The 57,671-nt window shown below is 51.9% G+C and carries 54 protein-coding genes and 1 other annotated feature (1 of these 55 running past the window's edge); of the genes, 45 read left to right on the top strand and 9 right to left on the bottom strand.

Annotated features, from left to right (window positions below; translation table 11 throughout):
• The 4 genes from ACI31J_RS08065 to ACI31J_RS08050 all read left to right on the top strand — a co-directional run.
• Nucleotides 1-664 carry the 3' portion of an FtsW/RodA/SpoVE family cell cycle protein gene (locus ACI31J_RS08065; protein ID WP_439773906.1) on the top strand. The gene continues 530 nt to the left of window position 1, outside the view, so only the last 664 of its 1,194 coding nucleotides appear in the window; its start codon lies beyond the left edge, outside the window; it ends in the stop codon at nucleotides 662-664.
• 14 nt (nucleotides 665-678) lie between these two features.
• Nucleotides 679-978 carry a glycine cleavage system protein H gene (locus ACI31J_RS08060; RefSeq protein ID WP_439773905.1) on the top strand — a complete coding sequence of 100 codons (300 nt, stop codon included), beginning with the start codon at nucleotides 679-681 and terminating at the stop codon, nucleotides 976-978.
• 206 nt (nucleotides 979-1,184) lie between these two features.
• Nucleotides 1,185-2,315 carry a D-alanine--D-alanine ligase family protein gene (locus ACI31J_RS08055; RefSeq protein ID WP_439773904.1) on the top strand — a complete coding sequence of 377 codons (1,131 nt, stop codon included), beginning with the start codon at nucleotides 1,185-1,187 and terminating at the stop codon, nucleotides 2,313-2,315.
• A gap of 248 nt (nucleotides 2,316-2,563) precedes the next feature.
• Nucleotides 2,564-3,406 carry a helix-turn-helix domain-containing protein gene (locus ACI31J_RS08050; RefSeq protein WP_439773903.1) on the top strand — a complete coding sequence of 281 codons (843 nt, stop codon included), beginning with the start codon at nucleotides 2,564-2,566 and terminating at the stop codon, nucleotides 3,404-3,406.
• A gap of 112 nt (nucleotides 3,407-3,518) precedes the next feature.
• On the opposite strand, the gene ACI31J_RS08045 is transcribed toward ACI31J_RS08050, so the two are convergent.
• The 5 genes from ACI31J_RS08045 to ACI31J_RS08025 all read right to left on the bottom strand — a co-directional run bounded on the left by ACI31J_RS08045 (nucleotide 3,519) and on the right by ACI31J_RS08025 (nucleotide 7,307).
• Nucleotides 3,519-4,010, bottom strand: coding sequence for a universal stress protein (locus tag ACI31J_RS08045; RefSeq protein ID WP_439773902.1), 492 nt, complete (start codon nucleotides 4,008-4,010; stop codon nucleotides 3,519-3,521).
• Nucleotides 4,011-4,076: 66 nt separating this feature from the next.
• Nucleotides 4,077-4,370: a hypothetical protein gene (locus ACI31J_RS08040; protein WP_439773901.1), complete on the bottom strand. Its 294-nt coding sequence runs from the start codon at nucleotides 4,368-4,370 to the stop codon at nucleotides 4,077-4,079.
• A gap of 290 nt (nucleotides 4,371-4,660) precedes the next feature.
• Nucleotides 4,661-5,965, bottom strand: coding sequence for a replication-associated recombination protein A (locus tag ACI31J_RS08035; protein ID WP_439773900.1), 1,305 nt, complete (start codon nucleotides 5,963-5,965; stop codon nucleotides 4,661-4,663).
• Complete coding sequence (locus ACI31J_RS08030; protein ID WP_439773899.1) at nucleotides 5,965-6,453, bottom strand: YueI family protein; 489 nt, start codon at nucleotides 6,451-6,453, stop codon at nucleotides 5,965-5,967. The genes ACI31J_RS08035 and ACI31J_RS08030 overlap by 1 nt, the downstream gene beginning before the upstream one ends.
• A 113-nt stretch (nucleotides 6,454-6,566) precedes the next feature.
• Nucleotides 6,567-7,307 carry a fructose permease gene (locus ACI31J_RS08025; protein WP_439773898.1) on the bottom strand — a complete coding sequence of 247 codons (741 nt, stop codon included), beginning with the start codon at nucleotides 7,305-7,307 and terminating at the stop codon, nucleotides 6,567-6,569.
• A gap of 242 nt (nucleotides 7,308-7,549) precedes the next feature.
• Here ACI31J_RS08025 and yaaA point away from each other — a divergent pair, with 242 nt between their 5' ends.
• The gene (yaaA, locus tag ACI31J_RS08020; protein WP_439773897.1) at nucleotides 7,550-8,293 is read left to right on the top strand and encodes a peroxide stress protein YaaA; all 744 of its coding nucleotides are present in this window, start codon (nucleotides 7,550-7,552) and stop codon (nucleotides 8,291-8,293) included.
• Between the two features lie 50 nt (nucleotides 8,294-8,343).
• On the opposite strand, the gene rpsD is transcribed toward yaaA, so the two are convergent.
• A complete protein-coding gene (rpsD, locus tag ACI31J_RS08015) occupies nucleotides 8,344-8,949 on the bottom strand; it encodes a 30S ribosomal protein S4 (RefSeq protein ID WP_439773896.1) in 606 nt (201 codons plus the stop codon).
• 317 nt (nucleotides 8,950-9,266) lie between these two features.
• Between rpsD and ezrA the strand changes: the two genes are divergently transcribed.
• From ezrA to trxA, 35 genes are all read left to right on the top strand, one after another.
• Nucleotides 9,267-10,967 (top strand): septation ring formation regulator EzrA, encoded by a 1,701-nt coding sequence (gene ezrA, locus ACI31J_RS08010; RefSeq protein ID WP_439773895.1) that lies wholly within the window; start codon nucleotides 9,267-9,269, stop codon nucleotides 10,965-10,967.
• Nucleotides 10,968-11,210: 243 nt separating this feature from the next.
• The gene (locus ACI31J_RS08005) at nucleotides 11,211-12,359 is read left to right on the top strand and encodes a cysteine desulfurase family protein (protein ID WP_439773894.1); all 1,149 of its coding nucleotides are present in this window, start codon (nucleotides 11,211-11,213) and stop codon (nucleotides 12,357-12,359) included.
• 35 nt (nucleotides 12,360-12,394) lie between these two features.
• Nucleotides 12,395-13,615, top strand: a complete 1,221-nt coding sequence (gene thiI, locus ACI31J_RS08000) for a tRNA uracil 4-sulfurtransferase ThiI (RefSeq protein ID WP_439773893.1) — start codon at nucleotides 12,395-12,397, stop codon at nucleotides 13,613-13,615.
• A gap of 48 nt (nucleotides 13,616-13,663) precedes the next feature.
• Nucleotides 13,664-13,879, top strand: a binding site (T-box leader).
• Between the two features lie 85 nt (nucleotides 13,880-13,964).
• Nucleotides 13,965-16,622 carry a valine--tRNA ligase gene (locus ACI31J_RS07995; protein WP_439773892.1) on the top strand — a complete coding sequence of 886 codons (2,658 nt, stop codon included), beginning with the start codon at nucleotides 13,965-13,967 and terminating at the stop codon, nucleotides 16,620-16,622.
• 72 nt (nucleotides 16,623-16,694) lie between these two features.
• The gene (locus ACI31J_RS07990) at nucleotides 16,695-18,008 is read left to right on the top strand and encodes a bifunctional folylpolyglutamate synthase/dihydrofolate synthase (RefSeq protein WP_439773891.1); all 1,314 of its coding nucleotides are present in this window, start codon (nucleotides 16,695-16,697) and stop codon (nucleotides 18,006-18,008) included.
• A gap of 55 nt (nucleotides 18,009-18,063) precedes the next feature.
• Nucleotides 18,064-18,732 carry a JAB domain-containing protein gene (locus ACI31J_RS07985; protein ID WP_439773890.1) on the top strand — a complete coding sequence of 223 codons (669 nt, stop codon included), beginning with the start codon at nucleotides 18,064-18,066 and terminating at the stop codon, nucleotides 18,730-18,732.
• A 143-nt stretch (nucleotides 18,733-18,875) separates the two neighbouring features.
• Nucleotides 18,876-19,880: a rod shape-determining protein gene (locus tag ACI31J_RS07980; RefSeq protein WP_439773889.1), complete on the top strand. Its 1,005-nt coding sequence runs from the start codon at nucleotides 18,876-18,878 to the stop codon at nucleotides 19,878-19,880.
• Between the two features lie 113 nt (nucleotides 19,881-19,993).
• A complete protein-coding gene (gene mreC / locus ACI31J_RS07975; RefSeq protein ID WP_439773888.1) occupies nucleotides 19,994-20,848 on the top strand; it encodes a rod shape-determining protein MreC in 855 nt (284 codons plus the stop codon).
• Nucleotides 20,849-20,854: 6 nt separating this feature from the next.
• A complete protein-coding gene (gene mreD / locus ACI31J_RS07970; protein WP_439773887.1) occupies nucleotides 20,855-21,391 on the top strand; it encodes a rod shape-determining protein MreD in 537 nt (178 codons plus the stop codon).
• A 462-nt stretch (nucleotides 21,392-21,853) separates the two neighbouring features.
• Nucleotides 21,854-22,495: an amino acid ABC transporter permease gene (locus ACI31J_RS07965; protein ID WP_439773886.1), complete on the top strand. Its 642-nt coding sequence runs from the start codon at nucleotides 21,854-21,856 to the stop codon at nucleotides 22,493-22,495.
• Between the two features lie 16 nt (nucleotides 22,496-22,511).
• Nucleotides 22,512-23,189 carry an amino acid ABC transporter ATP-binding protein gene (locus ACI31J_RS07960; protein WP_439773885.1) on the top strand — a complete coding sequence of 226 codons (678 nt, stop codon included), beginning with the start codon at nucleotides 22,512-22,514 and terminating at the stop codon, nucleotides 23,187-23,189.
• 16 nt (nucleotides 23,190-23,205) lie between these two features.
• Nucleotides 23,206-24,054: an amino acid ABC transporter substrate-binding protein gene (locus ACI31J_RS07955; RefSeq protein ID WP_439773884.1), complete on the top strand. Its 849-nt coding sequence runs from the start codon at nucleotides 23,206-23,208 to the stop codon at nucleotides 24,052-24,054.
• Nucleotides 24,055-24,303: 249 nt separating this feature from the next.
• Nucleotides 24,304-25,554, top strand: coding sequence for an EF-P 5-aminopentanol modification-associated protein YfmF (gene yfmF / locus ACI31J_RS07950; protein WP_439773883.1), 1,251 nt, complete (start codon nucleotides 24,304-24,306; stop codon nucleotides 25,552-25,554).
• Nucleotides 25,555-25,558: 4 nt separating this feature from the next.
• Entirely contained in the window at nucleotides 25,559-26,857 is a 1,299-nt protein-coding gene (yfmH, locus tag ACI31J_RS07945; protein ID WP_439773882.1) for an EF-P 5-aminopentanol modification-associated protein YfmH, read from the top strand.
• A gap of 84 nt (nucleotides 26,858-26,941) precedes the next feature.
• Nucleotides 26,942-27,994, top strand: a complete 1,053-nt coding sequence (locus tag ACI31J_RS07940; protein WP_439773881.1) for a helix-turn-helix domain-containing protein — start codon at nucleotides 26,942-26,944, stop codon at nucleotides 27,992-27,994.
• A gap of 15 nt (nucleotides 27,995-28,009) precedes the next feature.
• Nucleotides 28,010-28,594, top strand: coding sequence for a CDP-diacylglycerol--glycerol-3-phosphate 3-phosphatidyltransferase (pgsA, locus tag ACI31J_RS07935; RefSeq protein ID WP_439773880.1), 585 nt, complete (start codon nucleotides 28,010-28,012; stop codon nucleotides 28,592-28,594).
• A 93-nt stretch (nucleotides 28,595-28,687) separates the two neighbouring features.
• Nucleotides 28,688-29,935, top strand: coding sequence for a competence/damage-inducible protein A (locus ACI31J_RS07930; RefSeq protein ID WP_439773879.1), 1,248 nt, complete (start codon nucleotides 28,688-28,690; stop codon nucleotides 29,933-29,935).
• Between the two features lie 88 nt (nucleotides 29,936-30,023).
• Nucleotides 30,024-31,097 carry a recombinase RecA gene (recA, locus tag ACI31J_RS07925; RefSeq protein WP_439773878.1) on the top strand — a complete coding sequence of 358 codons (1,074 nt, stop codon included), beginning with the start codon at nucleotides 30,024-30,026 and terminating at the stop codon, nucleotides 31,095-31,097.
• A gap of 183 nt (nucleotides 31,098-31,280) precedes the next feature.
• Nucleotides 31,281-32,834, top strand: coding sequence for a ribonuclease Y (gene rny / locus ACI31J_RS07920; protein ID WP_439773877.1), 1,554 nt, complete (start codon nucleotides 31,281-31,283; stop codon nucleotides 32,832-32,834).
• A 153-nt stretch (nucleotides 32,835-32,987) separates the two neighbouring features.
• The gene (gene mutS, locus ACI31J_RS07915) at nucleotides 32,988-35,642 is read left to right on the top strand and encodes a DNA mismatch repair protein MutS (RefSeq protein WP_439773876.1); all 2,655 of its coding nucleotides are present in this window, start codon (nucleotides 32,988-32,990) and stop codon (nucleotides 35,640-35,642) included.
• Between the two features lie 10 nt (nucleotides 35,643-35,652).
• Nucleotides 35,653-37,674, top strand: a complete 2,022-nt coding sequence (gene mutL / locus ACI31J_RS07910; RefSeq protein ID WP_439773875.1) for a DNA mismatch repair endonuclease MutL — start codon at nucleotides 35,653-35,655, stop codon at nucleotides 37,672-37,674.
• 19 nt (nucleotides 37,675-37,693) lie between these two features.
• Entirely contained in the window at nucleotides 37,694-38,287 is a 594-nt protein-coding gene (gene ruvA / locus ACI31J_RS07905) for a Holliday junction branch migration protein RuvA (RefSeq protein ID WP_439773874.1), read from the top strand.
• 15 nt (nucleotides 38,288-38,302) lie between these two features.
• Nucleotides 38,303-39,316, top strand: a complete 1,014-nt coding sequence (gene ruvB / locus ACI31J_RS07900; RefSeq protein WP_439773873.1) for a Holliday junction branch migration DNA helicase RuvB — start codon at nucleotides 38,303-38,305, stop codon at nucleotides 39,314-39,316.
• 11 nt (nucleotides 39,317-39,327) lie between these two features.
• The gene (locus ACI31J_RS07895) at nucleotides 39,328-40,401 is read left to right on the top strand and encodes a tRNA-guanine transglycosylase (protein WP_439773872.1); all 1,074 of its coding nucleotides are present in this window, start codon (nucleotides 39,328-39,330) and stop codon (nucleotides 40,399-40,401) included.
• A 63-nt stretch (nucleotides 40,402-40,464) separates the two neighbouring features.
• Nucleotides 40,465-40,911, top strand: coding sequence for a preprotein translocase subunit YajC (gene yajC / locus ACI31J_RS07890; protein WP_439773871.1), 447 nt, complete (start codon nucleotides 40,465-40,467; stop codon nucleotides 40,909-40,911).
• Between the two features lie 153 nt (nucleotides 40,912-41,064).
• Complete coding sequence (gene gnd, locus ACI31J_RS07885) at nucleotides 41,065-41,976, top strand: phosphogluconate dehydrogenase (NAD(+)-dependent, decarboxylating) (RefSeq protein WP_439773870.1); 912 nt, start codon at nucleotides 41,065-41,067, stop codon at nucleotides 41,974-41,976.
• Between the two features lie 133 nt (nucleotides 41,977-42,109).
• Nucleotides 42,110-43,066 (top strand): DHH family phosphoesterase, encoded by a 957-nt coding sequence (locus ACI31J_RS07880; protein WP_439773869.1) that lies wholly within the window; start codon nucleotides 42,110-42,112, stop codon nucleotides 43,064-43,066.
• An 18-nt stretch (nucleotides 43,067-43,084) separates the two neighbouring features.
• Complete coding sequence (locus ACI31J_RS07875; protein ID WP_439773868.1) at nucleotides 43,085-44,458, top strand: DEAD/DEAH box helicase; 1,374 nt, start codon at nucleotides 43,085-43,087, stop codon at nucleotides 44,456-44,458.
• A gap of 258 nt (nucleotides 44,459-44,716) precedes the next feature.
• Complete coding sequence (gene alaS, locus ACI31J_RS07870) at nucleotides 44,717-47,371, top strand: alanine--tRNA ligase (RefSeq protein WP_439773867.1); 2,655 nt, start codon at nucleotides 44,717-44,719, stop codon at nucleotides 47,369-47,371.
• A gap of 129 nt (nucleotides 47,372-47,500) precedes the next feature.
• Nucleotides 47,501-47,770, top strand: a complete 270-nt coding sequence (locus ACI31J_RS07865; protein ID WP_057807046.1) for an IreB family regulatory phosphoprotein — start codon at nucleotides 47,501-47,503, stop codon at nucleotides 47,768-47,770.
• Nucleotides 47,767-48,210: a Holliday junction resolvase RuvX gene (gene ruvX, locus ACI31J_RS07860; RefSeq protein ID WP_439773866.1), complete on the top strand. Its 444-nt coding sequence runs from the start codon at nucleotides 47,767-47,769 to the stop codon at nucleotides 48,208-48,210. Before ACI31J_RS07865 ends, ruvX begins: the two co-directional genes overlap by 4 nt.
• 12 nt (nucleotides 48,211-48,222) lie before the next feature.
• Nucleotides 48,223-48,525: a DUF1292 domain-containing protein gene (locus tag ACI31J_RS07855; RefSeq protein ID WP_283592964.1), complete on the top strand. Its 303-nt coding sequence runs from the start codon at nucleotides 48,223-48,225 to the stop codon at nucleotides 48,523-48,525.
• A 71-nt stretch (nucleotides 48,526-48,596) separates the two neighbouring features.
• On the top strand, nucleotides 48,597-49,124 hold the full coding sequence (locus ACI31J_RS07850; protein ID WP_439773865.1) for a CvpA family protein: 528 nt from the start codon (nucleotides 48,597-48,599) through the stop codon (nucleotides 49,122-49,124).
• A 13-nt stretch (nucleotides 49,125-49,137) separates the two neighbouring features.
• Nucleotides 49,138-51,504: an endonuclease MutS2 gene (locus ACI31J_RS07845; RefSeq protein ID WP_439773864.1), complete on the top strand. Its 2,367-nt coding sequence runs from the start codon at nucleotides 49,138-49,140 to the stop codon at nucleotides 51,502-51,504.
• Between the two features lie 88 nt (nucleotides 51,505-51,592).
• Nucleotides 51,593-51,907 (top strand): thioredoxin, encoded by a 315-nt coding sequence (gene trxA, locus ACI31J_RS07840; RefSeq protein WP_439773863.1) that lies wholly within the window; start codon nucleotides 51,593-51,595, stop codon nucleotides 51,905-51,907.
• Nucleotides 51,908-51,955: 48 nt separating this feature from the next.
• On the opposite strand, the gene ACI31J_RS07835 is transcribed toward trxA, so the two are convergent.
• Nucleotides 51,956-52,504, bottom strand: coding sequence for a YslB family protein (locus tag ACI31J_RS07835; protein WP_439773862.1), 549 nt, complete (start codon nucleotides 52,502-52,504; stop codon nucleotides 51,956-51,958).
• A 278-nt stretch (nucleotides 52,505-52,782) separates the two neighbouring features.
• Here ACI31J_RS07835 and murI point away from each other — a divergent pair, with 278 nt between their 5' ends.
• Genes murI through cbpB form a run of 4 tightly spaced genes read left to right on the top strand, consistent with a single transcriptional unit; the run spans nucleotide 52,783 to nucleotide 55,186 of the window.
• A complete protein-coding gene (gene murI, locus ACI31J_RS07830; RefSeq protein WP_439773861.1) occupies nucleotides 52,783-53,574 on the top strand; it encodes a glutamate racemase in 792 nt (263 codons plus the stop codon).
• Nucleotides 53,575-53,592: 18 nt separating this feature from the next.
• Nucleotides 53,593-54,186: an XTP/dITP diphosphatase gene (locus tag ACI31J_RS07825; RefSeq protein WP_439773860.1), complete on the top strand. Its 594-nt coding sequence runs from the start codon at nucleotides 53,593-53,595 to the stop codon at nucleotides 54,184-54,186.
• A complete protein-coding gene (locus ACI31J_RS07820; protein ID WP_439773859.1) occupies nucleotides 54,186-54,707 on the top strand; it encodes a metallophosphoesterase in 522 nt (173 codons plus the stop codon). The genes ACI31J_RS07825 and ACI31J_RS07820 overlap by 1 nt, the downstream gene beginning before the upstream one ends.
• A gap of 11 nt (nucleotides 54,708-54,718) precedes the next feature.
• Nucleotides 54,719-55,186, top strand: a complete 468-nt coding sequence (gene cbpB / locus ACI31J_RS07815) for a cyclic-di-AMP-binding protein CbpB (RefSeq protein ID WP_439773858.1) — start codon at nucleotides 54,719-54,721, stop codon at nucleotides 55,184-55,186.
• Nucleotides 55,187-55,349: 163 nt separating this feature from the next.
• Here the strand turns inward: cbpB and ACI31J_RS07810 are convergent, their stop codons facing one another.
• A complete protein-coding gene (locus tag ACI31J_RS07810) occupies nucleotides 55,350-56,186 on the bottom strand; it encodes an HAD-IIB family hydrolase (RefSeq protein WP_439773857.1) in 837 nt (278 codons plus the stop codon).
• Nucleotides 56,176-57,054: a mechanosensitive ion channel family protein gene (locus ACI31J_RS07805; protein WP_439773856.1), complete on the bottom strand. Its 879-nt coding sequence runs from the start codon at nucleotides 57,052-57,054 to the stop codon at nucleotides 56,176-56,178. The genes ACI31J_RS07810 and ACI31J_RS07805 overlap by 11 nt, the downstream gene beginning before the upstream one ends.
• A 148-nt stretch (nucleotides 57,055-57,202) precedes the next feature.
• On the opposite strand from ACI31J_RS07805, the gene ACI31J_RS07800 reads away from it, so the two are divergent.
• The gene (locus ACI31J_RS07800) at nucleotides 57,203-57,643 is read left to right on the top strand and encodes a DUF948 domain-containing protein (protein ID WP_439773855.1); all 441 of its coding nucleotides are present in this window, start codon (nucleotides 57,203-57,205) and stop codon (nucleotides 57,641-57,643) included.
• The last annotated feature ends 28 nt before the right edge of the window (nucleotides 57,644-57,671 follow it).

Here is a 57,671-nt window from a genome sequence, read left to right as displayed (position 1 = left end):
GGTGTTCTTTGCCATTTTCTGTGGGATGATCTTGGTCTCTGGGGTTACCTGGCGGATCATCGTTCCCGCAGCGACCGCAGTGGCCGTTGTTGGTGGTTCAGCCCTGGCAATGGTTACTTCATCGGTCGGTCGGCAGATTTTGGAGCATGTTGGCTTTCAGGCCTACCAATTCGATCGGGTTGATACCTGGCTGCACCCAGAACAGGATACGACCAACCAGGGCTACCAGCTGTGGCAGAGTATCAAGGCGGTCGGTTCAGGCGGAATTGCCGGGACCGGCTTCAACAATTCGAAGGTCTATGTCCCAGTGCGGGAATCGGATATGATTTTCTCCGTAATTGGTGAGAATTTCGGCTTTATCGGTGGGGTCCTCCTCATTTTGATCTATTTACTCTTAATTTATTTGATGATTCGTGTTACATTTGATACTAAGAATGAATTTTATGCCTACATCTCAACCGGGGTCATTATGATGATCCTTTTCCACGTTTTTGAAAACATTGGAATGAATATCGGATTGCTGCCGCTGACAGGGATCCCGCTTCCGTTCATTAGCGCCGGGGGTTCTTCTTTAATTGGTAACCTGATCGGGATCGGGATGGTAATGTCGATGCGTTACCACCATCATTCTTACATGTTTAGTAACAAAAAAGAGTTTAGATAGTGGGGTATTTAGATATGGCTGCAAAAAACAACTACTTTTGGACTAAGAAGCTCGACAATGGCAACACTCAGGTGGGTCTGAATGATCAGGGCCGTGATGACCTGGGCAAAATCAACTTCATCGATGTTCCTGCTAAGGGGACGGTCCTTGAAGATGGCGGTAAGTTTGTTTCTGTCGAAGCCGAAAAGGCAGTTACCGACCTGGATAGTCCGGTAGCAGGAACCATTGTGGCGGTCAATGACAAAGTTGTCGATGACCCAGCCGGTTTGAGTTCTGATGACGAGGCAGAAAACTGGATCGTCGAAGTTAAGTAATGAAGATAAAAGCAACTGCCATTTGGTAGTTGCTTTTTATTTTGGAACTGGTAAAATGGCCTTTTTTGCCAACCCCGCATTAGTTATTAGCGCTTTCCCAGCTGCTTTCTTGCAGTCCCCCATTGGCGTCATCAGTTAACTATGTTATACTTAAGATTCTAGGAAAAGCGGTTTAAATAAATTTTATATGTAAGGTGGTATTTCAAATGTCTAAGAAGTTACAGATTGCGTTGCTTTTCGGTGGAAACTCCTCTGAACACGATGTTTCTAAGCGTTCGGCCCACAATATCTATGACGCCTTAAATAAGGACAAGTACGATGTGAGCCTGTTCATGTTTACCAAGGACGGGATTTTGCTGAATAACGAGTATTCCCAACGCATCTTTGATGGCGAGCCAGAAGACGCGGTCGTAAAAGACGCTTATTCTAAGATGGACCTGACCCAGCCACTGGCCCCAATTATGGCCCTAAACGAGCTGAAGACGATCGATTTCTTCTACCCAGTTATCCACGGTAATCTCGGGGAAGACGGTACCATTCAGGGCCTGTTCAAGCTGTTAAACAAGCCATACGTGGGCTCCAACATTGCGGCGAGCGCAATGGCCTTTGACAAGGACCTGACGAAGAAGATCTTAACTGAGGCGGGCATCAGAAATACGCCGTACGTCCTATTGACGCCGGAAAACCGAGCTGATTACTCATGGGGCAAGATTGAAGAAAAACTTGGCGACCTGGTCTTCATCAAGCCAGCCAAGCAGGGGTCTTCAGTCGGTATTCACCGGGTTACTAACGCCGATGAATACGAGGCGGCCTTAGATGACGCTTTCAAGTATGACTTCAAGGTCTTAGCTGAGCAGGGGGTTGCTAACCCGCAAGAAGTTGAGATCTCGATTCTCGGCAATGAACACCCGATTGCCTCCAAGCTCGGTGCAATCCGGGTCCCAGAAGGTGATCCGTTCTACGACTACGAGAACAAGTTTGTGGATGCTAGTGGGGTGGTCTTTGAACTGCCAGTCAAGCTGCCGCAGTACCTGACTGATGAGATCACCGACATGGCGTTGAAAGCATACAAGGCGCTCGGGATGAAGGGAATGGCCCGGATTGACTTCCTGGTGGACGAGAACAACGTACCATACCTGGGTGAACCAAACACCCTGCCTGGCTTTACCAACATCAGCCTCTATCCGCAGATGTGGGAGGTATCAGGGATCAGTTACTCCGAATTAATTGATCGTTTGATTGAGCTAGGCTTGGAAGAGTTCAAGCGCAATAGCCAGATTACTTATGACTTTAAGGAGCTTGGTACAGAACGGGTCGGCAAGAAGAAATTTAATTAAAATTTTTTTGAAAAATATTGTTAAAAATAGGCGGTAATGCTAAGATAATTAGTGTTATTGCCCATTTTTATTTTTAAAGCAAAATAAATCCGGTAATGGGTTAATAATAATACAGGCAAAATAAACAATAAAAGGCGAATTATTAGCATGGGTTTTATAACTCGTGTTATAATACGAATGGAAGTTAAAATAGTATTTTGTTGTTTTGAGTAACCTAAGAGAGATAATTTATTTGAGGATGATAACCAATGAAACTCCGTGGAGACGTTTTAAAACAAATTCGCCGCAAGAGGGGCTTGTCGCAAACCGCATTAGCCGAGGGCATCTGTACTCAAGCGACGATTAGCTTGATGGAAAAGCAGAATCGACTACCCAAGATGGACATCTTGACTGCAATTTGTGAGCGGTTAAATATTTCGTCAGATCGGATCGTTGAAAACGAAGTTAGTGGGGTTAATGATACCTTTAACCAGGTAATTGACCTGCTGACGGCGCATGAATATGATCAGGCAGAACAGTTGCTTAATTCCGTCAAGGTTAAGCAACTGGATAGTGACTTTGATAAGCAGCGTTACTACTACCTGCTGGGAATGGTCCAGGTCGAAAATGATCAGATTGACGACGCCATCTTTAATTTTGAATTAGTCTTGACTCAATTTGCGACAACCAGCGCCAATATTTATTTAGCTATGACGACAGCCGGAATGGCGATGGCCTACCTGAAGCGAAATGATCGTGAGCGGGCGATCCGCCTTACTAATCGGTCAGTCAAGCTGATTGACAACAAGAAGTTGATCGGGAGTCTGCACCAGTGGGCATCGATCAATGATCAGATTGCCAGTCTATACCTGGAACTTGGTGATCCGGACAGTGCCATTGAGATGGTCAATCGGGGAATCAAGATGTGCCGGGAGCATGACTCGCTTTTCATGCTGGATGAATTATATCTGTGTCTTGGTCGTTGCTACATTGCTAAGGACCAGCCGGCAGACGCCAAGCAGGCGCTTGAAATTTCGAAGAGCCTTAGCATTGCCCGTCACGGGACTCTGATGGAAAAAGACATCGAGACCGAACTGGCAAAATTACAATAACAAAGCAATTATAAAAAGGATCATGTCCAGCCAAATTTGGATAGACATGATCCTTTTCGCTTTCATTAATAAAAAAGCTTCGTAACGGATACGAAGCTTTTTTAGATGATAATTACTTGTTTTTCTTGTTCTTTACGTTTTCAATCGGCTTGTTGTCAAGGTCGGTCCGGACAACCAAGACATCGCAGACTGCCATCCGGGTAACGTATTCGGTAACGGAACCGATTAAAATCCGCTCAACTGCGTTTAAACCGGTGGCCCCAATCATGATCAGGTCAGCGTTCATTTCCTTTGGAACGTCCCGGGCGATAATCGTCTTTGGCGCTCCGTATTCGATGGAATAGCTGACTTTCTGGACACCGTTCTTCTTGGCGTAGTCAACGTACTTGTCAAGAGTCTTCTTGGCAGTATCAGTAACCTGTTCAACCATTGAAGTGTCGAAGCTGGAGATGTTTTGGAATGCCCGCGTATCGACAACGTGGAGCAGACGCAATTCAGCATCTTCACCGTTCCGCTTGGTAACAGCAACGGCCTTCTTAAAGGCTAATTCGGCTTCTGCGGATCCATCAACTGGAACTAAAATGTGTTTATATTCTTGTGCCATATTTAGTGCCTCCTCATAATCTTTTACCTTATTATACACTTTTCGCAGAATAGGCGTAAAGCCATGTTAGCGATTCTTTGCACGAAATTCGCTGGTGACTGAGAAGGCCATCTGAGTCTCTAGAATACAACCCAACACGACCATGGTAACGATGAAGGCAATGCTGTTGGTCCAGGCGGAAATCAAGGTAATGATGCCAAGGATGGTCATCACGACTCCCCAGATCTGGAGTTGCCGGTGGACGAAGGGGCTCTTAGCCGGGTCAAAGATCAAAAAGGGCTTGCTCAGGTGGGTGAGAAAGTAGACCCCTTCAAAGAGGGCAATTAATGCGAAGAGAGTTACAAAAATTGATAATAGCATCGATGTTCATTTCCTTTGAATTAAAAATAGCGCGGTGACAATAAAAATCATCACCGCGCCGTCTGGAAAACTCCGTTGGTGCCGTTAATTGTCATTCAGTGTTGACCTGCGTTTAAGACAGGTGGGACACGGCCGCCCAATCGCCAACTACCAAGTGAAAAGGCATGTTGTAAAAAGGACACTGCACTAGTCCCAAAGTAAAAAGACTGTAAGGCAAACCTGCGTTTAGACAACGCGTACACTACAGAATCTTCAATTAATATGTTAGCATCTTTTAACCAATTAGGCAATTATTTCACCGGATGATGGTGCCCATGCAGCTCTTGATGCTGGGCCCGCCGGAGTTGCCAGTATTGTCGATTTAAGGCCTGTTCAAAGTGGCCATTTTGTTTTGGATGGAAGTATTGGGCATCCTTGATCCGGTCAGGGAGGTACTGCTGAGCGACCCAGTCTTGGGGGTGGTCATGGGGGAAGTCGTAGTCGGTACCGTGCCCCAGCTTGGCCGCTCCCTTGTAATGGGCATCCTTTAAGTGGTCGGGGATGTCGCCGAAGCCACCCTGCTTGACTTGGGCAATCGCCGCGTCAATAGCGGCAATCCCGGAGTTGGACTTTGGCGAGAGGCAGAGCTCAATCACTGCGTCAGCCAAGGGAATCCGGGCTTCGGGGAAACCAATCCGTTCGGCGGCTTGAACAGCGGTTACCGCGCGTTGGGCGGCCGGCATGTTAGCCAGACCGATATCCTCGTAGGCAATCACCATCAGACGCCGGGCGATGCTTGGCAAGTCACCGGCCTCAATCAGGCGGGCGAGGTAGTGAAGGGCCGCGTCGGTGTCAGAGCCACGGATAGATTTTTGGAAAGCTGAGATGACATCGTAATGGGCGTCCCCGTCCTTGTCGGCGCCCAGGGCCTTTTTTTGAACGCTTTCCTCGATGATCGGCAGGGTCAGGTGGATCGTGCCGTCATCTCCCGGGTCAGTTGACTTGGCCGCCAACTCCAGGCCATTGAGGGCGCTGCGCAGATCCCCGTTGGTGGCGGTGGCCAATTGTTCTTCGGCTGCTGGGTCGAGTTCGATCGGCAGCTGGCCGAGCCCGCGGTCAGAATCCTTGAGGGCCCGCTCAATTGCGACCTTGATATCCGCACTGGTCAGCGGGTGGACGGGAAAGATCTGTGTCCGGCTCCGGATGGCGGGGTTGATGCTGATATAGGGATTTTCAGTGGTAGCGCCGATTAGGACAATCCGGCCGCTCTCCAAGTGGGGAAGGAGGAAGTCCTGCTTGCTCTTGTCCAGACGATGGATCTCATCGAGAAGGAGGATCACTGTACCGCTCATCTTGGCCTCTTCAGCTACAATCTGCAGGCCCTTCTTGGAATCGGTAGCGGCGTTTAATTTACGAAAAGCGTACTTGGTTGAACCAGCGATGGCACTGGCAATACTGGTCTTACCGGTACCCGGCGGACCGTAGAGGATCATAGAGGAGAGCATCTTGGCCTTGACCATCCGGTTGATGATCTTACCCGGGCCAACCAGATGTTGTTGACCGACGACCTCATCAAGAGTGCGGGGCCGCATGCGATAGGCGAGGGGCTGTTGCATTATTGTTCCCCCTTTTGATGGAAAAGCCGGTAAAAGAAGCCGTGCTGCTCACTAACGGCTGGTTTGACGGTCTTTGAAGTAATCTTAAACTGCGGGTAGCGTTTTTCAACGTCGACCGGTGACTGGTAGACTCCCTTCTTGGCAGCGACCACCACGGCCAGTGCTTCCGGGTTGGTCCGGAATTCCGGGTCGGTCTTCATGGTGAAGATGCCTCCATGCTGATTGGTGGCGAGCAGGTAGGGGTGAATTTCCTCGTGGGGGAGGTTGCCGTTTAGAAAGACCAGGTTGCCGATTCCCCGTTTGAGCTCAGCAACCACGGCCTCTTGCCAATTTTGCTCGTGCAGTTCCTGGACGCTGATGGTAAGGCAGACGCGTTCCCGAAAGGTTCCCAGGTACTTGCGTTGCTCGTCAGGCTTGATCTTGGGGGTTCCGTAGATTGCGTTTTCGATTCGCTGCTCGGTCCCGGACTTTTGGTTATTTGTTGCCATTAATTGAACCATCCTTTCCGATTATTTATTGGTGGCTTCATTATAACAATTTCTCGCCTGGTATACGAAAAAAGCAACCCGCGCTGGCGAGTTGCTTTAGCTATATATAGGATTTAGTTACCAACATCTAGTGCTTGGTGCTTAAGGTGTGGGAAAATGTGGAGGTCAGCCCATCCGGTGATGGCACCCTGAAATGCTAAGGCAAACAGGGTCCCTAAACCGAAGTTATAAATTCCGCCCTGGATGATGGCCGCAATGATGGCCATGATTGTCGGTGGAATGTAGGAAGCCCACATCGCAATAGTAGCGTTCCCGTGGCAGTACCGGAAGCGAATGATCTGGAAGAGATCATCAGCTGGGTGCAGAACCAGGTTGGCCCGCTGATAGATTGAAATCGCGGTCCCGATGAAGGCCACTCCTAAGAAGTTGATCAATACGTAAAGGATGATCATTGGCAGGGTCGTGGCGTCAGGCATGATCCGGTTAAAGATGTTAGAGAACCACTGGATGAATAGGGAGAATGGTAACATGAAGATGAAGTTACCACCGATCCGCCGCCAGTCCCACTTGTGCATCAAGATGGCGTTTAGGACTGAGGTTAACATTCCCAGGATCATGAAGGCCCAGAACAAAGTTGTTGGTCGGTTACCGAGAATTGCGATCCCCAAGTTGTTTTCTGCCGCGGTCCAGTAAGCGGACCCCAGGAATTGGGGGTGAATATGGGAACTGGTTACCAGGGTAAGCACGTTTCCCATTGAGTTAATGACAATTGAAAATGCAAAGAATGCCCAGCTGGCCGTGAGCGAAATGGTTCGCTTGGCGACTTGGCCTTGGACTGGAATTTCTTCATCCATAAAAAACACTCCTTCTCTAATCTCTCTCAATTCGTGAATTCTTTCACTCACATTACGAATGGTAATTTACAACGTTAGGAGTCGGATGTCAATAAGCACTAATGTAACACATACGTTATTATAAAATTATTTATTAAAGAATATGCCAACCGGTTGACATACAAGTGAGCTAATACACGAATAAAAATTTTTAATAAATTTTCCAGACATGATAAGATCTTAGGTGAAAAGGAGGAATTCCGATGAAAATCATTGTCTCACCGGCACGGACTATGCAAGTCGATACCGACTCGCTACCGTATCAAAACCTGCCGCAATTTTTGTCCCAGACACGCTTGATCCTGGACTGGATGCGGGGCCTGACCTATGATGAGTTGCACCGGTTATGGTGGAACTGCAGCACTAAGATTGCGACGTTGAACTATCGTCGTATTCAGGAGGTGAACCTAACCCACCGGTTGACTCCGGCAATTCTCGCTTTCCGTGGGCTCCAGTATCAGTATATGGCTCCGGATGTTTTCACTGATCAGGGGTTGGAGTACATTGAACACCATCTGCGAATTCTTTCCGGCTTCTATGGCCTTCTTCGTCCATTTGATGGAATTGTGCCTTACCGCTTGGGAATGGGAGATCGGGCCAAGGTGGCAGGGAGCGCTAGTCTCTACGACTTCTGGGGTGACCGGTTGGCGGCGGAGTTGTATCGGGACGACCAGCTGGTCCTCAACTTGGCCTCCCAGGAGTATGCCCGGGCAGTGACCCCTTATCTGGTAGGGGAGCGGCGCTTGGTGACCTGCGTCTTTGGCGAACTGATTGGTGGACGGGTAAAACAGAAGGCAACCTTAGCTAAGATGGCCCGGGGCAACATGGTTCGTTACCTGGCTGAGAACAACATTGTGGACTTGAGTGGGGTGCAGGCCTTTGATATTAACTACCGCTATTCACCAGAATATTCGAGTGCAGACCGACTGGTATTTATCAGAAAATAAAAAAAGCAGCTCCGCAAGGGAACTGCTTTTTTGGTATAAGTAAGTCAATCTTACTTGTTGTAGAATTCAACGATGAGGGCTTCATCGATGTCGGCATCCATGTCTTCACGGGCAGGGATCCGGTTTAACTTACCTTCGAGCTTGTCAGCGTCGAAGTCAACGTAAGATGGACGAGAAACAACGGCGTCAACCGCGTTCTTGATGATGTCCAGGTTCTTGGACTTTTCACGAACACCGATGACTTGGTTAACATTAACTTCGTATGAAGGGATGTCAACGCGCTTGCCATCAACAGTGATGTGACCGTGGTTAACCAATTGACGAGCTTGACGACGAGTAGTAGCCAAACCTAAACGGTAAACCATGTTGTCCAGACGACGTTCCAGCAGGGCCATGAAGTTAGCACCGTGGGTACCTTCCTTGATCTTGCCGGCACGAACGAACAGGTTGGAGAATTGACGTTCAGTCATTCCGTACATGAAACGCAGCTTTTGCTTTTCACGAAGTTGCGTACCATATTCAGAAAGCTTACCGTGACGATCACGACCGTGGTCACCAGGAGCGTATGGACGACGTGCTAATTCCTTACCAGTACCTGAAAGTGAAACACCAAGACGACGAGATACACGCCAACTTGGACCAGTGTAACGAGACATAAATAAATTCCTCCAATATATTTAGTTGGAGTAAAATAATCCGATGTGAGCTTGGCATTCGTGCAGGCTGATTTGAATCTTTCACCCTTGCAGCTGGGTTACTAAAAACACCATTCGGCATCAGTCTGTTGACGAGCTTGCCCCTCACTGCTGCATTATTTTACACAAAAACTAGTATACAATGATTAACCGACGATCGTCAATTGATTTGTTAGCAATTGGCGATTTTTAATAATTCAACCCCGGCGATCCTATGGTATAATTTTACTAGTATTTAGCTTATATTAGGGCAAATTTATTTGTAGGTGGAGAGTTTAATGTTTCAAATCTTAATTGTAATTTTGATCGTGGTTTTGATTATCCTGGGTGGGGCTGTGTGGTACCAGCACCGTGTCCTCAGACAGGTGCAGGGACTGATGACGGCTTGTCAGAAATTAATGAATAACCAGATTGAAAAGCAATTAAAGGAAACTGCCCAGCTCCAGTTAACCGGTGATGCTAAGCAGGAATTTGACCAATTGCAAGCGCGGTACACTAACAAAGTGCTTCCCCAACTCAAGGCAATTCAAGCGACCGGCCAGAACCTCCAGCAAGCAGCTCGGACAACTAAGCTCCTGACGATCGGCTCCCAGGTCAACGATCTCCGCGCCGACTTGGCAAAGGTGGCAACGGACCGCAAAGAGGTTGAAGCCGCCCTGCAGCATATCGAGCAGCAGAGCAAGTCCCACCAGCAGGCAATTAACCAGATCAAGAAGAACTATCAAAAGTTCCATCAACAATTAAATGAAAAGAACTTTGAATATGGTGACAGCGTTAAGAAACTGAACGAAAAGCTGGACAGCTTGGAGAAGCAGTATGATCACTTTGTTGATTTGACCAGGGCGGGTGATCAGGATGCCGCCCAGGAAGTACTTAACGACTTGCAACAAAAAAATCGGGAAGTGGCCGCAACGATCAAGCGGGTGCCGGAACTGTACAAGCCGTTAGTAACCGAGTTTCCAGACCAGCTGACCGAGCTTGCCAGCGGCTACCAAACACTTCAAAGGGAGCATTACCATTTCATCGAGGATGACCTTGACCAGCAGATTGAACGTCTGCAGGCCAAGGTTAAGGCGACTTTGGAGCAGCTTAATGACCTGCAGCTGGATGTGGTTGAACAAGCCAACAGTGACCTGGCTGCTCAGATCGACCATCTTTATGCGGTGATGCAAAAGGAAATCGACGCCCGGGCAGAAGCGCGGCACTTAGTTGAGATGATGGGGCGCTTCACCCAGCACGCTCAGCAGCAGAACAATGAATTGGTCGCCGAGCTAGACCGGTTGAGTCTTAGTTATACACTGAATAACAACGAGTTTGAAAAAGCCCGGCAGTTGAATGAACAGATTAAGGCGATCGTCAAGCAGTATAACGAGGACCACCAGGCGATCCGGAATAACCAGGCGGTCTTCAGCCAGATTGTTGACCGGGAGAAGGCCAACCGGGACCGGCTGACGGACATCGAAGAAGAGCAAAAGAAGATTAATGATGCGGTGGCCAAGCTCCAAACAGACGAACAGCGGGCCCGCAAGATGCTGCAGCAATATTCCGTGCAAATGCGGACGATCCGGCGGCAGGTTGAACAACTCAACTTGCCTGGGGTTTCGCAGGAGTACATGGACTACTTTTTCGGAGTCAACGACGAGATCAAGAAACTGGCCAATGAGTTGAATGAGTATAAGATCAACATGGAGAACGTGACCAAGCAGCTGATCATGGTCGAAGCGGACCTGGAGAAGTTGCAGGATAAGACTAATGACTTGCGCGACAGTGCGGAATTGACCGAACGTCTTCAACAGTACGCCAACCGTTTTGCCGGCAACGACAAAGTAGCGGCAGCAGCCAATAAGTCCCGGAAGCTGTTCAACCAATACAACTATGCCGGCAGTCTAGAGGCTATTGCGACGGCGCTGGAAGAGGCTGAACCGGGAAGCTACAAGCGGATCGAGGACAGCTACTACCAGGAGATAAATGAACAATAAATGATAAGCTGGGGAAAAGCACGTTTTCCCGCGATTACAGTTAGGAAAGCACGGAGCTGAGTGAATTGCTTAGTTACCGTGCTTTTTTCAATGCTCGTCAGGCAATTTTCTGTTATAATATAAAGTCGTTTTAAGATAGAGTCGAACTATTCAATGGCATGCTCGCCAATATCTCGTCGGGTGGCTGGCTCATCTGCCTGCTTGCTCGTCAATGATTATTTTATAAGGAAGGGAACAGAGTTAATGATCTACTTTGATAACAGTGCAACAACCAAGATTGCACCGGAAGTTCTGCAAACCTACGATACGGTTAGCCAAAAGATCTGGGGTAACCCGAGCAGTCTTCACAACTTTGGCGAAAATGCCTGGAACCTGCTGGAGCAGTCACGTCAGCAGATTGCCAAGCTGCTGGGTGTTAAGCCCAGTGAAATTATCTTCACCAGTGGCGGTTCCGAAGGGGACAATTGGGTGATTAAGGGAACGGCGATGGCTAAGCACCGTTTCGGCAAGCACATCATCACCACCAGTGTTGAGCATGCGGCGGTGCGCAACCCATTGGAACAGCTTCGAGAGCTGGGCTTTGATATCACCTACCTGCCAGTTGACAAGGAGGGTCGGATTGACCCGGCCGATGTCAAGGCCGCCATTCGTCCCGACACCATCCTGGTCTCCATCATGGCCATCAATAACGAGATCGGTACTATTCAGCCGATCAAGGAAGTTGGGGAGATCTTAAAGGATTACCCGAACATCCACTACATGGTGGATGCGGTTCAGGCAATCGATAAGGGGGTTGACGATCTGGTATTCAGCGACCGGGTTGACTTTGCCACCTTCTCTGGACACAAGTTCCACGCTCCCCGAGGAACCGGCTTTGTTTATGTAAAGAGTGGCCGGAAGCTGGCCCCACTGGTTGCCGGTGGTGGGCAAGAACGGACGTTGCGGAGCGGGACCGAGAACACCCCTGGTGATGCTGCCATGGCCCGTGCCATCCGCATGATTAAGGAAGACGAACCGGCAGCTGTCAAGCGTGAACAGGCCATCAAGGAACGGATCTACGACCACCTCAGCCAGTTTGACCATGTTGAACTGATCTCTGGCCGGGACAAGGGCTTTGCTTGCCACGTTCTTTGTTTCGCCATTCCGGGTGTGCGGGGCGAGACCATTGTCCACGCCTTTGAGGACCAGGGAATCTACATCTCCACGACCAGCGCCTGCTCCTCAAAGAAGCACTCTGAGGCCGGTACTTTGGCTGCAATGAAGATTCCAGAAGAAGTTGCTACCAGTGCGGTCCGGATCAGCCTGGGCGATCAAAACACGCTGGAAGAAGCAGATGAATTCAACCGGGTCTTCGATAAGCTCTACGCTGGGTTTCAAAAAATTATTGATTAGTAATAGTTAACAAAGATTGAAAGGAGGAATTGCGCGTGCAATACACCGAAATTATGGTGCGCTATGGTGAATTGTCTACCAAGGGGCACAATAAGAAGTCCTTTATCGACCGCTTGGGCGCCAATGTTCGCCACGCCCTGCATAGCTTTGATCAGGTTAAGGTTCATGCCCAGCAAGACCGCCTGCACGTTGAACTTAACGGTGCAGACTACGATCAAGTGATGGACCGGTTGAAGCTGGTTTTTGGAATTCAAAACTTCTCACCATCCATTCGGGTGGAGAAGACCTTTGACGCGGCTGCCAAGGCGGCGACCCAGATGATTGAAGAGCAGGTTGACCACCCGATCACCTTTAAGATCGAGACCCGGCGTGCCGACCACCATTTTGAACTGGACACCTTTGCGATGAACAACAAGTTGGGGGGCTACCTGCTGGATAAGTTCCCTGATAAGCTCAAGGTTGATGTCCACCATCCAGACCTGACACTGCGGGTTGAGATCCGGCTCAACGGAATCTTCCTGTCAAGCGAAACGATTAAGGGAGCCGGCGGGCTGCCAGTTGGGACCGCTGGTAAAGGAATGATGATGATGTCTGGCGGGATTGACTCGCCAGTGGCGGCTTACCTGGCAATGAAGCGAGGCGTTTCCCTGGAAATGGTCCACTTCTACAGTCCGCCGTACACGAGTCCCCAGGCATTGGCCAAGGCTAAACAGCTGACTGAACGGCTGGCCAAGTACAGCGGGAGCATCCGCTTTATCCAAGTGCCGTTTGCTGAGATCCAGGAGACCGTTAAGGAGAAGGTTCCTGAGGGGTACCTGATGACGGTTCAGCGGCGAATGATGCTTCGCCTGGCGGCTGCCTTGATGGTCAAGCGCCACGGACTGGCAATCTTCAACGGAGAGTCTTTGGGTCAAGTAGCCTCACAGACGATGGAGAGTATGCTGGCCATCAACGACGTGACGACCTATCCAGTTCTGCGGCCAGTTCTCTCCTATGACAAGACTGAGATTATCAAGATTGCCGAGGAGATCGGTACTTACGATCTTTCCATTCTGCCGTATGAGGACTGTTGTACGGTCTTCACACCGCCGTCGCCGAAAACCCGGCCAAACGTGGACCGGGCCCGCAAGTACGAACAGCGCTTGGACATCGAAGGCTTGATGAAGCGTTCGCTGGATGGAATTGAGATTACCGAAATCCATCCTGGTGAGGACTTCCTCAACCAAAACGAGGACGTTTTTGCCGAGTTGCTGTAATCTGTGCTTGACGCTCAGCGATAATTTAGCTATGATACAAGCATAAAATATTAAGCGATGACCGAAATAGTAACGAGGTACCATGATTCACCAGAGAGGGTTGCTGCTGGAAAGACCCGGATCAGCTTCGCGAATGTAGCTCGGGAGCTGGTTTGCTGAAATTCAGTAGGCAGGCCCGGTTCATTTACCGTTATTAAATGAACGAGTGGGGCAGTCTCAGGGCTGCTCAACGTAGGTGGTACCGCGAATTCAATCGTCCTATCTGTTTTGATAGGGCGATTTTTTTATTTGGTCACCGTTTTTATATGTGCAAACTTAACTTTAGAATTTTGAAAGGAGCGATTATACGATGGCAGCCGATAAGGAAATGTCAACAAAGTATGATCCGACAGCCGTTGAAGCTGGTCGTTACCAATGGTGGATTGACCAGGGCCTCTTCAAGCCAAGTGGCGATAAGAAGGCCCACCCATATTCAATTGTTATTCCGCCGCCGAATGTTACTGGGAAGTTGCACCTGGGCCACGCCTGGGACACGACTCTGCAGGATATGCTGATCCGTCAAAAGCGGATGCAGGGTTACGATGTCTTGTGGCTGCCGGGGATGGACCACGCCGGAATTGCTACCCAGGCGAAGGTTGAAGCCCGGTTGCGCAAGCAGGGAATTTCTCGCTATGATCTCGGTCGGGAAAAGTTCGTTCAACAAGTTTGGGACTGGAAGGACGAATATGCCGACATCATCCACAAACAGTGGGCTAAGCTCGGGATCTCCGTTGATTACGACCGGGAACGCTTCACCCTGGATGAGGGGCTGAACAAGGCCGTGCGAAAGGTCTTTGTGGACCTGTACAACAAGGGCCTGATTTACCGGGGAACCTACATCATCAACTGGGATCCGCAAGCACGGACGGCCCTGTCTGATATTGAGGTTATCCACAAGGACGACAAGGGAGCCTTCTACCACGTCAAGTACCCATTCACCGATGGGACGACCTTCAACGGCAAGGACTACATCGAGATTGCCACGACGCGTCCGGAAACCATGTTCGGTGATGAGGCCGTTGCCGTTAACCCGAATGACGACCGTTACAAGGAACTGGTTGGTAAACACGTCCGGGTCCCATTAGTTGACCGGGAAATCGAAATCATCGCTGATGACTACGTAACGCCGGACTTCGGAACTGGGATGGTTAAGATTACCCCGGCCCATGACCCGAACGACTTCAAAGTTGGTAAGCGTCACAACCTGCCAGAATTGAACACGATGAACGAAGACGCTTCCATGAACGAGAATGCCGGCAAGTACCAAGGGATGGACCGTTTTGAGGCCCGGAAAGCTATGGTCAAGGATTTGACCGACCAGGGCTACATGCTCAAGGTGGTTCCAATCGTGCACTCCGTTGGTCACTCTGAGCGGACTGGGGTTCAAGTTGAAGCCCGCCTATCCACCCAGTGGTTTGTCAAGATGAAGCCGCTTGCTAAGCTGGCCCTTGATAACCAGAAGACGGATGATAAGGTCAACTTCATTCCGGGACGGTTTGAACATACCTTCACCCAGTGGATGGAAAACGTTCACGACTGGGTCATCTCGCGGCAGCTCTGGTGGGGTCACCGGATTCCGGCCTGGTACCACAAGAAGACCGGTGAGGTATACGTTGGCATGGAAGCGCCAAAGGATGCCGAAAACTGGACGCAGGATACTGACGTGTTGGATACCTGGTTCAGTAGTGGCTTGTGGCCATTCTCAACCATGGGTTGGCCAGATACCGATTCACCGGATTACAAGCGCTACTTCCCAACCAGCACCCTGGTTACTGGTTACGACATCATCTTCTTCTGGGTATCCCGGATGATCTTCCAATCCCTGGAATTCACCGGCAAGGCCCCATTCAAGAACGTTCTTCTGCACGGCTTGATCCGTGACGAACAAGGCCGGAAGATGAGCAAGTCCCTCGGTAACGGGATTGACCCGATGGACGTCATCAAGAAGTACGGGGTTGACGCCCTGCGCTGGTTCCTGATCAACGGCTCGACTCCGGGTCAGGACATCCGGTTCTCCTACACTAAGATGGATGCCGCCTGGAACTTCATTAACAAGATCTGGAACGCTAGCCGGTACGTCATCATGAACCTCGGCGACATGCCGGCACCGGTCCTGCCTGACAAGTTCAAGTGGGACCTGGCTGATCGTTGGATTCTGAGCCGGTTGAACGCCACCATCAAGCAGGTCAACGAACAGTTTGACAAGTTTGAGTTTGGTGAAGCGGGCCGGGCATTGTACAGTTTCATCTGGAATGACTTCTGTGACTGGTACATCGAAATGACCAAGGAGAAGCTCAACAACGGGACCGATGAAGAAAAGGCCAACACCAAGAACATCTTGGGCTACGTCTTAGATCAGACCCTGAAGCTGATGCACCCAATCATGCCATTCGTTACGGAAAAGCTTTGGCTGGCAATGCCGCACGACGGCAAGTCCATCATGGTTGCCAAGTACCCAGTGGCCAACGCCGACTTGGATGACCCGGCAGCTACTGAACAAATGAGCAACCTGATTGAGATGATCAAGGCCGTTCGTAACATCCGGAGCGAAGCCAACGCCCCAATGTCCAAGCCGGTTGACATCCTGGTTAAGGTTGATAACCAGCACCTCGGCGACATGCTCAATGCCAACCGCGACTACATCGACCGCTTCTGCCATCCGGCGGAACTGACCATCAGTACAGATGTCCAGGCTCCTAAACTGGCGATGTCTGGAATCCTGGCTGGGGCTGAAGTTTACATCCCAATGGCTGAACTGGTTGACTTAGACGAAGAACGGGCCAAGATGAAGAAGGAAATTGCTAAGCTCGAAAAGGAAGTTCAACGTTCCCAAAAGAAGCTCGGCAACGAGAAGTTCGTTAACAACGCACCGGAAAAGGTCGTTGAAGCTGAAAAGCAAAAGGCAGTCGAATGGCAGCAAAAGCTGGACGCTGCCAAGGAACGGCTTGCTTCACTTGAAGAAGCCTAACCAAGTAAAAGGTGATTGTGGTACTATTTCAGTATCACAACCATCTTTTTTTGTTTTGTGGGGAGAGTACTAATGATAAAAACTTACGCAGACGCTCTGGCTTTTATCCATGGCCGGACCAAATTCAAGAAGATTCCAACTCTCAAACGGATGCGGCGCTTTCTCGCTGAGCTGGGCAACCCGGAGCGGGGCCAACACTACATCCATGTGACCGGGACCAACGGGAAGGGATCGACGGTAGCAATGCTGCGGTCAATGCTGCTCGATAGCGGCCTGACGGTGGGCAGCTTTACCTCGCCCTTCATCACTCGCTTCAATGAGCGGATTGAGTACAATGCCCAGCAGATCAGCGATTCAGACCTCGTGCGGCTGACCCAGCGTTTGGAGCCGGTGGTGGCCAAGCTCGACCGGGAGTTGCCGACTGGCGGGCCAACCGAATTTGAGATCGACACTGCGTTGATGTTTTGCTACATGGCCGAAAAAAAGCCGGACGTCGTCTTATTAGAGGTCGGGATCGGCGGCCTCTATGATTCGACCAACGTGATCATCCCCGACGTCAGTGTCATCACCACAGTCGGTTGGGACCACATGAAGTACCTGGGAAATACCCTAGGGGCAATTGCCACCCAGAAGGCCGGAATCATCAAGCAGGGGGTCCCGGTGGTGATCGGCCAGTTGCCGGACGCTGCCCAGCAGGTGATTGAACAGACCGCAGCTGCGAAGTCAGCGCCCTTGTATGAACTGGGGCGGGACTTCACAGCGCAGAAGGCCAATGCCCATGGCTTGCTTGCCCAGGTCCAATACGATGGGGTGGCCATTCATCGTGGCTGTTTTCAACTCGGCCTGGCGGGAGACTACCAGGTAGAAAACGCGGCAATTGCATTGACTGCAGCTCAGCTGTTCTTACAAAAGCAGGGCTTGCCAGTTGACTCCGCGGCACTTCGGCGGGGTCTCAAAGAAAGCCACTGGCCGGGGCGGATGGAGATCGTCAACAGCGAGCCCCTCGTGCTCCTCGATGGTGCCCATAACCTGCCGGGGATGCAGGCCCTGGTCAAGTCGATTCGAGATGACTTTGCTGACCGGGACGTATACATCCTGGTCGCCATTCTAGCCGATAAGCAGTACGACTTGATGCTCGGTGAATTAGCTAGTCTGGGCAACGTCCACCTGACGGTCACTCATTTCGCGGGGCCGGGTCCCAAGCGGCCGAGTGCTGACCTGGCACAAGTTGCCGACCAGCTGTCCAGTCGCTACCCAATTCAGGTGGCAGATAGCTGGCAGGCGGGTTTCCAGCAAGTTGCCAGCCAGCTCAGCAGCGAGGACGTTATGATCGTAACCGGGTCCTTATACTTTATTTCAGAAGTTCGCTATTTATTTGATGACTGATCGAAAATCTTGCGTATTTATCTAGTGACCGGATAAATACAAAGGAGCGATTAAAATGGATGAACAAGATGAACAACTTGAGGTTGAAGGGCAAGAAATGACGGCAATGCAAGCTTTGGACGTGTACGAGAAGGCGATTCGGTGCTGCCTTAGCGGCGTCGAGATTCATGGGATGAGTGCTTACGACTACATGGAGCTATACTACCCGGACCCGATCGACCTTAAGCAGATCTCACGAAATGCCCGGCGCAAACTGTGCATTAGCGACCAGCGGATCAATAATTTCTTTGCCGCAATCGATTTGGGCCGGGCCTTGGTCAAGGTTTACCCGGACATCAAGGGAGAGGCCTATTCCAGCATGGAACTAGGCGCGGCGATGATTGCCCACTTTGCTGGCAATGAACAGGAGAGCGTCTGCGTGGCCTTTACCGATACCCAAAACAACATCATCAAGCTTAAGACGATGTTTATCGGCGGGCGGAGTGAATGTGTCCTGTATCCCGACCAGATTTTTAAATATGCCCTGCGCTACTCGGCAAGCGGCCTGGTCATGATCCATAACCACCCATCCGGCAACATCAAGCCTTCCAAACAGGACTTGTCCTTTGCGAAACGCTTGGAACAGGGCGGCAAGATCCTGGGCATTCAGGTACTGGACTTCATGATCGTGGGCAATAATCGCTATTACAGTTGGCGAGAAGAGGAAATGCAGGCGCAAAGTTAAAGAAAGCTTTAATTTCCCCCGAAAAATTTATCCTTAAGGGACTGATAATGTATATTAATGTTCGAATGTCTTTACTGGCTATGGTATAATATCCACGATATTAATTAGAATTTATCAGTTAAAAAACGAAGGGAAGAAATAGATTGCTAGGAATTGGAACCAAAAATCTAGGAATCGACCTGGGGACCGCCAACACGATCGTTTACCTTGAAGGTAAGGGAATTGTGCTGCGTGAGCCATCAGTTGTTGCGCGTAATGCCAAGACTAATGAAGTGATCTCTGTCGGTTCAGACGCTCGTGACATGATCGGTCGGACACCGGAGAGCATAGTGGCCATTCGCCCGATGAAGGATGGGGTTATTGCCGACTACGACACGACCGTTGCCATGATGAAGTACTACATTGAGAAGGCCTTAGGCAACAGTAATGGCAAGCCGTACGTCATGGTTTGTGTACCAAGCGGAATTACCGAAGTTGAAAAGCGGGCCGTCATCGATGCCACTCGGGTTGCCGGGGCACGTGATGCCTACGTGATTGAAGAACCTTTTGCCGCTGCTATTGGTGCCGGCCTTCCAGTGATGGATCCAACTGGTAGCATGGTTGTTGATATTGGTGGCGGGACCACTGATGTTGCCACGATCTCATTGGGCGGAATTGTTTCCAGCCGGTCTATCCGGATGGCCGGTGACAAGATGAACGATGCCATTGCTCAATACGTGCGTCAGAACAAGAAGCTCCTTATCGGTGAGCGGACGTCTGAAAAGCTCAAATGGGACATCGGTTCTGCTTCCGTTGAGGCCGCTGCTGAGATGGGCAAGACTGAGGTTCGCGGTCGGGACCTGGTTACTGGTTTGCCAAAGACAATGGAAGTTTCTGCTACGGACGTCTCAACTGCCCTTCAAGATGTGGTAGAAAACATCATTACGGCGATCAAGGGGACGCTGGAAGAAACGTCACCAGAAATTGCTGCGGATGTGATTGACCACGGAATTGTGCTGACTGGTGGCGGCGCACTGTTGAAACACCTGCCAGATGTAATTGCGGATGCTACTAAGGTGCCAGTCTTTATCGCCAACGATCCACTTGATTGTGTAGCGATCGGGACCGGTGAATCCCTTAAGAGTATTGACGTAATGAAGAAGAAGTAATAACACGAGCAGATCGATTATCTGCTCGGCAAGTGGGCGGGGCTGGTCGCAAAACGATTTGTTTTGTCTAGCCGCGCTTTTGTTATTTTGTAAATTACATTTGGAGGATTATCATGCGCAAGTTCTTTTCCAATCGCCGGTTGGTTATTATTGTGGTAATTCTGGTTGCCTGCTTCGGCTTAATGGCGGGTTCAATTACCATGCGCAATCGCCGGAATACCCCGCCGCTAATTCAGCAGTTTGGCAATGATATCGTAGGCTTTGCGGATAGCGCCGTGGCCCTTCCGGTTAATTGGTTGCAGACCAGTTTCAGCTCGGTTAATGACTTGATGAATACTTACTCGGAAAACCGTGAACTGAAGCAGCAGGTCACTGACCTTGCCCAAACGAAGGTCCGCAATCAGGCACTGGCTCATGAAAACAAACAGTTGAAGCAGGAACTCAAGCTCAACAATTCTATGACCGACTATGATACGGTTACGGCGGCGGTCTTGATGCGGACGCCATCGGCCTGGCAACAACAGTTAGTGATCAATAAGGGGCAGTCTAGTGGTATCAAGAAGAATATGCCGGTAATGAGCAATGGTGGTTTGATCGGGCGAATCGCCGAGGTCAACAAGACCAACAGTAAGGTTGAGTTGCTCAGCGATACCAGTGAATCATCCAACCGTTTTGCCATTTCGATTCACGGTACCAATGGAGACGTGAACGGAATCATCACCGGTTACAATGCCTCCCGTGGTGAACTGGTAATGGGCCAGGTTAACTCCAAGGCCAAGATTAAGAAGGGGGCCCGGGTAACGACCAACGGTATGGGAGGAATAACTCCTAAGGGACTGTACGTTGGTAAGGTTGCTCGAATCGGCAAGGACGACTATGGCCTTGCTCAGAAGGTTTATATTACTCCGGCCACGGACTTTAATGATATCAACATCGTTACGGTTGCTGAATCAGCATCTCAGGAGTGATGAAGTATGTATCGATTATCACGATTAAAATACGTATTCCCCGTGGGCCTGTTTGTCTGTCTGTTTTTGGACGGCGCAGTCAGTCACGTGTGGGCACCGCTGTTCTTTCACTATCCATACTCGATGGCAAGTGAATTGGTACTTTTGTGGCTGACCCTGTCCTACTTCTTTGAAAACGGGATTGAAATTCCCCTGATTCCGTTTGCCGTCGCCGCAGGGATTGTGGCCGACCTGTATAGCTCCGGGATCTTGGGGTTATACATGTTCTTATTCCCGTGCATTGTTGGTTTGACGACAATCTTGTCCAAGTACTTCAGTTCATCGTTCTTGTCGATGATCATGATTTTCTTCATCGACATCGTTGCCTTCACGACCCTTAATTACTGGGCTTATTCGCTGGTCGGCGTGACGTCAATGCCCTTTAGCGATTATCTGCTGCATGTATTGGCACCCACGTTAGCCCTTAACTTGGTTTACTTTGTGGTCTTGTATTGGCCGATCCAGGCGCTTTTTAACTGGGCCACGGATGAAAAAACTGTTTAATATGTCTTGACAAGTTAGCATTAAGAGCGTAAGATACAACACAATTAATATTACGAACGACAATGAACAGACTAGTAGGGTAGCATTGGTTGCTAAGCGAGTCCCGTTAGATGGGAAGGGACCTTCCAAAATGCCTGAATCACATCTGTGAGTTGGTTTCCTGAAACGACAGTAGGGAAGCCCGGGGAAGCCCGTTACAGCACGGAGTTTAATTTTGAACTCGCTAAGGTTGATTCTCGTGAGGGGTCAACAAGATGAGGTGGAACCGCGGAAACGCCCTCGTAGCCATTTGGCTCGAGGGCGTTTTTTGTTTAAGCTTCAAAATTGAACTTACCGAGGCGGTCGCTGTGAGGCGGTCGCGAACATGGGGTGGTACCACGATTGATTCGTCCTCTAGGCATTTGTCCTAGGGGACTTTTTGTTTATTATCGTTTGGCGTTTGAAGATGAAGGAGGACTTGATATGCAATACGTTACTGAGATTTTGCCATCATTATTACAGGGGGCGGGGCTGACCTTACAGATTTTCTTCTGGACGCTGGTCTGCTCACTGCCGCTGGGGATTCTAGTCAGTCTGGGCTTGATTTCCAAGATTCGGCCCTTGCAATGGATCCTTGAGATTTACGTTTGGTTAATGCGGGGGACCCCACTGCTTTTGCAATTGATCTTTGTATTTTATGGTTTACCGATTATTGGGATTGTCTTCCAGCGTTATGATGCCGCGCTCGTGGCCTTTATCCTGAACTACGCTGCCTACTTCGCTGAAATCTTTCGTGGCGGCTTCCAGGCCATTGACGAGGGCCAGTTTGAAGCGGCCCGGGTTTTGCGGCTAAGCTACTGGCAGACCCTTCGCAAGATCGTGATCCCGCAAGTGGTCAAGATTATCATTCCATCGATTGGGAACGAGGTAATCAACCTGGTTAAGGATTCTTCATTGGTATACGTTATCGGTTTGGGCGACCTGTTGCGGGCCGGCAACGTCGCAACGGCGCGGGATGTCACTCTGGTACCGCTGTTGCTGGTTGCCGTTATCTACCTGATCCTGGTGGGGATTTGCACCCTTGTTCTGCGGAAAGTTGAACAACGCTATTCATACTTCAAGTAATTAGGAGGAATTGCCAATGTTAGAAGTTAAGAATCTATACAAGAGTTTCGGTGACCGGGTCATCTTAGACAATGTTAACTTAACGGTTAAGGATGGCGAGATCCTCAGTATCGTTGGTCCGTCTGGTGCCGGAAAGACAACCTTGCTGCGCTGCATCACAGGACTGGAGAAGGCCGATCGGGGGGAATTCCTCATTGATGGCCAGCCCTTCGATCCCCAAGGGACGGCGGAATCCGACCGGGTGATCGGGGTAGTATTTCAAGACTACAACCTCTTCCCGAACCTGTCGGTGATGGAAAACGTCACCCTGGCACCGATTATGGTATTGAAGAAGTCCAAGGAAGAAGCCGTGGCCGATGCTCAGAAACTGCTCGAAGAACTAGGTCTAAACACCAAGGGCGACCTGTACCCATGGCAGCTGTCCGGGGGGCAAAAGCAACGGGTGGCCATTGCCCGGGCCCTGGCGATGAGTCCGAAGATCCTCTGTTATGATGAACCGACTTCGGCCCTTGACCCGGAGATGCGCAAGGAAGTTGCCAAGATTATCATGGGACTCAAGAAGGACGGCATGACCCAACTGGTGGTTACCCACGATTTTGACTTTGCTAACGAGATCGCCGATGACATCCTAAAGGTTAAGGCCCTCGACAAGGCTTTTGATCAGGTTCAGGATGTTGACAAGAAACAGGCATAGAAGGGGAGGGAAGCGTATGAAGAAGTTCAAAGCGATTTGGCTGCTATTGCTACTTTTGATTCCCACCCTGTGCCTGACTGGCTGTGAGAGTGTCACTACCCGGGCGAACCACCAGGATACCTGGTCGCGGATCGAACGGCGCAAGAAGGTGATCATCGGGCTCGATGACAGTTTTGTCCCGATGGGCTTCCGGCAAAAGAACGGGAAGCTGGTTGGTTACGATGTCGATCTGGCGCGGGCCGTCTTTAAGCAATACGGGATCAAGGTTGACTTCCAGCCAATCGACTGGTCAATGAAGGAAACCGAATTGAAGAACGGCACGATTGACCTCCTTTGGAACGGTTATTCCGTCAATGCCAGCCGGCGCAAGAAGGTGGCCTTTAGCCGCTACTACCTGGCCAATCGGCAGGTCCTGGTGACCCTGAAGCGTGACCACATCAACAACCTCAACGACATGAAGGGGAAGACCCTGGGGGTCCAGACCGGGTCGACCGGGGACACGGTCCTAAACGAACACCCGAAGTTGTTGAAGGATAAGATCAAGGGGAAGACCCCGGTGATGTACGATACCTTCCCGAACGCCTTTATTGATCTGAATGCCGGACGGATTCAAGGAATCCTAATGGACGAGGTTTACGCCAACTACTACGTCAAGCACCAGAAGAATCCAGCCGACTACCGGGTCGAGGTTAATCGCCAGTTCCCAGTTGAATACTTCGCGGTCGGGATGCGCAAGGGCGATAAGACCCTCCGCAAGAAGATTAACGCTGGTCTGGGCAGACTGCAGCGCAACGGTCAGCTGAAGAAAATCAACGAGAAGTGGTTTGGTACTAATAGCACTTTCCTCGGTTCCGACAATAATTAAGTGTTTTATCTGTTTATCCATAGTACACGAATGGCACCAAGCGTTCGGCTCTTCGAACGCTTGGTGCCATTTGACGCCTAACCAGCACTTCGCTCCATTTCCTGTTCGGTTAATTTCGCCGAAATGCCGGGATTGGTTTGTAATTTAGGTTGGTTTAACGTATCATTATTCAGTATGACTAATTCGGCAAAAAGTTTGGCGAACGTTTTGCTTACAAACGTTTGATTTAATGGAAAGGAGAACATCACAGTGCATTTTGATCTTGCCAGTGGCGTGGGTCTCCACGTTATTCCCACCCAGCAATTTAAGATGACGCACGTTCTGATTACTTTTACCACTCCACAGACTAGTGACAACGCGACGGCCCGCAACCTCCTTGCCAATCTCTTGGAGACCAGTACCCACCGCTACCCGACTCAGACCGCCCTGGCGCGGCAACTTGCCAACCTCTACGGGGCCTATGTCGGCATGGGAGTTGGCCGGGTTGGCCGTCTCCATACGGTGCGGCTGCGCGCGAGTTTTGTTAATGACCAGATTGCGGGAACGAATCTTTTTGACCAGGTCGTTGAGCTAATCAACGAGATCCTATTCCATCCATTGATTGATGACGACGAGTTTGATGGTCCGACCTTCCGGATTCAGGCCCATAACCTTGAGCAGACCATTACGGCCCTGTATGATGACAAGCAGTTTTATGCTAACCGCCAGCTGATGAATCTCTATTACCCGGCGGGTTCGGTTATGCGGGTGCCGAGTTTTGGGCAGGTAGCGGATCTGGCTAAGTTGACGGCCCAGAATCTGGTTAAGGTCTACCAGGACATGATCGAACGTGACCGGGTGGACATCTTTGTGTTGGGGGATGTCGACCCAGCCACGGTAAAAGACGCCCTCAGCCAACTGCCCTTTACTCCACGCCAGGTCGGAACCATGCGGCCCTTCTACCGGCAGGAGCCTTATCTGAATGTTCAGCGGCAAGTCGAACACCAACCGGTAGTTCAGGCAAAGCTGAACCTCGGCTACCAGCTGCCGGTTTATTACCAGGACGATAACTACTATGCGGGACTGGTTTTCAACGGTTTGTTCGGTGGAACGCCGTACTCTAAGCTTTTTACCAACGTCCGGGAAAAGGCCAGCCTGGCTTACTATGCGACGAGCCGCTTGTTACCGTTCACTGGCTTTTTAGGGATCCAAACGGGGATCCAGGCCGCGGATGCACAGCGGGTGGAGAACCTGATCGCCCAGCAGTTGGCCGACATTTGCGCCGGTAAGTTCAGTGCCGGGCGGCTGGCCGAGGTGCAGGATAGTCTGGTTAACCAGTACCGGGCCAGTCATGACTTGGCTAACAACATCTTGGGCCGGCAACTCCTGCGGGCATTGTTGGACCTGCCAGCGGAAACGGCCGTAACTGAAAAGATCAACGCAGTAAGTGCGGAAGACGTTTCCCGGGTAGCACGGATGGTGAAGATGCAGGCAATTTACTTATTGAGTGGTGAAAAATAAACAGATGGATAGACAAACGTATCAAGAATTTAATCGGACAATCTACCGGCAAAGACTTGCCAACGGACTGCTTGTCCAGCTCTTGCCAATGCCGGGCTTCCAAAAGACCTATGCGACATTCTCAACGGATTTCGGCTCAATTGACAACCATTTCGTTCCGTACCAGGAGCAGGAGCCGATCTGGGTCCCAGACGGGGTTGCTCATTTCCTCGAACATAAGATGTTTGAGAAGGCCGACCACGATGCCTTTGACCTGTTTGGCAAGCTGGGGGCGGATTCCAACGCCTACACCAGCTTTACCCAGACCAGCTACCTCTTTTCGACCACCAGTCACCTGCGCGAAAACCTGGACGTTCTGCTTGACTTTGTTCAGGATCCGTACTTCACTGCTCAGACGGTGCAAAAGGAGCAGGGGATCATCGGCCAAGAGATTAAGATGTATGACGATGATGCCGATTGGCGTCTCTACCTGGGGCTGATCGGGAACCTGTACCCGCATGACCCGATGCGGATTGACATTGCGGGGACCGTTGAATCGATCAGCAAGATTACGCCGGAGATTCTGATGCAGAGCTACCAGACGTTCTATCAGCCGGGCAACATGAACCTGTTTATCGTTGGTAACCTGGATCCTGAGGAAACTCTGTCCTGGATTGAAGAGAATCAGGCAGCCAAGACTTTTCCGCCGGACCAAACACCGCGGCGGCTGTTTGAACTAAACGACCCGACTGCTCACGACGTCATCCCGTTCCGGTCACTGACGATGAACATCGCCCGGCCGAAGGTAATGGTTGGTCTGCGGGGGATCAAGAAGTTTGACAGCGGCCGGGAGCGGTTGCGCTACAAATTGGCGGTGGATCTCCTGCTCGATGTCCTGTTCGACGACACGTCGGATAACTACCTGCGCCTCTACAACAACGAGGTCTTGGATGATTCGTTCGGCTATAGCTTTGAGATGCAACGGGGCTTCCACTTTGCTTACTTCAGTTCGAACACCGACCAGATGGAGCGCTTCGCTGATGAGGTCGTGGCTATCCTGGAGAGTGCTGATAAGCAGATTGACGCGGCCCGGACTCGGTTTGACGGCATTAAGCGGGCAGAACTGGGCCGCCTGATTGGGCTGATGGACTCCCCAGAAGCCATTGCTAACCGCTATGCCGGCCGGCTTTTTGATGGTGCCAACCTAATGGATGAGATCCAGCTCCTGAACACGATTACCTTGGATGACCTCTACCAGGTTGCTAAGGAATTCATCACGCCGCAGGGGATTTCGGTATATCAGGTTGTTCCCCATCACCAGTAACGATACCTTTTCTTAACTTTAGTTCTAAAGAGAACATGATATAATGTCCAAGGATAAGCGAATAATAAAAATGGAGATAGGCTAATGAGTGAAAACAATAGCGAACAACAAAGTCATGTTGAGATTGGTAAGAAGTTGCAGAAGGCTCGCCAAGCTAAGGGGTATACACTTGACGACCTCCAGCAGATTACCAAGATTCAGAAGCGATACTTGATCGCGATCGAGGATGAAAAGTTTGACGAACTGCCCGGCGACTTCTACGTGCGGGCCTTTGTTAAGCAGTACGCGGATACGGTTGGCTTGGATGGGGATGACCTGCTCAAGGAGTACGAAGACGACCTGCCAAAGGCCAAGACGGCGGAATACTCTGAGCACATCGCCCAGGCGGTAGAGTCCCGGGCTAGTCAGCGTAAGACGCTTGGCAACCAGGTGACGAAGAGCCGCCGCTACTTGCCGACCATCATTATTACGGTAGTGATCATCCTGGTTCTGGCAGCAATCTGGTTCACCGCGATTGCTCGAAGCCACCGCGATTCTTCTACCCGGATCGACAACAGTTCCGTTTCTGTTTCGGGTGAGAGTCGGAAGAAGGCTTCTTCGTCCAGCAAGAAGACTGCTAAGAAGACGACCGAGAACACCATCAAGCTCAAGCAGACCAGCCGTGATGATACCAGTGTTACCTATACGGCTGATCAGCTGAAGGCCGACACTACCCTGCAGATTAACTCGACGGACCGGGCATGGATGCAGGTCCGGGCCAACAACAACTCCCTCTTAAACCGGACCCTAAATGCCAATGAAAAGGCCAGTGTTAAGGTTGCCAAGGATACGACTAGTCTGGTAATTACGGTCGGCAATGCCCGTTCTACCAAACTTAAGATTGGCAACCAGACGATTGACTTTACCAACAACGGTCGTTACCAGAATACCCGGACGGTTACCATTAACTTCGGTAGCCAGCAATCCAGCAGCTCCTCATCTGCATCCAGCAGCACGACGAGCAGCACTGGAAGCAGCCAGCAAACGTCAACTAGCAGCAGTGCTGCCAGTCAGCAGAGCACTACCGCCAACCGGCAGTCCACGACGGCAACCTCAAATGCTAACAGCCAACAGCAGACAAACACGCAGACGCGATAATTGGAGGACGAGACTTTGAATTTACCTAATAAATTAACCGTTGTCCGGTTGATTATCATTCCATTTTTCCTGATACTGATGGTGGTGCCATTTTCTTGGGGAAGTGTTACTTTCTGGGGGGCGACGATTCCGGTTGCCCAGTTGATTGCGGCCATCCTGTTTATCGCGGCGACGATCACTGATAACTTGGACGGACGGATTGCCCGGCGCGACCACCTGGTGACCAATTTCGGTAAGTTTACTGACCCGCTGGCGGACAAGCTGCTCGTCATGACGGCCTTTATCGTCCTGACGGGGAACCAAGTTGTCCCAGCATGGGTTACGTCAATTATCATTTGGCGGGAACTTTCCGTAACGGGTCTGCGTCTTCTGCTGGTTGAACAGAGTGGGATCGTGCTGGCGGCTAAGATGCCCGGCAAGATCAAGACGACGACTCAGTTCATCGCGATTATCTTCTTGCTGTTAAACAACGTGATCTTCGCCATCTGGGGAATTCCGTTTGGCCAGATCATGCTCTACATTTGCCTGTTCTTCACGATTTACTCCGGAGTCGACTACTTCATCCAAGGACGGGGAGTCTTCTCTGACGGGTTTAAATAATAATAAGCTGGAAAAAAGCTGGTGAGATTTCCCCCAGCTTTTTTTGGTACCGTGGATTATAATTTACGTATTAACTATATAGGGGTGGAAAGAATGAATGCTGAGATTATATCAGTCGGCACGGAGATCGTGCTCGGCCAGATTGTGAACACAAACGCGCCATTTCTTGCACGGCAGCTGGCCACGCTTGGGATTACGGCGGACCGTCAGTTGGCCATTCCCGATCAGCGTGACCTGATGGTAGAGGCGATTCGGTCAGCCTGGCAACGTTCCTCGCTGGTATTTGTCTGCGGTGGCCTGGGCCCCACTGCGGATGACGTGACCCTGGCGGCGGTCGCTGCGGCCCTGGGAACGGATTTAACGGTGGACCAGGACCACTGGCAGTGGATCAAGGGCACCTTTAAACAACGTCACAAGGTGATGATGCCGGAGAACATCCAACAGGCCAAGTACCTCACTGGGGGTACGCCGTTAGTCAACGCGGTAGGACTTGCCTTAGGTTCCTGGTACGAGCGTGATGGCCATCGGTTGGTAGTGTTGCCGGGACCACCACGTGAGTTTAAACCGATGGTCACCCGTGAGGTCATGCCACGGCTGGCTAAGGTCATCGGGCAGCACACCCAGATCACTAGTCGGACCCTGAACTTCTTTGGCCGTCCGGAGTCGGAATTAATGGATGAAGTCGCCACGGTGACCGCTGACCTGACTGGGGTGACGATTACCTCCTACGTTCAGCCGGATGCGATCCAGGTGCGGATGACCGTCCGAAACCAGGCGCAAGCCGAGGCGAACCGTCTGCTTGACACTGCCCAAGCAGCAATCGTTGCCAAGGAAGCCCCGTTCTTCTTCGGGGTTGGTGATGACTGCCGGCTTGTCAATGTGGTCGTGGACCTGTTGCGCCAGCGAGGCTTACGGGTGACGGCTGCTGAGAGCTTGACCGGCGGAATGTTTCAGAGCACTATCTGTTCGGTGCCGGGGGCCTCAAACGTCTTTGACGGTGGCCTGGTGACCTATGCGGCGACAGCCAAGGAGCACCTGTTGGGGATTGCCCCTGAGGTAATCGAAAAGAATGGGGTAGTCAGTGCCGCCACTGCCGCGCAGATGGCTGAGAAGAGCCGTGAGAAACTAAACGTGGCAATCGGCCTGGGCTTTACCGGGGTGGCTGGACCGGACAGCCTTGAAGGTCAGCCGGCCGGGACCGTTTGGATCGGGCTGGCGATTGAAGGTCAGCCGACCCAAACCAAACTTTGCCACTTAGGGGCCTACCGTGGCCGCCAGGCGGTGCGGCGGCAGAGTGTTCAGGCGGGGCTGCAGATGCTCTATCAGGCCCTCATAAAATAGTCGAACCGTTGTTCGTTTTTCTTGTTTTTTTGTGGAAAACTGGTATCATTAATTATCGGATATTTCGATGCAAAGGAGGAATTTTGATTTGGCTGATCAGCGAAAGGCAGCACTAGATGTTGCCATCAGAAAGATCGAAAAGAATTTCGGCAAGGGCTCCATCATGCGGATGGGGGACGCTGCCGATATGAAGATCGCGACGATTTCCAGCGGCTCATTAGCAATTGATAAGGCACTGGGGGTTGGCGGCTACCCTCGCGGCCGAATCGTAGAAATCTACGGTCCAGAAAGTTCTGGGAAGACGACGGTGGCTTTGCATGCCGTTGCGGAGGTTCAGCGGCAGGGTGGTACGGCAGCCTATATTGATGCCGAAAACGCCCTGGATCCACAATATGCGGAAGCCCTTGGGGTTGATGTTGATAACCTGCTCCTTTCACAGCCTGACACTGGTGAAGAAGGACTAGAGATTGCCGATGCCTTGATTTCCAGTGGGGCAGTTGACCTGGTCGTAGTGGACTCCGTGGCGGCCCTGGTTCCTCGTGCTGAAATCGAAGGTGAGATGGGGGATGCCCACGTTGGTCTGCAGGCTCGTTTAATGTCTCAGGCTTTGCGGAAGCTGTCTGGTGAGATCAACAAGACCAAGACGATTGCTATCTTCATCAACCAGATTCGTGAAAAGGTTGGGGTAATGTTCGGTAATCCCGAGACTACGACTGGTGGTCGGGCCCTGAAGTTCTACTCGACGATCCGGATGGAGATTCGGCGGGCCGAACAGATCAAGAACGGGACTGACGTCATCGGTAACCGGGCGAAGGTCAAGATCGTCAAGAACAAGGTAGCGCCGCCGTTCAAGCGTTGCGAGGTCGACATCATGTACGGTGAAGGAATTTCCAAGACCGGTGAATTGCTGGATATGGCAGTTGAAAAGGACTTGGTCAACAAGAGCGGTGCTTGGTACTCTTATGGCAGCGAGCGAATTGGCCAAGGTCGTGAAAACGCCAAGAAGTGGTTGGCCGACCATCCTGACCAGATGGCCGAGTTGATGAATAAGGTGCGGGTGGCCTACGGGATGGCGCCGCTTGAGAACACCAAGACTGCTGACGGTGAAGACCACGACGGTGACCAGAAGCAAGAAACAATTGAAGAGGCAAGCAAGAATTAGGCCTGCTTGATTAAAGGATTGGCGACATCAGCCGGTCCTTTTCTTTTTTGAACTTCGGACATATTCAATGGTTGACACCCATGTTGGGCAAGCTTAAAATTTAATTTGTGTGATGTTTTAACATGACACGGTGAAATTAATTTAATTAACCAACAACAGAATAGTTGAAGCGGAGGTGAAATGATGAATTTATTAATTTTCGCCGCGCTTGCTATGGTTGTCGGGATTATTATCGGCTATGCAGTCCGTAAGGCCTCCTATGAAAAACAGATCAAGGAGGCCCACCAGGACGCCGAGGGAATTATTACAGACGCTAAGAAAAAAGCAGCGACGGCGAAAAAGGAAGCCATCCTAGAGGCCAAGGAGGAAAGCCACCACTATCGCGAAAGCGTTGAGGAAGAACTCAAGCAGCGGCGCAACGAGATTCAGCGCCAGGAGGACCGGCTTTTGCAACGTGAAACATCGCTTGACCGCAAGGATGATGCCCTTGAAAAGCGGGAAAACACGGTTGGTGCTCGTGAGCATAAGCTTGACCAACGGACGGAACAACTTCATCAATCACAAAAAAAGGCAACGGCATTAGTAGAACAACGGCAACAAGAATTAGAAAAGGTTGCCGAGATGACTCATGATGATGCCAAAGAGCAATTGTTGCGTGAAATGAAAGAGCGGTTGAAGACTGAACGTGAAGTGATGATTCGAGACAGTGAACAGGAGGCGGAATTGGCCGCTGACCGGAATGCCAAGAAACTGATTGTTGAGGCTATCCAGCGCAGTGCCGCTGATGTGGTTTCCGAGGCCACTGTTTCGGTGGTTAACTTGCCGAACGACGACATGAAGGGCCGGATCATTGGCCGCGAGGGCCGGAACATCCGGACCCTGGAGACCTTGACGGGGATTGACCTGATCATTGACGATACTCCGCAAGCCGTGGTCCTCAGTGGGTTTGATCCCGTTCGTCGGGAGATTGCAAAGATTGCTTTGGAGAAGTTGATTCAAGACGGTCGGATTCATCCAGCGCGGATTGAAGAGGCAGTTGAGCGTGCCCGTAAGGAAATGGATGCCCAGCTCCGGGAAACTGGTGAGCAGGCCCTGTTTGATCTGGGGATTCACTCCATGCACCCGGACCTGATCAAGACGGTTGGGCGGATGAAGTACCGGACCAGTTACGGTCAGAATGTCCTTAACCACTCGATCGAAGTGGCTAAGCTGGCTGGAATCATGGCAGCTGAACTCGGTGAGGATGTCACCTTAGCCAAGCGTGCCGGCCTTCTCCACGATATTGGGAAGGCGGTTGACCACGAAGTTGACGGCTCCCACGTGGAATTAGGTGTTGAACTGGCCCGTAAGTATAAGGAAAATAAGGTAGTCATCAATACGATCGCTTCACACCATGGGGATGTTGCCCCAACCTCCATCATTGCGGTGCTGGTTCAGGCAGCGGACGCCATTTCTGGTGCCCGGCCTGGTGCCCGGAGCGAGTCGCTTGAGCAGTACATCCAGCGTTTGAAGAAACTGGAGAGCATAGCAAATAATTACGATGGTGTTGACCATAGTTACGCAATTCAAGCTGGTCGTGAACTGCGGGTAATCGTCAAGCCGAAGAAAATTTCGGACTTACAAGCTACTACTTTGGCCCATGATATCAAGCAGCAGGTTGAACAACAGCTTGAGTATCCGGGCCACATCAAGGTAACGGTTATTCGAGAAGTACGCGCAGTAGACTACGCTAAGTAAAGAATTGGGGAAAGTCCCCAGTTCTTTTTTATTTGTGCTGTTTTTCTTGCACCGGATGGGGGCAGAAAATATAATTGAACTATGTGTCAAACGCGCAAAAATAAAGAGTTGCCGTATTATTTGATTAGTGAATTTTTAATGAGGTGAGAATTAGTGGCAAAGAAACTGACACCGATGATGGAGCAATATCAAAAAGTGAAGGACCAGTATCCGGACGCCTTCCTGTTCTATCGTTTAGGCGACTTCTATGAGCTTTTCAACGATGATGCGGTAAAGGGTGCCCAATTGTTGGAACTGACACTGACAACGCGAAACCACAGTGCCAAGAACCCGATCCCAATGTGTGGAGTTCCGCACCGGGCAGTGAAGAACTACGTCGACATTCTGATCGACAAGGGTTACAAGGTTGCCATCTGTGAACAGATGGAGGACCCGAAGAAGGCCAAGGGAATGGTCAAGCGGGCGGTTACCCGGCTGATCACGCCCGGGACCCAGATGGACCTGACTGGGGATGCGGCCCGACAGAACAACTACCTGACGGCGATCAGTACCCAGGATGGTCGTTTTAATCTGGCCTATACCGACCTTTCGACCGGCGAACTGAAGACCACCACCCTTGACAGTGTTGATGCAATTATTAATGAATTGGTCAACCTGCGGAGCAAGGAGACGGTGGTCGACGGGAAGTTGCCGGCAGAGTTGACCGATCAGTTGACCAAGCGCAACATCCTCCAGTCGCACCAGCCAGAGATTCTGAAGAACGCCGAGGTGAGCTACCTGACCCAGGACCTGGAAGCGTCGAGCCAACAGCACGTGGTGGCGTTACTAGTCTCCTACCTGCTGACCACCCAGAAGCGGTCATTGGCGCATATGCAGCGGGCCGTGGCATACCGGCCGAGTGCCTTCATGAAGATTGACCACTACTCCAAGACCAACCTGGAGCTTACGACCAACATGCGGAGCGGCAAGCGGCAGGGGACCCTTGCCTGGCTGTTGGATGAAACCAAGACGGCCATGGGGAGCCGGCTATTGAAGCGCTGGCTGGACCGGCCGCTGATCGATCCGGACCAGATCAATCAGCGCCAGGACAAGGTGCAGGAATTGCTGGACCATTACTTTGAACGGAGCAACCTCCAGCAGGAATTGATTAAGGTGTACGATCTGGAGCGCCTGGCTGGCCGGGTAGCGTACGGCAGCGTCAACGGTCGGGACTTGATTCAGCTTAAGACCTCCCTCCAACAGGTGCCAAAGATCAAGTATGTCTTGGAGACCCTGGACTCGCCGGTCTTTGAATCGTTGACCAAGCGCCTGGACCCGTTGAGCGACGTCGCAGATCTGATTGACCGGGCCATCGTGGCTGATCCACCGATTGCTGTCACGGATGGCGGTCTGATCAAGACCGGTTACAACAAGCAGCTTGACCAGTACCGGGACGCAATGAATAACGGTAAACGTTGGATCGCCGACCTCCAAGCGCAAGAACGTGAAGTTACCGGGATCAACAACCTGAAGATCGGTTACAACCACGTCTTTGGTTATTACATCGAAGTTACCAAGGTCAACCTCGCCAAGATTCCCAAGGATCGCTACGAGCGCAAGCAGACGCTGGTGAACGCCGAACGCTTCTCCACACCCGAATTGAAGGAGAAGGAGGCCTTGATCATGGGCGCCCAGGAGAAGTCCACCGCGCTGGAGTATGACCTCTTTGTTGACATCCGGGAACGGGTCAAAAAGGAGATCAAGCGGTTGCAGAAATTGGCCCAGGCCCTGTCCGAACTGGACGTGTTGCAGAGCTTTGCGGTGGTCAGCGAAGACTACCACTTTGTCCGTCCAAAGATGAACACCGGCCACACCCTAAAGATCAAGGATGGCCGGCACCCAGTAGTGGAGAAGTTCATGGGACACCAGGAATACGTCCCCAACGACGTCATGATGGACGACCAGACTGATATCCTACTGATCACCGGACCCAACATGTCCGGGAAGAGTACCTACATGCGCCAGTTGGCCCTGACGGCGGTAATGGCGCAAATGGGGTGCTTCGTGCCGGCCAAGTCGGCGGAATTGCCGATCTTTGACCAGATTTTCACTCGGATTGGGGCGGCCGATGACCTGATTTCAGGGGAGAGTACCTTCATGGTTGAGATGATGGAGGCCAACAACGCCCTGGTCCACGCGACCGATCGCAGCCTGATCCTCTTCGATGAGATTGGGCGGGGAACGGCCACCTACGACGGGATGGCCCTGGCCCAAGCGATTATTGAATACGTTCACCAGCACGTCCGGGCCAAGACCCTCTTCTCCACCCACTATCACGAACTAACGGCGCTGGAGGACACCCTCGCACGTTTGAAGAATGTTCACGTGGGAGCAACAGAGAAAAACGGTGAGCTGGTCTTTCTTCATAAGGTCAGCGCCGGTCCGGCCGATAAGTCTTACGGGATCCACGTGGCTAAGCTGGCAGGAATGCCTGACCAGCTGTTGAAACGGGCTGATCAGATTCTTCAAAAGCTGGAAAACAAGGAGACGTCATTGCCGACTCCGGCCGCCAAGCACCCTGCCAACTATGAAAAGCCGGCCTCATCATCAGTTGACCGGGTTCAAGAAAGTACGGCGCCGGCTAGTGCGGCCTCGGCACCAGCGGTGGATGCCAACGGGCAGATGGAGCTGTTTGCCCCAGCGCCACAGAAGACCCGGTCAAACAAGGGGGATAAGATCCTCCACCAGCTCAAGGAACTCAATTTGATGGGGATGACCCCGATGGAAGTAATGAACCAGATTTACCAATGGCAGGAAAAACTGAAGTGAGGTGAAAACCTTGGGGAAAATTCACGAACTAGACACGGTCCTGGCCAACCAGATTGCGGCCGGTGAAGTGATTGAACGGCCGGCCTCGATCGTCAAGGAGTTGGTCGAAAACTCGCTGGATGCCCACAGTAAGCGGATTGATATCATTGCTGAGAACTCGGGGCTTGACAGTATCCGGGTAATCGATGACGGTGATGGAATTGCCAGCGATGATGTTTCACTGGCTTTTCGGCGGCATGCTACCAGCAAGATCGCCAGCCGCAAGGACCTGTTCAAGGTGCAGACGATGGGCTTTCGTGGTGAGGCCCTGCCCAGTATTGCTTCCGTGGCCGATGTCGAGCTGGTGACAGCCCAGGCTGGTCAGGATGAGGGAACACAGATCCACATTCACGGTGGAAAGACCATGGACGAGAAACCGGCGCCGGCGCGGCAGGGGACCGACGTGCGGGTCAAAGACCTCTTCTTTAACACGCCGGCCCGGCTGAAGTATCTCAAGTCACCGCAGACGGAGCTGACCCGGATCACCGATATCATCAACCGCTTGGCTCTGGCTAACCCGGGTGTGGCCTTCAGCTTTACCCATAATGGCAAGGAAATCTTTCGATCCGCCGGCAATGACAACCTTCAACAGGTTATTGCAGCAATCTATGGGATCAAGGCCGGCCGAAAGATGTTGTCGATTACGGGCCAAGATGATGACTTCAAGGTGACCGGGTTCGTATCCCTGCCCGAATTGACCCGGGCCTCACGGCAATACATCACCTTGACGATCAACCATCGTTACATTCGCAACTTTGAACTGACCAAGGCCATCATCCAGGGATATGAGTCGAAATTAATGGTTGGCCGTTACCCGATCGCGGTGGTCAACATCGACCTGGATCCGGTCTTAGTGGACGTTAATGTGCACCCAGCCAAGCGGGAGGTCCGGCTAAGCAAGGAAGACCAGCTGACCAAGCTGATCGCGCAGACGATTCGGCAGCGAATTGCTAGTGAAAACCTGATTCCTGACGTCAGCCCAGACCAGTTTGGGCCCAGTGCGGCAGACGTTGCCGAACTAGACGAGCGGTTGAATGAGGCGGTCGGGAACTACCAAGTTGGCAAAGCGCCCCGGATAGTAAATTCTGCCGAAGCGGCACCCGAAGAAGACCAGCCAGCCAGTCGGCCTGCTGATGGTCCGGCTGATGCCGACGCAGATGATAGCCAGGTGGCAAAACCAGTCGTCATCCATCGTGCCGCGGAATTGACGAGCCCGGCCATGCAGGCATTTGACCAGCGCTACCAAGATGAGGCGGATGCCCAGCCCTTTGGTCGGCCGGTGGCTACTTCATTACCGACCCAGCCAGTACACTCGGCAGAGAACCTGGAGTTGGACGTTCATGACAAGAGTGACCGGGCCCAGAAACGGTTCCCCGACCTGCAATATATTGGGCAGTTGCAAGGGACCTTTCTTCTGGCCCAGGCCGGGGATGGCCTTTACATCGTCGACCAGCATGCCGCACAGGAGCGGATTAACTATGAGCGTTACCGCAAGGAGATCGGACAGGTCAGCCCGGCTCAGCAGGCTTTCCTGGTTCCACTGGTGCTTAACTATTCGACCGTCGATGCGATGACCATCAACCAGCACCTCGACACGTTGGCCGGGGTGGGGTTAAACCTGGAGTCCTTTGGTCAGAATAGTTTTATCCTGCGGTCCCACCCGACCTGGTTCAAGGAAGGGCAGGAAGAGGATACCGCCCGCGAGATGATTGAGTGGCTGATCAAGGATGGCGAGATCACCGTGCGGGACTTTCGTATGAAGACCGCCATCATGATGAGTTGCAAGCGGGCCATTAAGGCTAACCACCATCTCGACGATCGGGAGGCTAAGGCCCTCTTGCGGCGGCTTCCCCAGTGCGAAAACCCCTTCAACTGTCCCCATGGGCGGCCGGTGACGGTCCACTTCAATGACCAGGATCTGGAGAAGATGTTTAAACGGATTCAGGACAGTCATACGCCGTTTGCCGCCGATTTTGATGATCATGAATTTTAGTGAAAAGTAGGTTGAATCAATGTATGAATATTTGACGGGGCTGGTTACGAGTGTGACCCCCCAGTATGTCGTGCTGGAAGTTGGGGGGATCGGCTACCAGCTGTTCGTGGCCAATCCTTACCGTTTCCAAGAAGATGCGGAAAAGCGGGTGCGGATTTACGTCTACCAGGCAGTCCGTGATGACAACATTTCCCTTTTCGGGTTTGTTGACCGGGCCGAAAAGCAGCTCTTCTTGCAGCTGATCAATGTTTCCGGGATCGGCCCCAAGAGTGCTCTGGCGATCCTGGCCAACCCTGACCATCAGGGGCTGATCGATGCGATCGCTAACGATAACGTGGGCTATTTGACCAAGTTCCCGGGAATCGGCAAGAAGACGGCCTCCCAGATTGTCCTGGACTTAAAAGACAAGGTGGCCGACATGACCAGTACACCGCTGCTGACTCCGGCCGACCTGCCGGACGAAGAGGCCCCGGCACTGCGGGATGCCCTGGCAGCATTATCGGCCCTGGGCTATAAGGAACGTGAGGTTAAGCGGATCAAGAAACAGTTGCTTAAGACCGATGCCACTACGACCCAGGAATACTTGAGCCAGGCATTGACGATGATTAACTAATAAGGAGGCGATTTGATGGCTGAGGATCATGGATTGATGTCCGATCAATCGCAAGATGATACAGAGGAGCAGATTGAACTGACCCTGCGTCCCCAGCGCCTGCAAGACTACATCGGTCAGGCGAAGATCAAGCATGAACTGAGCGTTTATATCCAAGCCGCTCAGGCACGTGAGGAAGCTTTAGACCATGTCTTGCTGTACGGGCCGCCGGGACTGGGGAAGACGACCCTGGCGATGGTAATTGCCCACGAGATGGGGGTTAGTATCAAGACCACTAGCGGACCGGCGATCGAAAAGCCAGGAGACCTGGTGGCCATGTTAAACGAGTTGAAACCGGGGGACGTCCTCTTCATCGATGAAATTCACCGGCTGCCCAAGGTAGTGGAGGAAATGCTCTACTCGGCAATGGAAGACTATTACATCGATATCGTGGTCGGCGAGGGGCCAACCGCGCACCCGGTCCACTTCCCGTTGCCGCCCTTTACTTTAATCGGGGCCACGACGCGTGCCGGAATGCTGTCCGCACCATTGCGGGATCGCTTCGGGATTGTTGAACACATGAATTACTATAACCAGGATGAACTCAAGCAGATCATTTTCCGCTCGGCCAAGATTTTCAATACCCATATCGAGGACGAGGGGGCTCATGAATTGGCAATGCGGTCACGGGGAACCCCACGGATTGCCAACCGGCTGCTCAAACGGGTACGCGACTTTGCCCAGGTTGCTGGGAAGCCCAGTATTGACTCCGACACGGTCAGCAAGGCCCTCGACCTGCTTCAGGTAGACCAGCGGGGGCTTGATGGGATTGACCGGAAGATGTTGTTGACGATGATCAACTACTATCATGGCGGTCCGGTCGGCCTGAAGACCATTGCTGCCAATATTGGTGAGGAAACCAACACGATTGAGGAAATGTATGAACCGTACCTCCTGCAGATTGGTTTTATTAGCCGGACCCCGCGCGGCCGGGTCGTTACCCCAGCCGCCTATCAGCACCTGGGGATTAGTTACCCGACGAAAAAATGAAGGATGAATCGATGAGTAAGAAGTTAACATTTCAGATAAACCATCGCGAACAGTCAATGCGGTCCGGGACGGTGACGGTCAATGATCGGCACATAGCGACCCCGGCCATTGTGCAGACCGGCAGTGCCCTGACCACGCTGACCCCAGTTGAGCTCAGAAATTGCGGTGTCCAAGCTGTTAAGCAGGATGCCCTAGATTACTGGCGCTTGACCGACAATTTTGGGGACTTGCATGACCTGCTGGCCTGGCCTGGGGTGCTGGTCACCGCCGCCGGGTCTGAACAGGCCTACCGCTGGGCCAAGCCGCGGGGACGCAAGCAGGACGGGGTCAGCTTTCACGATCCCGCAAGCGGCCAGTTGCTGTTCTATACTCCGCAAGATGCCATCAACGAGCAGGAGCACCTGGGGGCCGATATTACACAGGGCTTTGTCCGTGACGCCGACTACTTTGCCCCGGTTGATGACCTTAACGCTGCGGCCGAGCAAAACGCGCGCTGGCTGGCCGCCCGACCAGCGCTCGCCGGGGACCTGGCGCCAGTTGTAGGTGGTGGATTGCTACGGGTCCGGCGGGCCAGCTTGGCTGCCATTCCAACGACCGTTACCGGCTACAGCATCATGGGAGTTACTCCGGATGTGCCGATGAGTGAGCAGGTCCGGCTGGTCACGGAGGTGGTTGGCATGCTGGATGCACCTAAGCTGCGCTACCTGCCGACGCCTGGCGACCTCCACCAGCTGATTGCCATGATGTTGGCGGGGATCGACCTGATCGACAGTGACCTGGCGGGACGTGAAGCCACCATGGGAAATGCGCTGGTCGGCACGGACCGCCTTCACCTCGATCGGGAAAAGTTTGCTGACTCGGATCAGCCGCTGGCCGCCGGATGCGGGTGTCCAACCTGTTCGGCTGGCATTTCCCGCGCCGCCATCCATCACCTGCTGGCGACCGCCCAACCGGTGGGGGAACGCTACCTGCTTATGCACAACCTGTTCACCATTAACCGATTAGTTGCGCAGATACGGGACATGATCACTGCTGGACAGGCCACCGCCATGCTGCGTAAATTTGCTGAACCATGCGACCAGTAGTGGCTTTTTATAATAAAGTTTGTTACAGTTATTGATGAGTATTTTTGAAGGGATGGATATACTGTGAATAGTTTAACTTTTGGAATTTTAGGCGCTGCCAACGCCGGAGCAAGTAGTTACTCTGGAATCATTCTGATTCTGTTGATGATTGCCTTAATGTATTTCTTCATGATTCGGCCGCAACAAAAGCAGCGGAAGCAGCACCAGGACATGATGAGCAACCTGCACCCTGGGGATGAGGTTGTTACCATTGGCCGTCTCCACGGTAAGATTGACTCAATCAACCAGGCTGACCGGACGGTAACCCTGGATTGTGAAGGGATCTACCTGACCTTTGACATGGTTGCGATTGCCCGGGTCGTTAGTGCCAAGAACGCCGACAAGGCAGCGGCTGACCAACCGGCAGCATCCAGTGCCCCAGCTTCTTCTGCTGAGAGTGCCCAACCAGCTGCTGAAGATGACCAGGCTGCCGATTCCGCTGCCAGCCAGACTGACGATCAGGAAAAGTAATTGACTAATTCCCCAAAAAGTGGGAAACTTTTAACGGACGTCTGATTGTATGCACTTACCGAGTGTTTAATCAGGCACGACGTTTATGCGTCCTTATCCCTTGCTGAGGGCTGCATTTCCTTAGTGAGACGTAAATACAGGAGGGAAAATCTAATGCAAATCGGATTGATTGGTTTAGGTAAGATGGGTATCCACCTTTGCCAAAACATGTTGCGCAATGACAACCAAGTGGTTGCCTTTGACCTTGACAAGAAGTTGGTTGAAGAAGCTGCTTCTTACGGTGCAGAACCTGCCTACACCCTGGAAGAAATGGTTAAGAAGCTTAACCAACCACGGACTGTTTGGGTAATGGTTCCAGCCGGCAAGCCAACTGACTCCACTATGGACCAGTTAGCTGACCTGCTTGACGCTGACGACACGGTTATCGACGGTGGTAACACTTTCTGGAAGGACTCCATGCGTCACAATCGCATGTTCACCGAAAAGGGTATTCACTACTTCGACTGCGGTTCTTCAGGCGGTTGGAAGGGTGCCCTCAAGGATGGTAACTTCATGATCGGTGGGGACGACAAGGATATCTTTGAAAAGCGTCTTGCCCCATTGTTCGATGGAATTGCTGAAAAGGACGGCTACCTATATACTGGTAAGGCTGGTTCTGGTCACTACCTCAAGATGGTTCACAACGCGATCGAATACGGTATGATGGAAGCCATGGGTGAAGGTTTCGAAGTTCTGGAAGCTTCTGACTTTGACTACGACAACGCTGCCGTTGCCAAGATGTGGAACCACGGTTCTGTTATCCGCTCATGGCTGATGGAATTGGCTCAAGAAGCCTTCGAAAAGGACCCACACCTGGACAAGATCGCTGGTCGGATGCACAGTTCTGGTGAAGCTCACTGGACCCTGATGGACGCAATGGACAAGCAAGTACCAACGCCGGTTATCTACGAAGCATTAAGTCAACGGTTCCGTTCAATGCAAGACGACTCCTTCGATGGTAAGGTCGTTTCTGCACTGCGGAATGGTTTCGGTGGCCACGCAATGGACGCTGCTAAGAAGGACTAATCAGCTCGGTTAGTTTGCTTGCAATACCTCCTGCTATGATGCAGGGGGTATTTTGTTTTAAAAATTGGCCCGCCTGCCGATTGCTGGTATACTTAATTGTTAGAATAAATTTTGGATAAGAGGGTAAACAATTATGGCTGATCAATTAGCAGCAATTTTTGCACAAATCAAAAAGTATAACAAAATCATCATTCACCGGCACCAGCGCCCCGATCCGGATGCCATCGGCTCCCAGGTGGGCCTGGCCGAGATTCTGAAGGCTTCCTTCCCCTACAAGCAGGTCTACGTGGTTGGTAAGCACATTCCGGGCTTTGACTGGATCGGCACGATGGATGAGATCGATAATGATACCTTTGACGATGCATTGGTGATCGTTACCGACACTGCCAACGCGCCGCGGATTGATGACCGTCGTTTTGATAATGGTGATGAACTGATCAAGATCGACCACCACCCGAACGACGAGCCGTTTGGCGACCTGATGTGGGTCGAACCGGACGCCTCTAGCTGTTCTGAAATGATCTACGCATTCTACCAGCACTTTGCTAAGGAATTAAAGTTGCCGAAGAAGGCGGCCAGCGCTCTCTATGCCGGAATCATCGGCGATACCGGACGTTTCCTCTACCCGGCCACCACGCCGCGGACGATGCTGGTTGCCGGTGCTCTGATGGCTGCCGGGGCAGATGCGGCGGCGATCAGTCAGCGGGAGAACGAGATCACCCTGCCGCTTGCCCGTCTGTCGGCATATGTTTATGAACACCTGACGATCCTTGAGCATGGGGCGGCCTATGTTGTCCTGACGAATGACTTGCTGGATAAGTTCGGCCTGAGCGAGGCTGGTACCTCAGCGGTGGTCTCGTTGCCTGGACGGATTAAGGACGTCAGCGCCTGGGCCATCTTTGTTGAACAGGCAGATGGGCACTACCGGATTCGTCTGCGTTCTAAGGGACCTGCTATCAATGGCCTAGCCAAGCAACACGATGGTGGGGGTCATGAACTCGCCAGCGGTGCTAAGGCCAAGGACCAAGAAGAAATCAAGCAGGTGATTAGTGAGCTTGACCAGCTGACCACTGATTATGCAACGAAGTAAACCGAAAGGAACTGACAAATGACTGAAAATAAGTTTAAGAACTTTAAATTGCCGCCATACCTGATTAAGGCGGTTCAAGCGATTAACTTTTACCAACCGACCGCGATCCAGGAACGGGTGATCCCTGACATTCTAAAGGGACAAAGTGTTGTCGGCCAATCGGCGACCGGGAGCGGGAAGACCCACGCCTTCCTTCTGCCGCTCTTTGCCCGGATTAATCCCGAAGTACAGGCAGTGCAGGCGGTAATCACCACGCCGAGTCGGGAACTGGCCTACCAGATCTACGGGGCTGCTAAGCAATTAAACAAGTTTGCTCCCCAGCCGCTTACCATCCATAACTATGTCGGGGGGACCGATAAGCAGCACCAGGTTGACCAGCTGGCCCGTAAGCAGCCACAACTGGTGATTGGGACGCCCGGGCGGGTATTGGACTTGATCAAGAGCCAGGCGCTGGATATCCACACGGCAACGATGTTCGTGGTCGATGAGGCCGACATGACCCTGGACATGGGATTCTTGGAACAGGTTGACCAGATCGCCAGCAACTTCCCGGAAGACCTGCAGATGATGGTTTTCTCAGCCACGATTCCTAAGAAATTGCGGCCGTTTTTGAAGAAGTACATGGCCAATCCGCAAGTTGAGGAGATCCCGACTCAGGCGGTTATCAACCCGGACGTGCAAAACTGGCTGATGTCAACGAAGGGGCAGGACAAGAACCAACTGATCTACCGGTTGCTGACCATGGGGGAACCGTACTTGGCACTCGTTTTTGCCAATACCAAGGAACGGGTCGAAGAACTGACCCGGTACCTGGAAGGCCAGGGCCTCAAAGTGGCCATGATCCACGGGGGCTTGGAGGCTCGCCGGCGCAAGCGGACCATGCGGCAGGTGCGCAACTTGGATTATCAATACGTGGTTGCGACCGACTTGGCTGCCCGGGGGATTGACATTGACGGGGTTTCGCTGGTGATCAACGATGACATTCCAACCGATCTCGAATACTTTGTTCACCGGGTTGGCCGGACCGGCCGGAACGGGATGACCGGTACGGCGATCACCCTGTACGCACCCGCTGAGGATGAATTGATTGATAAGCTGGAAGAACGCGGTATCAAGTTTGTCCCGAAGGAATTTAAGGGCGGCCGGTTGGTGACGACCCACGACCGGAACCGGCGGAAGAACTACCGGCGCAAGCGCGATGAGCTTGACCCGTCGATGAAGGGCTTTGTCAAGAAGACCAAGAAGCGGGTCAAACCCGGTTACAAGAAGCGGATCAAGCGGGCCATCAAGGAAGATGAGCAGCAAAAGCGCAAGTTGGAACTGCGTCATAAGATCCGCAAGGCCAAGCGCCAGCGGCAACGGCAGCACCGTCGGGAACGGAATGCCCGTTGATTTTAGCAGTCAAGTTCGCTATAATATGGTTCGTCTGGGATATGCCGGTCAGGGATGATTTTCAGAGACGGTCGGGTTGCTGTGACGGCCGATGATTACCTGGCGGGTGCTCCCCATTCATAAAATTTGATATTCAACTCGGCATTTGGTCGAGAAATAAGAGGTAAACGAAATCCATCGTTGCAAGCAGAGTGGTACCGCGTCGTCCGGCGTCTCTGATCGCAAGGATGGATTTTGTTTTTTGGAAAGGGAGATATCATGAAAAAGTTAAAGAAGCTGAATAGTGCTCAGGTTCGGCGGATGTACCTGAAGTTCTTCGAAGAACACGGGCACAAGATCATGCCAAGTGCTTCCCTGGTTCCTGTCAATGACCCAACCCTGCTGTGGATCAACTCTGGGGTAGCCACGATGAAGAAGTACTTTGATGGTCAGGTTGTTCCAGAAAATCCGCGGATGACTTCTTCGCAGAAGAGTATCCGGACCAACGACATTGAAAACGTTGGGAAGACAGCTCGGCACCACACCATGTTTGAAATGCTGGGGAACTTCTCCGTTGGTGATTACTTCAAGAACGAGGTGATTCCGTGGGCCTGGGAACTGCTGACCAGTGACAAGTGGTTCGGCTTTGACCCAGCTCGGCTTTACATTACCTACTACCCAAAGGACCACGACGCTTATAACAAGTGGCGTGAAGTCGGGGTGGCTGAGGATCACCTGGTTCCGGATGAGGATAACTTCTGGGACATTGGCCAGGGTCCATCTGGTCCAGATACCGAAATCTTCTACGACCGTGGGCAAGAGTTTAACAACCTGGCCGATGACGATCCTGAAAACTATCCTGGTGGGGAAAACGAACGTTACCTGGAGATCTGGAACATCGTCTTCAGTCAGTTCAACCACACCCCTGAAGACACCTACGAACCATTGCCGCACAAGAACATTGATACCGGGATGGGGCTGGAACGGGTTGTTTCCATCTTCGAAAACGCCCCAACCAACTTTGAAACCGACCTCTTCATGCCGCTGATTAAGCAGACCGAAGAGTTTAGCGGGACGAAGAAGTACGGCGAAAACAAGGAAGACGACATCCAATTTAAGATCATCGCCGACCACATCCGGACAATCACCTTTGCTATCGGTGATGGTGCCCTGCCATCCAACATGGGGCGTGGCTACGTCATTCGGCGTCTGCTGCGGCGGGCCGTTGTTGCCGGCAAGAAATTGGGCATCGATGAACCGTTCTTGGCTAAGATGGTTCCAACGGTCGGCAAGATCATGCAGGACTACTACCCAGACGTCCTTGAGAACGCCGACTACATTGCCTCCGTCATTAAGTCAGAAGAGGATCGCTTCAGTGCAACCCTGAACGGCGGGCTGAACCTCTTAAACAACGTGATCGCTGAAGCCAAGAAGAACGGCACCAACGAGATCGACGGCAAGACTGCCTTCAAGCTCTACGATACTTATGGCTTCCCAATCGAGCTGACCAAGGAATACGCCAGCGACGAAGGCCTGACAGTTGACCAAAAGGGCTTTGAAGCTGCCATGACTGAGCAGCAGAACCGGGCCCGCAACGCCCGTGATATGGACAACGGGATGGGTGTTCAGACCGACCTGTGGACGGACTTTAAGGAAGACAGCAAGTACGTCGGCTACACTGATCTGACGGTCGATGATGCCAAGGTAATCGGCCTGGCCCATGATGGTAAGCAGGCGGACTCCGCGGATGCCGATGACAAGGATATCGAGGTCATCTTTGACGTGACCCCATTCTATGCTGAAATGGGTGGTCAGGTTGCCGATACCGGTGACATCATCGATAATTACGGCAAGAAGGTCGGCCGGGTCGTCGACGTCCAGCATGCACCAAACCAGCAGAACCTGCACCGGGTTGAATTGAGTGCGCCACTGAAGAAGGGGGCCCGCTACAAGCTAGTTGTTGACCGTCTTCGTCACCTGAAGATCGAAAAGAACCACACCGCAACCCACTTGCTTGACCAGGCATTGCGCAATGTCTTGGGTGGTCACACCCAGCAAGCCGGTTCACTGGTCGAAGAGCACTACCTGCGCTTTGATTTCAACCACTTTGGCCAGGTTACTGCCAATGACCTGCAGGCGGTTGAACAGATGGTCAACGAGCAGATCTGGAAGGAAATTCCGGTCAAGACTGTGGAAACGGACATCGACTCAGCCAAGGAGATGGGAGCCATTGCCCTCTTCTCCGACAAGTACGGTGACAAGGTGCGGGTCGTTAAGATTGGCGACTACAACACCGAATTCTGTGGTGGTGACCACGTCAAGAACACTAACGAATTGGGCCTCTTCAAGATTGTGTCCGAAGGTGGGGTCGGTGCCGGTGTCCGGCGGATCGAAGCTGTTACCTCCAGCGACGCCTTCAAGTTCCTGCAGGATCGCGATAATCTGCTTGAACAGACGGCAGCGGAATTGAAGACCGCTCAGATCAAGGAGGTTCCTCACCAGGTTGCCGCTCTGCAAGCTGACTTGAAGGATGCCCAGAAGAAGAGTGCGGCCTTAGAAGCCAAGATCGCTGCCCAACAGGCCAACAACGTCTTTGAAAACGTTCAGGATACCAAGCAGGGTCGCCTGATTGCTGCCGAAGTCAAGGTTGCCGGGATGGGTCAGCTCCGTCAACTGGCTGATAGCTGGCGTGCCAAGAAGCTCTCTGACGTCCTGGTTCTAGGGACTGCCAATGGCGATAAGGCTAATTTGCTGGTTGCCGTGAGTGACGACAAGGTCAAGGCTGGCTTAAAGGCTGGTGACTTGATCAAGGCGATTGCCAAGGCTATCAATGGTGGCGGTGGCGGTCGGCCAAACCTGGCCCAGGCCGGTGGTAAGAACCCAGCCGGGATTCAGGATGCGCTGAAGCTCGCCAAGGAATACATGGATAAGTAATTACGGTAAGGGCAACCAGTGGGAAGTAATTCTCCTGGTTGCTTTTTTGTTTCAAAAACGTCTTAATTGTGATTTGCCGATATTTATAGTAAAATATGTAGCTAAGAGACTAGCCGGAGGTGACGATTTATGACTACCAATAATGATGAAACAATGTTCTATGACTTTGGTCAGGAACGGCAGAAGAATATCAAGGATACCCTCAAGACGGTATACGAATCCTTAGAGGAGAAGGGCTACAACCCGATCAACCAGATTGTGGGCTACCTTCTGTCTGGTGATCCGGCATACATTCCCCGTTTAAATGATGCCCGGAATTTGATCCGTCAGCATGAACGTGACGAGATCATTGAGGAATTAGTTGTGTCGTATCTGAAGAATAATGGTGAGACTAAATGAGACTAATGGGTCTGGATGTCGGTTCAAAGACCGTTGGGATTGCGGTTAGTGACCCCCTGGGCTGGACAGCGCAGGCAGTCGAGATCATTCCCATCGACGAAGAAAATGAAGTCTTTGGGATTGATCGCGTTGCTGAGCTGGTTGCCAAGGAACAGGTTGCGGGATTCGTGGTCGGCCTGCCAAAGAACATGAATAACACGGAGGGGCCACGGGTAGATGCCTCTAAGCACTACGGCGACCTTCTCTTGCAGCGTTTTCCTGACATCCCCGTTGATTTCCAAGACGAACGACTAACCACCGTTGAGGCTCACCGGATGCTGGTCGAAGAAGCCGACATCTCCCGGGCCAAACAAAAAAAGGTGATCGATGAAGTTGCTGCAACCTTTATCCTGCAGAGCTACTTGGATCGTCACGGCCGCTTAGTCCAGAAATTAAAATAAGGATGAATTCATATGAGCAAACAACAATCTAATAACGATGAAAACTTAATCACCCTGATTGACGAGGACGGTAACGAACAACTCTTCAAGGAGTTATTCACCTTTGATTCCGATGATTATGGCAAGTCCTACATCTTCATCTACCCTGCTGAGCAGGAGAATGATGATTCGGTTGATATTCAGGCTTACATCGTTGCAGATAACGAAGACGGCGATGGCCAGGACCTGGTACCGATCGAGGACGACAAGGAATGGGACATGGTTGAACAAGTCCTCAACACCTTCCTCGATGACGATGGGAACTTCAATGCTTAAAATATAGCGAGTAATCGGGAAGTGACAGCCATGGGGCTGTTGCTTCCCTTTTCTATCGATAGGATAATAACATGATTCTAACAACATTAATTATTTTGATCCTGATTGGTTGCTTCATCAATGGTCATCGTCGTGGCCTGTTAATGATGGCTCTGTACACGGGGACCTACCTGGTCAGTTGGCTGGTTGCTAAATGGGGCGCTCGAGCACTCGGCGGTGGGTTGAGCGGCCTGTTGCCCGATGTCAGTCAGAACGCGACGTATTCGTCAACAATCCTAAGGACGGTTGACAATAACGCCTTCTTCTATAACGGGATTGCCTTTCTGGTGATCTTCACCTTGGTCGCGGCCCTTTGCCACTGGGGAATTGGCAAGTTGCGCTGGATCAAGCGTTTGCCGATAATTGGGACCTTTGATCAGCTGGCCGGCGGGATTTTATCCTTGGTGGTCGGCTACGTGGTGATCTACGTGGCCCTGGTAATCCTGCAGCTGTGGCCAGCCGGCTGGTGGCAGCTGCAGCTCGCCAATTCGGGACTAGCCCAGTTTATGATCAATCAGACCCCGGACCTGGCCCAATTAGTGATCAATACGCTTAAATAAAGGAAGAGTGAGAATGAACCACAAAATTACGGAAACACTAGAATTTGCACGCATCAAGGGGATGCTGGCCCGTTACCTGGTTTCAGCGGCTGGTCATCATGAGCTGGAGCGGATGGTGCCGCAGGGCGACTATGCCCGGGTACAGCAATACCTGACGGAGACGACTGATGGCGCAGACATCCTGCGGCTTGAGGGTGGGATTCCGATTCCCAAATTGGCAGATATCCAGCCCCAAATGAAGCGGCTCAAGATCGGGGCCAACCTTAACGGTACGGAATTGGCCCAGGTAACCAAGGTCCTGCAGACCAGTATGAGCGTAAAGAACTTTTTCGACCAGATGCGCGAGAAGAAGATCAAGTTGCGGGTCCTGGACCAGCTGGTTGACCGGCTGGTAACGATCCCTTCAATCACCCAGCGGTTAGTGCGGTCAGTAGACCCGGACGGCCGCTTGAATGATGAGGCCTCAACTAAGCTGCACGGTATCCGTCAGCTGATCGTCAAGACGGAGGGGGAGATTCATCAGCAGATGGAACGCTACACTCGGGGGAAGGGCGCCAAGTACCTGAGCGAACCAGTAGTGACCATCAGAAATGACCGCTATGTCGTACCTGCCCTGGCCCGTTACCGTAATAAACTGGGTGGGGTGGTTCACGATCAAAGTGCCAGCGGACAGACCCTTTACATCGAGCCGGCCGGGGTGGTTGAGTACAACAACCGTCTGCGTCAGGCCCAGATTGAAGAACGCCAGGAGATGCTGAAGATCCTGGCCGAGCTCTCGGCCCTGATCGCCCCGTACCGGCACGATATTCAAAATAACGAACGGGTACTGGGCAAACTGGACTTTATTAATGCCAAGGCAGCCCTGGCTCACGATATGAAGGCCAGCCTGCCCCTGCTTTCCCAAGAGAACCACGTCAACCTTCGCCATGCCCGTCACCCCTTGATTGACCCGCATAAGGTGGTGCCTAACGATATTAAGATCGGCAAAGACTACCAGGCCATCGTGATCACCGGGCCGAACACCGGTGGGAAGACGATTACCTTGAAGACCCTCGGCCTGATTCAACTGATGGGCCAGTCAGGCCTGTTTATTCCGGCGGAAGAGGGGAGTACAATTGGCGTCTTTGACGATATCTTTGCCGACATTGGGGACGAACAGTCTTTGGAGCAGAATCTTTCGACCTTCTCGGGACACATGGATAACGTGAAGACGATCCTTGAGCAAATCACCGATCGGAGCCTCGTCCTGCTGGATGAACTCGGTGCCGGGACGGACCCTAAGGAAGGGGCGGCCCTGGCGATGGCGATCCTTGACCAGATCGGCAGCAAGGGGAGCACGGCGGTCATCACGACCCACTACCCGGAGCTGAAGGTATACGGCTACGACCGGGCAAAGACGATCAACGCCAGCATGGAGTTTGATACCGAGACCCTCCAGCCAACCTACCGGCTCCTGCTGGGGATCCCCGGACGGTCTAACGGGATTGAAATCGCCCAACGCTTGGGGATCGATGGGGCCGTCATCGCCGAAGCCCGTTCCCTGGTCAGCGACGACAGTCAGGACCTTAACAAGATGATCGGTGACCTGGTGGCCCAACGAAAGGCGGCCCGGGAGGAGAATGAACGCCTGACGAAATTGGTAAGCGCCAACGAGCGGACACAAAAGGAATTGGACGAGAAGCTGAGCCGGTTTAACGAACAACGGGATAAGCTCTTCGACCAGGCCCGTTCCCAGGCCAACCACCAGGTCTCAATGGCTAAGAAGAAGGCCAACAGTATCATCCACCACCTCCGCCAGCTGGAGGTCCAGCAAGGAGCCAACGTCAAGGAGAATCAGTTGATCGATGCCCAGGGGGCCCTGAATGCCCTGCACCAGGATGATCCGCGGCTCAAGCACAATAGCGTCCTCAAGCGGGCTAAGGCCAAGCACGACCTCCATAAGGGGGATGCGGTACTGGTCAAGTCTTACGGTCAGTATGGCGAGCTGCTGGACAAACGCGGCAACCACAAGTGGGAGGTTCAGATCGGGATTCTCAAGATGGAGATTGATGAACGGGACCTGGAGAAGGTTGCTAAGAAGTCCCTGCCGGAGGAAAAGACGACCCGGCGTAGTGCGGTGCATACTACTCAGACTCGGCACACTTCGGCCCGGCTCGACCTGCGGGGACACCGTTACGAGCAGGCGATTAGCGAGCTCAGCGACTTCATTGACCACGCGCTCTTAAATAACCTTTCTTCTGTCACCATTATTCACGGTAAGGGAACCGGTGCCCTGCGGAAGGGCACTCAGCAGTACCTGCAGAGCAATCCACGGGTTAAATCATTCGGCTATGCGGCACCGAATAACGGTGGCGACGGCGCGACGATCGTTAACCTATAATCGACTGACAAAAAGTAAGCCAAAACTCGTGACAGGGATATTAGTCTCTGCTAGAATATGGGTAGTTATTCAATAGGAGGACAAGAAAATGGCTGTTAACGTAACAACTGACCAAAGTTTTGAGCAAGATACTGCAACCGGGGTCGCCCTGGTTGACTTCTGGGCAACCTGGTGCGGTCCATGTCGGATGCAATCACCAGTAGTTGAGGCATTGTCTGAGGAGATGCCGGAGGTTAATTTCTACAAGCTGGATGTTGACCAGAATCCAGAGACTGCTCGCAAGTTCCGGATTATGAGTATCCCAACCCTGATGATCAAGAAGGACGGTCAGGTCGTTGACCAGATCGTCGGCTACCACCCGAAGGAACAGCTCCAGCAGATTCTGCAACAATACACGGCCTAACACGAATAACAGCCCTGATGAACGTTAACTTGTTCATCAGGGCTGTTATTATTTTTCACGTTTTTTCTTAAGCAATGGTCGCTTACGTTTTTTCTTGGGTGCTTCCGCATCTTTTTGCGGAGCAGTGACGTGGATGAAGGTGACCAGTTCGCTTCGTTCGCTATCGGCATCGGTTTTCGGATCATTCTGAACGGTGATGTCGACATATTCATGGTGCCGGTCGGACAGCTCCGCCTCGGCAACTGTGCCGAGCTGAAATTCGATTTCCTGGGCCAGAAAACCGAGCTCTAGGCCAAAGGAGGTTTGCTCCTCGTCACGGTGGATTCGTTCGGCAACGATCGGTCCGGCCAGCCGCCAGACTTGACTGGTCTTATCCTGGCGCTGTAATTGAAGATCGCCTAACCCCAGTTGGTGAGTCAAAATGATGAGATCGTCGTGGGTGGCGACGGGGTACTCACGTGCCAGGTCCTTTCCAATCCAATAGAGCATGTCGTCGGCTTCCTTGCCAAGGATGCTCGGCAGGATGACGTCACGCAGGGTTCCGTTCATCAGTCCCTGGTGACTGGCTAGCAATTGATCATAACGTTTTTGACTCATTAAAATTTCGCTCCTTTATCACAATCAAGTCTTATTATACTTAAAAATGCCGGCGGTAATAGTAAAATTTTTTAAAATAGGCAAGAAAATAATTTCTTTTACACAACCCGGAAAGACAAATTGGTAATTAAGTTGTAAATTCGAGTGGTGACCAGGACAGAAAAGGAACCCGTCCGGCTGGGTTGTTCACTAAAACTTGCAAATTTTACAAATGAAAACCATAATATAGTTTTAAAGAACTTTTCGCGGATTAAAGTGAAAATAATGAGGTGAAGAAAATGGATGAACGCCCTATTGGCTTAATGGACTCGGGACTTGGCGGCCTGTCAGTGATGCGGGTCCTGCATAAGCAGCTCCCCGCTGAATCGCTTATCTTTTTGGGCGATCAGGGGCACTTTCCCTACGGAACTAAGAGCCAGGAAGAGTTACAGGAGTTGGTATTGAAGATTGGCCGTTTCCTGGTCGATCAGGGGATTAAGATGATGATTATCGCCTGCAATACCGCCACGGGTGCTGCTTTGCCCTTGCTGCAAAAGGAACTGCCAGTACCCGTAATTGGAGTAATTGAACCTGGGGCCATCGCGGCGGTTAACCATCACTTGAAGACGGTTGGGGTGATTGGGACCGCGTCGACGATAGAAAAAGGGGCCTACCCACGAACCATTAAGCAACTCGCTCCTGAGATGACAGTTTACAGTCATGCCGCCCAGCCGATGGTATCGATTGTTGAACATGGTTTGACTGGGACGCCAACTGCTCAGGCCACGGTTGATACGGAACTAGCCTTCTTTGATCAGCACCCGGTTGACGGGCTGATCCTAGGCTGTACTCATTTCCCGTTTTTAGCAACCGAAATTCAGTATAAGATGGGGGATGACGTCCTGCTGATCGATCCCGCCTATGAAACCATCAAGCAGGCACAGAAATTACTGGCAAAGCAGAAATTACTGACGGATAAATCATCCGGTACGATTAAACTGTACACGACCGGTGAACAAGCGGATCTGATTGCCGGGGCGAAGAAGTGGCTGGCCGGCCAGTTTACCAGTTGTGACCACGTTGACCTGTAAGAAAGAAGGATATTTTAGATGACCACATTAGTAATTGCTACCAAGAATGCCGGCAAGGCGCGGGAGTACCGGAAAATGTTTGCGCCGCACGGGATTACGGTGAAGACGCTGGCGGACTTTGCTCCGGTGAAGATCGATGAAAATGGCACTACTTTTGAGGAAAATGCCATGATCAAGGCCAAAACGGTAGTGGATGCCCTGAACCTGCCGGTGATGGCCGATGATTCAGGATTGGTAGTGGATGCCCTAAACGGGGCGCCGGGAGTCCACTCCGCCCGCTATGCCGGTGACCACGATGATGCGGCCAACAATGCCAAGCTCCTGCGTGAACTGGCCGACGTGCCTGATGAAAAGCGGACGGCTCACTTCCACACAACGATTGTTGCGCTAAAGCCAGACGGGGCCAAACTGGTCGCCAATGGTCGAGTTGATGGCCGGATCCTTCATGATCGTCGTGGGCAAAACGGCTTTGGCTATGATCCGCTTTTCTTTGTTGAATCCCTTGGGAAGTCGATGGCGGAACTGACGGCAGACCAAAAGAATGCCATCAGTCACCGGGGCGCGGCCTTGCGGGAATTCATGGCTAAGTTCCCAGAATGGTGGCGGGCATGATGAAATTCTTAATTATCAGTGACAATCATGGCGACCAACCGATCTTAGAGACGGTCATGGAGCATTGGCAGGGCCGCGTTGATCTCATGGTTCATTGCGGTGACTCGGAAATGCCGCCAACTTTGCCGGTAATGCAGCGCTTCGACATCGCTGTGCGGGGAAATAATGACTGGGGCCTGGATTACCCGCTGGAGCAGACTGTTGTGAATGATAACCAGCGAATCTACGCTACCCATGGCCACCGTTACCAGGTCAACGCCACCCTTACGCCGTTGATGCTCAAGGGACAAGAACAACGGGCGGATGTGGTCTGTTACGGTCATACCCACCAGCTTGCGGTGACGGTTGAGGACGGGATGCTGATGATTAATCCCGGCAGCATCAGCCTGCCACGGGGTCAGTACGCCGGTCTCGGCGGCACGTACGCAGTTGTTGAGGCGACCGGAGAGCGCTTCGTTGTTGACTACTACGATCGCAATAACCAGCCAGTAGCCGATCTGCACTTTGTCTTTAATCGTTAGGGGGACGTTTTATGATTGACCAACACCTGCAACGGATGCTTTTGACCAATAAGCAGAAGTTCATGATTCCGGCAAGCTTGGTTGCCACGGTTAATGTTACTAATAGTCTGGACCATGCCTTCCTGGTTTTGACCAAGGACCGCTACGCCAAGATCGTGGTGATTGATAATGATAACCGCTACCGGGGGCTGATCTCCCTGGCAATGATTACTGACCGCTTGCTGGACACCCGGCGGATCGCCGTTAATCGCTTGCAGCAGTTTGTGGTTGGCGATGTCATGCAAACGGACGCGCCGGTGATTACCGATCCGTTTGATGTGGAGGAGAACCTTCACCTGCTGATCGATCAGTCCTTCTTGACCGTGATCGATGATGAGCAGCATTTCCGAGGAATCGTCACCCGGCGGGAGTTATTGAAGGCCGTGAACTACACTGTTCATAACTTTGACCACTTCTATCGGATTCAGGATAAACAGTAAGAGACTGTAACATAAGGCCTGCTATCCACACTAAAGATTTACAGTACGGTCCATAAATGGCCCCAAACGTTCGGAAAAAACGCTTGGGGCCATTTATGCTAGCAGGGCTCACAGGGGCTGATTTCGCATTGAACGGCGAAGTCGCACCCGCGCCCTTTCTTGTCTAAAAATTATTCTTGATCAGTTGTTCGATTGTCTTGATGACACCATCGTGGTTGTTGTCGGTGACAGTGGTGTGGGCCGCCTGCAATTTGATAACCGGGTTAGCGTTCTTCATGGCATAGCTCTGGGAGGTCATGGCCAGCATCCCCAGGTCGTTTTCGTTGTCGCCAAACGTGACAATTTCATTATCACGCAGGTGGAGACGGCGCTGGAGAACAGCCAGGGCGTTGCGCTTGGTTCCCTGGGCATTGCCAATCAAGTCGGTATTAAATCCAGAATTCTCAATAATAAGCGATGGCGGCAGGTAGCCGTCTAGTACGGCTGCTACCTTGTTGAGGTCAATGTGCGGTGCAAAATTGATTGAGATCTTGGTAAAACGTTCATTAGGGTATTTGCTAAAAACCTGCCGGATATCCGGCACCCGGATCACGTTCTCGTAAAAGAGCTTGACGATGGCAAAGTTCTTCTTATCCATTTGCTGGTCAACATAGGAAGTGGTGGGGCCAGAAACGACCAGCTGGTTGATATCTTGGGGACCATAGAATCGGTCGAGGATGTGCATCACCCGCTCCAGAGCGGTTACCTCGATGGGGTAGGCCGTGAGAAACTGATGACCGTGATGGATCACGGATCCGTTTTGAGAGATGAAGTCCATCTCGTCGATGTATGGTTGAAACTCCCGGGCCAGCCGGGGAAAGCTGGAGCCGCTTGCTGCCACAAAGCGGATGTTACGCTTTTGGAGCTGGTGGAAGAGGCGCTTGAACCGGCGCTGGTTATAGTGGTGGTCGTCACGCAAGAAGGTTCCATCCATGTCGGTCGCAATTAGTTTAATGGTCATTATGGTGATTTCCCTCCCAAGATAATGGAATGTTTTTGGCGTGCAGGGCCTGCAAGTAGGCTGCTAAGAACTTGCTGCTGATCCGGGACTGGCTGCCGTTAGCAACGGTGATGGTCACCCGAAATGCCAGCTGCGTCCCCACCGTGACTGGTCCCACGATCACGGGCTGGTCGCGCAGCTCCGGAGTGGTGGCGATGAGTTTCTTATTAACGGTCATCACCGTATCCTTAACTTCAGAGATCACGGCATTGGGGGCAATATAGATGTCAACGTTGGTTATCATATCATTGCGGGAGAAATTGCGCACGATGGTGATGTTGCGGTTGGGGATGTAGTTAAGGGTCCCATCCGCGCTGGTGACCTTGGTCGTCCGAATGCCGAGCGCGGTAACGGTTCCCTTGATGTTGTCAACCTCGACGATGTCCCCTACGTCAAGCTGCTGTTCGAGCAGGATGAAAAATCCGTTGACCAGGTCGCTGACAAATCCCTGGGCCCCCAGCCCGAGGGCGATACTGAAGATCCCGGCTCCGGCAATCAGGGTACCAACCGGGACGCCGATCTCGGAGAGCAGTGCGTACAAGAAGAAAAAGTAGCAGGTGTAGCGGTAGATATTGAGGGTCAGGGCCCGAATGGTGGCCAGCCGATTGCTGTTTTTGAGGAGCTGGTACTTATTGGACTCGAGAAAAAGGTGGTTGATGACGAGTCGGCCGAGCCACAGGATGACTGCGAAGAGCAGGAACGTCAGTACGATCAGCAGGAGTTTATTCAGAAACTGTTGGAGGATCTGGTGCCAGGATAGGTCGGTGAACGCCTTGCGGACCTCCTCGATTTGTTTATTAAATTGGGCATAGCTGGCAGCGATGACCATATTATTTCTCCCCCTCGTTAGTAATTAGGTCAATTTTAACAAGGAATGCCACAAAATGTCGATAGGACAATTGTTGTTTAGCCCCCTTTTGTGATATTCTAATCCTGAATAACCCACATAATGACCACTTAATAAAAGGAGGGGTACGATGACTTTTGGACAATTAGCAGGTCTGATCGCCGCAATCGCATTCTTGATTCTGGTTGTATTCGCCTGCGTTGTGTTGACACAACTGACCAAAACAATGAGGGAAACCAATAACAGCATTACGCTCTTAACACGTGACATGGATAACTTGAGCAAGGAGGTTGAGGATGTTTTAAGTAATACCAACTCCCTGCTGGAGGACATCAACAAGAAGTCTAGCCAGCTGGACCCGGCGGTTAAGGCGGTTGCAGACGTCAGTCAAAGCGTGATTGACATCAACGACAGTCTTCATGACATGACGGAGAAGGTCAATGCCCGCCGTGAGAAGGCCCAGTTAGGGATGAGCCTGCTGAAGACGGTTGGCAAGACCGCTGTTGTAAACGGGATTACCCGGTTTAGAAAGCGGCGTGCAGATAAGAAGGGAGTCGATACGGATGAATAAGAAAGCATTAATTGGGGCACTCTTGGGT

Source organism: Limosilactobacillus sp. (genome assembly GCF_051873075.1).
Classification (GTDB): Bacteria; Bacillota; Bacilli; order Lactobacillales; family Lactobacillaceae; genus Limosilactobacillus.
The sequence above is the reverse complement of the archived record's forward strand: the minus strand, read 5'-3'. Positions and strand labels throughout refer to the sequence as shown.

Coding starts and splice junctions, on each gene's coding strand:
- ACI31J_RS08060 (WP_439773905.1), top strand. CDS start 679: ATGGCTGCAAAAAACAACTACTTTTGGACTAAGAAGCTCGACAATGGC.
- ACI31J_RS08055 (WP_439773904.1), top strand. CDS start 1,185: ATGTCTAAGAAGTTACAGATTGCGTTGCTTTTCGGTGGAAACTCCTCT.
- ACI31J_RS08050 (WP_439773903.1), top strand. CDS start 2,564: ATGAAACTCCGTGGAGACGTTTTAAAACAAATTCGCCGCAAGAGGGGC.
- ACI31J_RS08045 (WP_439773902.1), bottom strand. CDS start 4,010: ATGGCACAAGAATATAAACACATTTTAGTTCCAGTTGATGGATCCGCA.
- ACI31J_RS08040 (WP_439773901.1), bottom strand. CDS start 4,370: ATGCTATTATCAATTTTTGTAACTCTCTTCGCATTAATTGCCCTCTTT.
- ACI31J_RS08035 (WP_439773900.1), bottom strand. CDS start 5,965: ATGCAACAGCCCCTCGCCTATCGCATGCGGCCCCGCACTCTTGATGAG.
- ACI31J_RS08030 (WP_439773899.1), bottom strand. CDS start 6,453: ATGGCAACAAATAACCAAAAGTCCGGGACCGAGCAGCGAATCGAAAAC.
- ACI31J_RS08025 (WP_439773898.1), bottom strand. CDS start 7,307: ATGGATGAAGAAATTCCAGTCCAAGGCCAAGTCGCCAAGCGAACCATT.
- yaaA (WP_439773897.1), top strand. CDS start 7,550: ATGAAAATCATTGTCTCACCGGCACGGACTATGCAAGTCGATACCGAC.
- rpsD (WP_439773896.1), bottom strand. CDS start 8,949: ATGTCTCGTTACACTGGTCCAAGTTGGCGTGTATCTCGTCGTCTTGGT.
- ezrA (WP_439773895.1), top strand. CDS start 9,267: ATGTTTCAAATCTTAATTGTAATTTTGATCGTGGTTTTGATTATCCTG.
- ACI31J_RS08005 (WP_439773894.1), top strand. CDS start 11,211: ATGATCTACTTTGATAACAGTGCAACAACCAAGATTGCACCGGAAGTT.
- ACI31J_RS07995 (WP_439773892.1), top strand. CDS start 13,965: ATGGCAGCCGATAAGGAAATGTCAACAAAGTATGATCCGACAGCCGTT.
- ACI31J_RS07990 (WP_439773891.1), top strand. CDS start 16,695: ATGATAAAAACTTACGCAGACGCTCTGGCTTTTATCCATGGCCGGACC.
- ACI31J_RS07985 (WP_439773890.1), top strand. CDS start 18,064: ATGGATGAACAAGATGAACAACTTGAGGTTGAAGGGCAAGAAATGACG.
- mreC (WP_439773888.1), top strand. CDS start 19,994: ATGCGCAAGTTCTTTTCCAATCGCCGGTTGGTTATTATTGTGGTAATT.
- mreD (WP_439773887.1), top strand. CDS start 20,855: ATGTATCGATTATCACGATTAAAATACGTATTCCCCGTGGGCCTGTTT.
- ACI31J_RS07965 (WP_439773886.1), top strand. CDS start 21,854: ATGCAATACGTTACTGAGATTTTGCCATCATTATTACAGGGGGCGGGG.
- ACI31J_RS07960 (WP_439773885.1), top strand. CDS start 22,512: ATGTTAGAAGTTAAGAATCTATACAAGAGTTTCGGTGACCGGGTCATC.
- ACI31J_RS07955 (WP_439773884.1), top strand. CDS start 23,206: ATGAAGAAGTTCAAAGCGATTTGGCTGCTATTGCTACTTTTGATTCCC.
- yfmH (WP_439773882.1), top strand. CDS start 25,559: ATGGATAGACAAACGTATCAAGAATTTAATCGGACAATCTACCGGCAA.
- ACI31J_RS07940 (WP_439773881.1), top strand. CDS start 26,942: ATGAGTGAAAACAATAGCGAACAACAAAGTCATGTTGAGATTGGTAAG.
- ACI31J_RS07930 (WP_439773879.1), top strand. CDS start 28,688: ATGAATGCTGAGATTATATCAGTCGGCACGGAGATCGTGCTCGGCCAG.
- rny (WP_439773877.1), top strand. CDS start 31,281: ATGAATTTATTAATTTTCGCCGCGCTTGCTATGGTTGTCGGGATTATT.
- ruvA (WP_439773874.1), top strand. CDS start 37,694: ATGTATGAATATTTGACGGGGCTGGTTACGAGTGTGACCCCCCAGTAT.
- ruvB (WP_439773873.1), top strand. CDS start 38,303: ATGGCTGAGGATCATGGATTGATGTCCGATCAATCGCAAGATGATACA.
- ACI31J_RS07895 (WP_439773872.1), top strand. CDS start 39,328: ATGAGTAAGAAGTTAACATTTCAGATAAACCATCGCGAACAGTCAATG.
- gnd (WP_439773870.1), top strand. CDS start 41,065: ATGCAAATCGGATTGATTGGTTTAGGTAAGATGGGTATCCACCTTTGC.
- ACI31J_RS07880 (WP_439773869.1), top strand. CDS start 42,110: ATGGCTGATCAATTAGCAGCAATTTTTGCACAAATCAAAAAGTATAAC.
- ACI31J_RS07875 (WP_439773868.1), top strand. CDS start 43,085: ATGACTGAAAATAAGTTTAAGAACTTTAAATTGCCGCCATACCTGATT.
- alaS (WP_439773867.1), top strand. CDS start 44,717: ATGAAAAAGTTAAAGAAGCTGAATAGTGCTCAGGTTCGGCGGATGTAC.
- ACI31J_RS07865 (WP_057807046.1), top strand. CDS start 47,501: ATGACTACCAATAATGATGAAACAATGTTCTATGACTTTGGTCAGGAA.
- ruvX (WP_439773866.1), top strand. CDS start 47,767: ATGAGACTAATGGGTCTGGATGTCGGTTCAAAGACCGTTGGGATTGCG.
- ACI31J_RS07855 (WP_283592964.1), top strand. CDS start 48,223: ATGAGCAAACAACAATCTAATAACGATGAAAACTTAATCACCCTGATT.
- ACI31J_RS07850 (WP_439773865.1), top strand. CDS start 48,597: ATGATTCTAACAACATTAATTATTTTGATCCTGATTGGTTGCTTCATC.
- ACI31J_RS07845 (WP_439773864.1), top strand. CDS start 49,138: ATGAACCACAAAATTACGGAAACACTAGAATTTGCACGCATCAAGGGG.
- trxA (WP_439773863.1), top strand. CDS start 51,593: ATGGCTGTTAACGTAACAACTGACCAAAGTTTTGAGCAAGATACTGCA.
- ACI31J_RS07835 (WP_439773862.1), bottom strand. CDS start 52,504: ATGAGTCAAAAACGTTATGATCAATTGCTAGCCAGTCACCAGGGACTG.
- murI (WP_439773861.1), top strand. CDS start 52,783: ATGGATGAACGCCCTATTGGCTTAATGGACTCGGGACTTGGCGGCCTG.
- ACI31J_RS07825 (WP_439773860.1), top strand. CDS start 53,593: ATGACCACATTAGTAATTGCTACCAAGAATGCCGGCAAGGCGCGGGAG.
- ACI31J_RS07820 (WP_439773859.1), top strand. CDS start 54,186: ATGAAATTCTTAATTATCAGTGACAATCATGGCGACCAACCGATCTTA.
- cbpB (WP_439773858.1), top strand. CDS start 54,719: ATGATTGACCAACACCTGCAACGGATGCTTTTGACCAATAAGCAGAAG.
- ACI31J_RS07810 (WP_439773857.1), bottom strand. CDS start 56,186: ATGACCATTAAACTAATTGCGACCGACATGGATGGAACCTTCTTGCGT.
- ACI31J_RS07805 (WP_439773856.1), bottom strand. CDS start 57,054: ATGGTCATCGCTGCCAGCTATGCCCAATTTAATAAACAAATCGAGGAG.
- ACI31J_RS07800 (WP_439773855.1), top strand. CDS start 57,203: ATGACTTTTGGACAATTAGCAGGTCTGATCGCCGCAATCGCATTCTTG.